59 protein-coding genes (2 of these 59 running past the window's edge) are annotated in these 54,524 nt (G+C 58.5%); 29 read left to right on the forward strand and 30 right to left on the reverse strand.

Annotated features, from left to right (window positions below; translation table 11 throughout):
* Positions 1–550: the 5' end (the start) of an aminotransferase class V-fold PLP-dependent enzyme gene (locus tag ACEN9A_RS05785; RefSeq protein ID WP_258672619.1), read on the reverse strand. Its footprint begins 632 nt before the window's first position; 550 of the gene's 1,182 nt are visible here — the first part of the coding sequence; its start codon is at positions 548–550; its stop codon lies beyond the left edge, outside the window.
* A gap of 25 nt (positions 551–575) precedes the next feature.
* On the reverse strand, positions 576–812 hold the full coding sequence (locus ACEN9A_RS05790) for a DUF3820 family protein (protein ID WP_026346079.1): 237 nt from the start codon (positions 810–812) through the stop codon (positions 576–578).
* A 204-nt stretch (positions 813–1,016) separates the two neighbouring features.
* Between ACEN9A_RS05790 and ACEN9A_RS05795 the strand changes: the two genes are divergently transcribed.
* Positions 1,017–1,484, forward strand: coding sequence for a ferritin-like domain-containing protein (locus tag ACEN9A_RS05795; RefSeq protein WP_258672620.1), 468 nt, complete (start codon positions 1,017–1,019; stop codon positions 1,482–1,484).
* Positions 1,485–1,748: 264 nt separating this feature from the next.
* Here the strand turns inward: ACEN9A_RS05795 and ACEN9A_RS05800 are convergent, their stop codons facing one another.
* Together ACEN9A_RS05800 and ACEN9A_RS05805 are read right to left on the reverse strand one after the other, a co-directional pair.
* On the reverse strand, positions 1,749–2,219 hold the full coding sequence (locus ACEN9A_RS05800; protein ID WP_019581456.1) for a MaoC family dehydratase: 471 nt from the start codon (positions 2,217–2,219) through the stop codon (positions 1,749–1,751).
* A 42-nt stretch (positions 2,220–2,261) separates the two neighbouring features.
* A complete protein-coding gene (locus ACEN9A_RS05805; protein ID WP_019651709.1) occupies positions 2,262–3,206 on the reverse strand; it encodes an alpha/beta hydrolase in 945 nt (314 codons plus the stop codon).
* Between the two features lie 233 nt (positions 3,207–3,439).
* Between ACEN9A_RS05805 and fadD2 the strand changes: the two genes are divergently transcribed.
* Positions 3,440–5,128 (forward strand): long-chain-fatty-acid--CoA ligase FadD2, encoded by a 1,689-nt coding sequence (gene fadD2 / locus ACEN9A_RS05810; RefSeq protein WP_019651710.1) that lies wholly within the window; start codon positions 3,440–3,442, stop codon positions 5,126–5,128.
* A 356-nt stretch (positions 5,129–5,484) separates the two neighbouring features.
* Complete coding sequence (gene fadD1, locus ACEN9A_RS05815; RefSeq protein ID WP_018926455.1) at positions 5,485–7,185, forward strand: long-chain-fatty-acid--CoA ligase FadD1; 1,701 nt, start codon at positions 5,485–5,487, stop codon at positions 7,183–7,185.
* A 216-nt stretch (positions 7,186–7,401) separates the two neighbouring features.
* Here the strand turns inward: fadD1 and ACEN9A_RS05820 are convergent, their stop codons facing one another.
* The gene (locus tag ACEN9A_RS05820; RefSeq protein ID WP_018926454.1) at positions 7,402–7,779 is read right to left on the reverse strand and encodes a hypothetical protein; all 378 of its coding nucleotides are present in this window, start codon (positions 7,777–7,779) and stop codon (positions 7,402–7,404) included.
* 201 nt (positions 7,780–7,980) lie between these two features.
* On the opposite strand from ACEN9A_RS05820, the gene ACEN9A_RS05825 reads away from it, so the two are divergent.
* The 3 genes from ACEN9A_RS05825 (at position 7,981) to def (ending at position 9,818) form a co-directional block, all read left to right on the forward strand.
* Positions 7,981–8,172: a CsbD family protein gene (locus ACEN9A_RS05825; protein ID WP_018926453.1), complete on the forward strand. Its 192-nt coding sequence runs from the start codon at positions 7,981–7,983 to the stop codon at positions 8,170–8,172.
* Between the two features lie 165 nt (positions 8,173–8,337).
* Positions 8,338–9,282, forward strand: a complete 945-nt coding sequence (locus ACEN9A_RS05830; protein WP_018926452.1) for a YihY/virulence factor BrkB family protein — start codon at positions 8,338–8,340, stop codon at positions 9,280–9,282.
* Positions 9,279–9,818: a peptide deformylase gene (gene def / locus ACEN9A_RS05835; protein WP_018926451.1), complete on the forward strand. Its 540-nt coding sequence runs from the start codon at positions 9,279–9,281 to the stop codon at positions 9,816–9,818. Before ACEN9A_RS05830 ends, def begins: the two co-directional genes overlap by 4 nt.
* A gap of 19 nt (positions 9,819–9,837) precedes the next feature.
* Here the strand turns inward: def and ACEN9A_RS05840 are convergent, their stop codons facing one another.
* Entirely contained in the window at positions 9,838–10,257 is a 420-nt protein-coding gene (locus ACEN9A_RS05840; RefSeq protein ID WP_018926450.1) for a GNAT family N-acetyltransferase, read from the reverse strand.
* Between the two features lie 340 nt (positions 10,258–10,597).
* On the opposite strand from ACEN9A_RS05840, the gene ACEN9A_RS05845 reads away from it, so the two are divergent.
* From ACEN9A_RS05845 to ACEN9A_RS05860, 4 genes are all read left to right on the forward strand, one after another.
* Complete coding sequence (locus tag ACEN9A_RS05845) at positions 10,598–11,539, forward strand: fatty acid desaturase (RefSeq protein WP_258672622.1); 942 nt, start codon at positions 10,598–10,600, stop codon at positions 11,537–11,539.
* A 193-nt stretch (positions 11,540–11,732) separates the two neighbouring features.
* A complete protein-coding gene (locus ACEN9A_RS05850) occupies positions 11,733–12,524 on the forward strand; it encodes a phosphate/phosphite/phosphonate ABC transporter substrate-binding protein (protein ID WP_258672623.1) in 792 nt (263 codons plus the stop codon).
* Positions 12,525–12,735: 211 nt separating this feature from the next.
* Positions 12,736–13,299: a sigma-70 family RNA polymerase sigma factor gene (locus tag ACEN9A_RS05855; RefSeq protein WP_258672626.1), complete on the forward strand. Its 564-nt coding sequence runs from the start codon at positions 12,736–12,738 to the stop codon at positions 13,297–13,299.
* Positions 13,296–14,309, forward strand: a complete 1,014-nt coding sequence (locus ACEN9A_RS05860; protein WP_019651714.1) for an ABC transporter substrate-binding protein — start codon at positions 13,296–13,298, stop codon at positions 14,307–14,309. Before ACEN9A_RS05855 ends, ACEN9A_RS05860 begins: the two co-directional genes overlap by 4 nt.
* 57 nt (positions 14,310–14,366) lie before the next feature.
* Here the strand turns inward: ACEN9A_RS05860 and gstA are convergent, their stop codons facing one another.
* Positions 14,367–14,969 (reverse strand): glutathione transferase GstA, encoded by a 603-nt coding sequence (gene gstA / locus ACEN9A_RS05865; protein WP_258672627.1) that lies wholly within the window; start codon positions 14,967–14,969, stop codon positions 14,367–14,369.
* A gap of 99 nt (positions 14,970–15,068) precedes the next feature.
* Between gstA and ACEN9A_RS05870 the strand changes: the two genes are divergently transcribed.
* Positions 15,069–15,968 carry a LysR family transcriptional regulator gene (locus tag ACEN9A_RS05870; RefSeq protein WP_258672628.1) on the forward strand — a complete coding sequence of 300 codons (900 nt, stop codon included), beginning with the start codon at positions 15,069–15,071 and terminating at the stop codon, positions 15,966–15,968.
* Between the two features lie 98 nt (positions 15,969–16,066).
* Here ACEN9A_RS05870 and ACEN9A_RS05875 read toward each other — a convergent pair whose 3' ends face one another.
* The 3 genes from ACEN9A_RS05875 to gntR form a co-directional block, all read right to left on the reverse strand.
* Entirely contained in the window at positions 16,067–16,810 is a 744-nt protein-coding gene (locus tag ACEN9A_RS05875; protein ID WP_018926442.1) for an NAD-dependent epimerase/dehydratase family protein, read from the reverse strand.
* A 43-nt stretch (positions 16,811–16,853) separates the two neighbouring features.
* Positions 16,854–17,486, reverse strand: coding sequence for a glutathione S-transferase family protein (locus ACEN9A_RS05880; RefSeq protein WP_028939399.1), 633 nt, complete (start codon positions 17,484–17,486; stop codon positions 16,854–16,856).
* Between the two features lie 66 nt (positions 17,487–17,552).
* The gene (gene gntR, locus ACEN9A_RS05885; RefSeq protein WP_258672629.1) at positions 17,553–18,584 is read right to left on the reverse strand and encodes an HTH-type transcriptional regulator GntR; all 1,032 of its coding nucleotides are present in this window, start codon (positions 18,582–18,584) and stop codon (positions 17,553–17,555) included.
* Positions 18,585–18,799: 215 nt separating this feature from the next.
* Here gntR and ACEN9A_RS05890 point away from each other — a divergent pair, with 215 nt between their 5' ends.
* Complete coding sequence (locus ACEN9A_RS05890; protein WP_019651720.1) at positions 18,800–19,333, forward strand: gluconokinase; 534 nt, start codon at positions 18,800–18,802, stop codon at positions 19,331–19,333.
* A gap of 81 nt (positions 19,334–19,414) precedes the next feature.
* A complete protein-coding gene (locus ACEN9A_RS05895; RefSeq protein WP_019651721.1) occupies positions 19,415–20,767 on the forward strand; it encodes a GntP family permease in 1,353 nt (450 codons plus the stop codon).
* Positions 20,768–21,010: 243 nt separating this feature from the next.
* Here the strand turns inward: ACEN9A_RS05895 and alaC are convergent, their stop codons facing one another.
* Positions 21,011–22,228: an alanine transaminase gene (gene alaC / locus ACEN9A_RS05900; protein WP_019651722.1), complete on the reverse strand. Its 1,218-nt coding sequence runs from the start codon at positions 22,226–22,228 to the stop codon at positions 21,011–21,013.
* A 139-nt stretch (positions 22,229–22,367) separates the two neighbouring features.
* On the opposite strand from alaC, the gene ACEN9A_RS05905 reads away from it, so the two are divergent.
* The 3 genes from ACEN9A_RS05905 (at position 22,368) to ACEN9A_RS05915 (ending at position 24,398) form a co-directional block, all read left to right on the forward strand.
* Positions 22,368–23,030 (forward strand): LysE family translocator, encoded by a 663-nt coding sequence (locus tag ACEN9A_RS05905; RefSeq protein ID WP_258672632.1) that lies wholly within the window; start codon positions 22,368–22,370, stop codon positions 23,028–23,030.
* A 69-nt stretch (positions 23,031–23,099) separates the two neighbouring features.
* A complete protein-coding gene (locus ACEN9A_RS05910; protein WP_258672633.1) occupies positions 23,100–23,585 on the forward strand; it encodes a GyrI-like domain-containing protein in 486 nt (161 codons plus the stop codon).
* Between the two features lie 324 nt (positions 23,586–23,909).
* Positions 23,910–24,398 (forward strand): GNAT family N-acetyltransferase, encoded by a 489-nt coding sequence (locus ACEN9A_RS05915; RefSeq protein ID WP_258672634.1) that lies wholly within the window; start codon positions 23,910–23,912, stop codon positions 24,396–24,398.
* 39 nt (positions 24,399–24,437) lie between these two features.
* Here ACEN9A_RS05915 and ACEN9A_RS05920 read toward each other — a convergent pair whose 3' ends face one another.
* Both ACEN9A_RS05920 and ACEN9A_RS05925 read right to left on the reverse strand, forming a co-directional pair.
* Positions 24,438–25,043, reverse strand: a complete 606-nt coding sequence (locus ACEN9A_RS05920; RefSeq protein ID WP_258672635.1) for a pyridoxamine 5'-phosphate oxidase family protein — start codon at positions 25,041–25,043, stop codon at positions 24,438–24,440.
* Positions 25,044–25,062: 19 nt separating this feature from the next.
* The gene (locus ACEN9A_RS05925) at positions 25,063–25,548 is read right to left on the reverse strand and encodes a GNAT family N-acetyltransferase (protein WP_258672636.1); all 486 of its coding nucleotides are present in this window, start codon (positions 25,546–25,548) and stop codon (positions 25,063–25,065) included.
* A gap of 139 nt (positions 25,549–25,687) precedes the next feature.
* On the opposite strand from ACEN9A_RS05925, the gene ACEN9A_RS05930 reads away from it, so the two are divergent.
* From ACEN9A_RS05930 to ACEN9A_RS05940, 3 genes are all read left to right on the forward strand, one after another.
* A complete protein-coding gene (locus ACEN9A_RS05930) occupies positions 25,688–26,113 on the forward strand; it encodes a YybH family protein (protein ID WP_258672637.1) in 426 nt (141 codons plus the stop codon).
* A gap of 98 nt (positions 26,114–26,211) precedes the next feature.
* Positions 26,212–26,556 (forward strand): YciI family protein, encoded by a 345-nt coding sequence (locus ACEN9A_RS05935; protein WP_019651728.1) that lies wholly within the window; start codon positions 26,212–26,214, stop codon positions 26,554–26,556.
* A 76-nt stretch (positions 26,557–26,632) separates the two neighbouring features.
* Entirely contained in the window at positions 26,633–27,868 is a 1,236-nt protein-coding gene (locus tag ACEN9A_RS05940; protein ID WP_258672638.1) for an RNA polymerase sigma factor, read from the forward strand.
* Between the two features lie 123 nt (positions 27,869–27,991).
* On the opposite strand, the gene ACEN9A_RS05945 is transcribed toward ACEN9A_RS05940, so the two are convergent.
* Positions 27,992–28,846 (reverse strand): LysR family transcriptional regulator, encoded by an 855-nt coding sequence (locus ACEN9A_RS05945; protein WP_019651730.1) that lies wholly within the window; start codon positions 28,844–28,846, stop codon positions 27,992–27,994.
* An 89-nt stretch (positions 28,847–28,935) separates the two neighbouring features.
* On the opposite strand from ACEN9A_RS05945, the gene ACEN9A_RS05950 reads away from it, so the two are divergent.
* Complete coding sequence (locus ACEN9A_RS05950) at positions 28,936–29,373, forward strand: multidrug/biocide efflux PACE transporter (protein WP_258672639.1); 438 nt, start codon at positions 28,936–28,938, stop codon at positions 29,371–29,373.
* A 60-nt stretch (positions 29,374–29,433) separates the two neighbouring features.
* Here the strand turns inward: ACEN9A_RS05950 and ACEN9A_RS05955 are convergent, their stop codons facing one another.
* From ACEN9A_RS05955 to ACEN9A_RS05970, 4 genes are all read right to left on the reverse strand, one after another.
* On the reverse strand, positions 29,434–30,156 hold the full coding sequence (locus ACEN9A_RS05955; protein WP_019651732.1) for a TylF/MycF/NovP-related O-methyltransferase: 723 nt from the start codon (positions 30,154–30,156) through the stop codon (positions 29,434–29,436).
* Positions 30,153–31,019: a 2OG-Fe(II) oxygenase family protein gene (locus tag ACEN9A_RS05960; RefSeq protein ID WP_019651733.1), complete on the reverse strand. Its 867-nt coding sequence runs from the start codon at positions 31,017–31,019 to the stop codon at positions 30,153–30,155. The genes ACEN9A_RS05955 and ACEN9A_RS05960 overlap by 4 nt, the downstream gene beginning before the upstream one ends.
* A gap of 253 nt (positions 31,020–31,272) precedes the next feature.
* Entirely contained in the window at positions 31,273–32,889 is a 1,617-nt protein-coding gene (locus ACEN9A_RS05965) for an inorganic phosphate transporter (protein ID WP_019651734.1), read from the reverse strand.
* Positions 32,890–33,163: 274 nt separating this feature from the next.
* On the reverse strand, positions 33,164–34,186 hold the full coding sequence (locus ACEN9A_RS05970) for a transporter (protein ID WP_019651735.1): 1,023 nt from the start codon (positions 34,184–34,186) through the stop codon (positions 33,164–33,166).
* Positions 34,187–34,461: 275 nt separating this feature from the next.
* Here ACEN9A_RS05970 and ACEN9A_RS05975 point away from each other — a divergent pair, with 275 nt between their 5' ends.
* Positions 34,462–36,087, forward strand: a complete 1,626-nt coding sequence (locus ACEN9A_RS05975) for a methyl-accepting chemotaxis protein (protein WP_258672641.1) — start codon at positions 34,462–34,464, stop codon at positions 36,085–36,087.
* Between the two features lie 184 nt (positions 36,088–36,271).
* On the opposite strand, the gene ACEN9A_RS05980 is transcribed toward ACEN9A_RS05975, so the two are convergent.
* From ACEN9A_RS05980 to ACEN9A_RS05990, 3 genes are all read right to left on the reverse strand, one after another.
* Positions 36,272–37,432 carry a GAF domain-containing sensor histidine kinase gene (locus tag ACEN9A_RS05980; protein ID WP_258672642.1) on the reverse strand — a complete coding sequence of 387 codons (1,161 nt, stop codon included), beginning with the start codon at positions 37,430–37,432 and terminating at the stop codon, positions 36,272–36,274.
* A 158-nt stretch (positions 37,433–37,590) separates the two neighbouring features.
* Positions 37,591–37,896, reverse strand: a complete 306-nt coding sequence (locus ACEN9A_RS05985; RefSeq protein ID WP_007934833.1) for a PepSY domain-containing protein — start codon at positions 37,894–37,896, stop codon at positions 37,591–37,593.
* A gap of 108 nt (positions 37,897–38,004) precedes the next feature.
* Positions 38,005–39,132, reverse strand: coding sequence for a glycerophosphodiester phosphodiesterase (locus tag ACEN9A_RS05990; RefSeq protein WP_258672643.1), 1,128 nt, complete (start codon positions 39,130–39,132; stop codon positions 38,005–38,007).
* 235 nt (positions 39,133–39,367) lie between these two features.
* Here ACEN9A_RS05990 and ACEN9A_RS05995 point away from each other — a divergent pair, with 235 nt between their 5' ends.
* Positions 39,368–39,694: a DUF2025 family protein gene (locus ACEN9A_RS05995; RefSeq protein WP_019651740.1), complete on the forward strand. Its 327-nt coding sequence runs from the start codon at positions 39,368–39,370 to the stop codon at positions 39,692–39,694.
* A 73-nt stretch (positions 39,695–39,767) separates the two neighbouring features.
* On the opposite strand, the gene ACEN9A_RS06000 is transcribed toward ACEN9A_RS05995, so the two are convergent.
* Both ACEN9A_RS06000 and ACEN9A_RS06005 read right to left on the reverse strand, forming a co-directional pair.
* Positions 39,768–40,091 carry an antibiotic biosynthesis monooxygenase family protein gene (locus ACEN9A_RS06000; protein ID WP_019651741.1) on the reverse strand — a complete coding sequence of 108 codons (324 nt, stop codon included), beginning with the start codon at positions 40,089–40,091 and terminating at the stop codon, positions 39,768–39,770.
* Positions 40,088–40,795 carry a CTP synthase C-terminal region-related (seleno)protein gene (locus ACEN9A_RS06005; protein WP_258672644.1) on the reverse strand — a complete coding sequence of 236 codons (708 nt, stop codon included), beginning with the start codon at positions 40,793–40,795 and terminating at the stop codon, positions 40,088–40,090. Before ACEN9A_RS06005 ends, ACEN9A_RS06000 begins: the two co-directional genes overlap by 4 nt.
* A gap of 15 nt (positions 40,796–40,810) precedes the next feature.
* Here ACEN9A_RS06005 and ACEN9A_RS06010 point away from each other — a divergent pair, with 15 nt between their 5' ends.
* The gene (locus tag ACEN9A_RS06010; protein ID WP_258672646.1) at positions 40,811–41,770 is read left to right on the forward strand and encodes a LysR family transcriptional regulator; all 960 of its coding nucleotides are present in this window, start codon (positions 40,811–40,813) and stop codon (positions 41,768–41,770) included.
* Here the strand turns inward: ACEN9A_RS06010 and ACEN9A_RS06015 are convergent.
* Together ACEN9A_RS06015 and ACEN9A_RS06020 are read right to left on the reverse strand one after the other, a co-directional pair.
* Complete coding sequence (locus ACEN9A_RS06015; RefSeq protein ID WP_018926412.1) at positions 41,745–42,290, reverse strand: DUF1003 domain-containing protein; 546 nt, start codon at positions 42,288–42,290, stop codon at positions 41,745–41,747. The genes ACEN9A_RS06010 and ACEN9A_RS06015 overlap by 26 nt on opposite strands.
* A 140-nt stretch (positions 42,291–42,430) precedes the next feature.
* Positions 42,431–43,039 (reverse strand): TetR/AcrR family transcriptional regulator, encoded by a 609-nt coding sequence (locus ACEN9A_RS06020; protein WP_258672652.1) that lies wholly within the window; start codon positions 43,037–43,039, stop codon positions 42,431–42,433.
* 214 nt (positions 43,040–43,253) lie between these two features.
* On the opposite strand from ACEN9A_RS06020, the gene ACEN9A_RS06025 reads away from it, so the two are divergent.
* Both ACEN9A_RS06025 and ACEN9A_RS06030 read left to right on the forward strand, forming a co-directional pair.
* Positions 43,254–44,330 carry an MBL fold metallo-hydrolase gene (locus ACEN9A_RS06025; protein WP_258672655.1) on the forward strand — a complete coding sequence of 359 codons (1,077 nt, stop codon included), beginning with the start codon at positions 43,254–43,256 and terminating at the stop codon, positions 44,328–44,330.
* A 113-nt stretch (positions 44,331–44,443) separates the two neighbouring features.
* Positions 44,444–45,979 carry an amidase family protein gene (locus tag ACEN9A_RS06030; RefSeq protein WP_019651746.1) on the forward strand — a complete coding sequence of 512 codons (1,536 nt, stop codon included), beginning with the start codon at positions 44,444–44,446 and terminating at the stop codon, positions 45,977–45,979.
* A 33-nt stretch (positions 45,980–46,012) separates the two neighbouring features.
* On the opposite strand, the gene ACEN9A_RS06035 is transcribed toward ACEN9A_RS06030, so the two are convergent.
* Positions 46,013–46,279 carry a helix-turn-helix domain-containing protein gene (locus ACEN9A_RS06035; RefSeq protein ID WP_258672659.1) on the reverse strand — a complete coding sequence of 89 codons (267 nt, stop codon included), beginning with the start codon at positions 46,277–46,279 and terminating at the stop codon, positions 46,013–46,015.
* Between the two features lie 52 nt (positions 46,280–46,331).
* Complete coding sequence (locus tag ACEN9A_RS06040) at positions 46,332–46,649, reverse strand: helix-turn-helix domain-containing protein (protein ID WP_019651748.1); 318 nt, start codon at positions 46,647–46,649, stop codon at positions 46,332–46,334.
* Between the two features lie 254 nt (positions 46,650–46,903).
* Between ACEN9A_RS06040 and bglX the strand changes: the two genes are divergently transcribed.
* Positions 46,904–49,267: a beta-glucosidase BglX gene (bglX, locus tag ACEN9A_RS06045; protein ID WP_026346082.1), complete on the forward strand. Its 2,364-nt coding sequence runs from the start codon at positions 46,904–46,906 to the stop codon at positions 49,265–49,267.
* A gap of 59 nt (positions 49,268–49,326) precedes the next feature.
* Here bglX and ACEN9A_RS06050 read toward each other — a convergent pair whose 3' ends face one another.
* Positions 49,327–50,094, reverse strand: coding sequence for an AraC family transcriptional regulator (locus tag ACEN9A_RS06050; protein WP_258672662.1), 768 nt, complete (start codon positions 50,092–50,094; stop codon positions 49,327–49,329).
* Positions 50,095–50,206: 112 nt separating this feature from the next.
* Between ACEN9A_RS06050 and ACEN9A_RS06055 the strand changes: the two genes are divergently transcribed.
* Positions 50,207–51,025 (forward strand): sulfite exporter TauE/SafE family protein, encoded by an 819-nt coding sequence (locus ACEN9A_RS06055; protein WP_258672664.1) that lies wholly within the window; start codon positions 50,207–50,209, stop codon positions 51,023–51,025.
* A 26-nt stretch (positions 51,026–51,051) separates the two neighbouring features.
* A complete protein-coding gene (locus tag ACEN9A_RS06060; RefSeq protein WP_258672666.1) occupies positions 51,052–51,753 on the forward strand; it encodes a DUF6933 domain-containing protein in 702 nt (233 codons plus the stop codon).
* A gap of 14 nt (positions 51,754–51,767) precedes the next feature.
* Here ACEN9A_RS06060 and ACEN9A_RS06065 read toward each other — a convergent pair whose 3' ends face one another.
* Positions 51,768–52,757, reverse strand: a complete 990-nt coding sequence (locus tag ACEN9A_RS06065; protein WP_258672667.1) for a hypothetical protein — start codon at positions 52,755–52,757, stop codon at positions 51,768–51,770.
* Between the two features lie 172 nt (positions 52,758–52,929).
* Between ACEN9A_RS06065 and ACEN9A_RS06070 the strand changes: the two genes are divergently transcribed.
* Positions 52,930–53,772 (forward strand): DUF3298 and DUF4163 domain-containing protein, encoded by an 843-nt coding sequence (locus ACEN9A_RS06070; RefSeq protein ID WP_258672668.1) that lies wholly within the window; start codon positions 52,930–52,932, stop codon positions 53,770–53,772.
* Positions 53,773–53,996: 224 nt separating this feature from the next.
* Here the strand turns inward: ACEN9A_RS06070 and ACEN9A_RS06075 are convergent, their stop codons facing one another.
* Positions 53,997–54,524: the 3' portion of an HNH endonuclease gene (locus tag ACEN9A_RS06075; protein WP_258672670.1), read on the reverse strand. Its footprint extends 186 nt past the window's final position; the window shows 528 of its 714 coding nt (coding positions 187–714); the start codon falls outside the window, past its right edge; it ends in the stop codon at positions 53,997–53,999.

Consider the following 54,524-nt stretch of genomic DNA (forward strand, 5'->3'; position numbering starts at 1 on the left):
GCATCACCAGACCGGTGCGATGGGTGACGTGGGTCAGGGCCATCAACTTCAGTCGCGGATAACGTGTGAAAGCTTCGCGGTACGTGGCCAGCAAGCTGTCGAAACTGGCGGGGTGACGGTGCTCGATCTCGATCACTTCCACGCCTCGATAGCTGGCCAGCCAACGCATTGCGCTCTTGACTGTGTCGTACTCCAGATCGCACAGCAGAACCTGATCGCCCGGTTCCAGGCGATTGTAGTTGCGGATCAGCGACTGCAAGCCGTCCGAGGCGTTGCGGGTGAAGGCGACGGCTTCGGCCGGGGCACCGATCAGCTCGGCCAGCTGCGCGCGAATCTTGACGCTTTCGCCCTGTTCGAAGCGCTGGCGCACATGCACCGAGTTGCCGCGGTTGATGAGCTCGATGTTGCGCTGATACTCCTCGACCACGGTGCGTGACATGCGCCCGAAGTAACCGTTCTCCAGGTTCAGGGGGCCGGGTTCGACAGCATAGCGGTCGGTAAAGGTCTGCCAAAAGGCTTCATCACGGGCACGGCGGGTGTTATCGGGCATGGGCGACTCGGTGCGATAGGTCAGATCAGTGACGAGGGGCAGGTTTGCCGTGTTTGACACGCAAGGGTTCGAGCAGCTCCGACAGACCGTTGTGGTCGATTTCCTGCATCAAGGCCAGCAACCCGCCCAGTTCCCCGTGAGGGAAACCTTCGCGAGCGAACCAGTTCAGGTACTGGCCGGGCAGGTCGGCGATGATACGGCCCTTGTATTTGCCGAAGGGCATCTCGCGGGTAATCAGCAGTTCGAGCTTTTCGGGATTCATCGTCAGTCGTCTTGATTCAAAACAGTCTGGAAAATACAGGCATTCTGCATGCAGGCCAATTGACAGATCATGCAAAAAAAGCGGATACAGATCTCACGTTTAAATATAACTTGTTGAAATTTAAGTAGAAAAAAATCAATTCGAAGCTGGCATGCAGGGTGCAATGACTTACTGCATCTTTCATCAACCGCAAGGAATTGAAAAATGACCGACATTAATAAAGAAGCGATCTCTGTACTCAACGGCCTGATTGAAACCTGTAAAGATGGTCAGGAAGGGTTCAAGACTTGCGCTGAAGACATCAAGAATCCCGAACTCAAAAATCTGTTCATTCAGCGCTCCGCCGACTGCGCCACTGCCGCTGGCGAATTGCAGGCCACGGTGCGTTCCCTGGGCGGCGATCCGGAAACCTCCACCAGTGTCAGCGGCGATCTGCACCGTCGTTGGGTGGATGTGAAGTCGATGTTCACCGGCAAGGATGAAGAGGCAGTGCTGAACGAAGCTGAGCGTGGTGAAGACCACGCGAAGAAGGCTTACAAGAAAGCGCTGGAAAAAATCAACGAAGACAACCTGGTAAGTATTCGTGACACCGTTGAACGCCAGTACCACGGCGTGCAACGCAACCACGATCAGGTCAAAGCCCTGCGTAACCAGGCTCGCGCACGCTCGTAAGCGTTCGTTCCCCATCAAAAACGCCAGCGTGTCTGGCGTTTTTTTGTGTTCGAGATTGTAGGAGAACGAAACGCTGCATTCACCGTGGCGAGGGGGGCTTTTTGTGGCGAGGGAGCTTGCTCCCGCTGGGGTGCGCAGCGCCCCCAATCGGGCACCTCGATTCACCTGTTCCGGCGCGGAGCAGCTTTTACGACTGCTGCGCAGCCGAACGGGAGCAAGCTCCCTCGCCACAGAAGCCCATCCAGGCCACGGATGAGTGATGAATCAGCCGATGCTGATCGCCGGCAAGGTCGGCAATGTCACGGTCTGCTGTTTACGCGGTGCCAGAATCTCCGCCTCGCCATCCACTACCAGTTCATCACGCTGGTTGAACACGCGAGTGGCGATCCGCACACGAAACTTCGGCATTTTCTCGAGAATTTCCAGGCGCACAGTCAGCGTGTCGCCAATCTTCACCGGCTTCTGAAAGCTCATCGTCTGACCGATATAAATAGTCCCCGGCCCAGGCAACTCGCAAGCCACCGCCGCGCTAATCAACGCGCCGCTGAACATGCCGTGGGCGATGCGCTCCTTGAACATGGAGGCAGCGGCGAATTCGGCGTCCAGGTGCACCGGGTTGTGGTCGCCGGACATCGCGGCGAACAACTGAATGTCGCGTTCTTCGACGGTTTTGCTGTAGCTGGCGGTCTGGCCGATTTCGAGGGCTTCGTAAGGGGTGTTGGTAACCTGGGTCATCTGTCTCGATTCCTGTGACGAATTAAATGAATCCACAAAAAACTATTCGGCTCTGGGTGGCCGGCGGTTGCTCAAGGCCTGGGCGATCCAGTTCAGCACGTCGGCAGTCACTTCATCGCGATTGCTCTCATTGAACAGTTCGTGCCGGGCCTGCGGGTAAATATTCAAGTGCAGGCTCTGGCAGCCAGCGTCGCGCAGGGCGTGGGCCAGATCTTTCAGACGTTTGCCTTCGCTCACCGGATCACATTCGCCGCCAATTACCAGCAGCGGCAGGCCCGGATCGATCTGGGCGAGATTGGACGCTTTGCTGATTTGCTGCAAGCCGCCGAGCAAATCGATCCATAGCTGATTGGTGCAGCGAAAGCCGCAGAGCGGGTCGTTGGCGTACTTGTCGACCTCGGCCGGGTCGCGGCTCAGCCAGTCGAACGAGGTGCGCGCCGGTTTGAATTTCTTGTTGAACGAGCCGAACGACAGCCATTCGATCAATGCACTGCGACCCTTGGGGCCCTGGCGCAGGCGTTCGAGACGAGCAATCTGCCGCGCTGCGCGATAGAGCGCCACAGGCTGGAAGTTCGAGCCGCTGAGAATCGCCCCGTGCAGGCTGGCGCTGTGGTGCAGCAAGTAAGCCTGGGCGATGTAGCTGCCCATGCTGTGGCCCAACAGCACGATTGGCGTGCCGGGATGCTGTTGGCCGATATGTTGGTTGAGGCTGGCGAGGTCACCGACCACTTTGCCCCAGCCATCGCTGTCGGCGAAGTGGCCCAGCGTGCCGTTTTCAGCGGTTTTGCCATGTCCACGCAGGTCCGGTGCGTAAACACCGTAGCCCTGTTCACAGAACTTTTCTGCCAGGCGAGCGTAGCGACCGCTGTGTTCCGCCATGCCGTGGGCCAGCAGGATCACGGCTTTGAGCGGCGCAGCCGGCAGCCACTGGTTGACGAAGAGGCGGCTGCGGTCGCTCGCGGTCAGCCAGAAAGTGTCATGGATCATGGCGATTCCTTTGCATGGGACTGTATGCGGCATGGGCGTCGTTGCATTGTATAGCGCATCCCGCGCGCGCCGTCTGATCAGGCCGCGCCGGGGCAGCAAGATTCACGGGATCAATGAGGACCGTGCGCATATTTGCCTGATTCACCATAGCTGCTAGTGTCCGGGAAGCACCGCTTTTCAGAAGTAATGGAAAAAGCGGCCCCGGATAGATTCAGGTAATGAGGACAAGAACAATGCAACCTGATTTCTGGAATGACAAACGCCCGGCCGGCGTGCCCCTGGATATCGACCTTGGGGCCTATAAGTCGGTGATCGAGGTGTTCGAGCGTTCCTGCAAGAAATTTGCTGACCGCCCGGCATTCAGCAACATGGGCGTGACCCTGACCTACGCTGAACTGGAACGTTACAGCGCTGCGTTCGCCGGTTACCTGCAAGCCCATACCGACCTGGTGCCGGGGGATCGCATCGCGGTGCAGATGCCCAACGTCCTGCATTACCCGATCGCCGTGTTCGGCGCCTTGCGCGCCGGGCTGATCGTGGTCAACACCAACCCGCTGTACACCGCGCGGGAGATGCGTCATCAGTTCAAGGACTCCGGTGCCCGGGCGCTGGTGTACCTGAACGTGTTTGGACAGAAGGTCCAGGAAGTGTTGCCCGACACTGACATCCAGTACCTGATCGAAGCGAAGATGGGCGACCTGATGCCCAGCGCCAAGGGCTGGCTGATCAATACCGTGGTCGCCAAGGTCAAGAAAATGGTCCCGGATTATTCACTGCCCCAGGCCATCTCCTTCAAGAGCGCGCTACGTCTGGGCCGGGGCCTGGGCATCAAACCGCTGAACGTCGGTCTCGACGACATCGCCGTGTTGCAATACACCGGCGGTACCACCGGGCTGGCCAAGGGCGCGATGCTGACCCACGGCAACCTGGTGGCGAACATGCAGCAGGCGCGGGCATGCCTCAGTCAGTTGGGTGCCGACGGTCAGCCGCTGCTGCGCGAAGGCCAGGAAGTGATGATCGCGCCGCTGCCGCTTTACCATATCTATGCCTTCACGGCGAACTGCATGTGCATGATGGTGACCGGCAACCACAACGTGCTGATCACCAATCCGCGGGACATCAAGGGCTTCATCAAGGAACTGAAGAACTGGCGGTTCTCGGCGCTGCTGGGGCTCAACACGCTGTTCGTCGCGCTGATGGACCATCCCGATTTCAAGACTCTGGATTGCTCCAGCCTCAAACTCACCAACTCCGGCGGCACGGCGCTGGTCAAGGCCACCGCCGAGCGCTGGGAACAGCTCACCGGTTGCCGGATCACCGAAGGTTACGGCCTGACCGAAACCTCGCCGGTGGCCTGCACCAACCCTTACGGCGACAAATCGCGCATCGGCACGGTCGGCTTGCCGGTGCCGGGCACAACCCTGAAAGTGATCAACGACGAAGGCGTCGAGCAGCCGTTGGGCGAGCGCGGCGAACTGTGCATCAAAGGCCCGCAGATCATGAAGGGCTACTGGCAGAAACCCGAAGCCACCGCCGAAGTGCTGGATGCCGACGGCTGGTTCAAGTCAGGCGACATCGGGGTGATCGACCCGGACGGTTTCGTGCGCATTGTCGATCGCAAGAAAGACATGATCATCGTCTCGGGCTTCAACGTGTACCCGAACGAGATCGAAGACGTGGTGATGGCCCACCCGAAAGTCGCCAACTGTGCGGTGATCGGCGTGCCGGACGAGCGTTCGGGGGAGGCGGTGAAACTGTTTGTGGTGGCCCGTGAGTCGGGGGTCAGCCTTGAAGAGCTGAAGGCTTACTGCAAGGAAAATTTCACGGCGTACAAAGTACCCAAGCACATCGTGTTGCGTGAGTCGTTGCCGATGACGCCGGTGGGCAAGATTTTGCGGCGGGAGTTGCGGGATATCGCATAAACGGTCGTAGACCGAGGTGATGCCAAAAGATCGCAGCCTTCGGCAGCTCCTACGGGGATCGCATTCCTCTGCAGGCGCTGCCGAAGGCTGCGATCTTTTGCTTTGAAAGCCGCGAATTCAGCGGCTTTCAGGGCGGTATAGGATTTTTGCTCTAAAATGACCGCTTGCCATTCTTGAGTCACCAAAGTGACTGTAGGGGCCTATTTAGGCTCTAGTCGGCCCTTGGCAAAGCTGCTACTCTCGGCGCGCTTTGTGACTTCTCGGCCTATGTAAAGCCAGATTCACCAATAGACAAACACCAATAATAATCGCATCAAATGCGGTGTTGAATTCGCGTTGCTGAGGAGTGGGCTTCCATGATCGAAGACTTTTGGAAGGATAAGTACCCAGCTGGAATTGCTGCCGAGATCAATCCAGACGAGTACCCGAATATTCAGGCAGTGTTGAAGCAATCCTGCCAACGCTTCGCTGACAAACCGGCATTCAGCAACCTGGGCAAGACAATCACCTACGGTGAGCTGTACGAATTGTCCGGTGCCTTTGCCGCTTACCTGCAACAGCATACCGATTTGCAGCCGGGCGATCGAATCGCCGTGCAATTGCCAAACGTGTTGCAGTACCCGGTCGCCGTCTTCGGTGCCATCCGCGCCGGGCTGATCGTGGTCAACACCAACCCGCTGTACACCGCGCGGGAAATGGAACACCAATTCAACGACTCCGGTGCCAAAGCCCTGGTTTGCCTGGCCAACATGGCGCATCTGGCACAGACCGTCGTGCCGAAAACCGGCGTCAAGCACGTGATCGTCACTGAAGTGGCCGACCTGCTGCCGCCGCTCAAGCGTCTGCTGATCAACAGCGTCATCAAGTACGTGAAGAAGATGGTCCCGGCGTATCACTTGCCCAAGGCCATCAAATTCAACGACGTGTTGAGCAAAGGCCATGGCCAGCCAGTGGTTGAAGCCAACCCGGCCAGCAGCGACGTGGCGGTGCTGCAATACACCGGCGGCACCACCGGCGTGGCCAAGGGCGCGATGCTGACCCACCGCAACCTGGTGGCGAACATGCTGCAGTGCAAGGCGCTGATGGGCTCCAACCTTAACGAAGGTTGCGAGATCCTGATTACCCCGCTGCCGCTGTACCACATCTATGCCTTCACCTTTCATTGCATGGCGATGATGCTGATCGGTAACCACAACATCCTGATCAGCAACCCGCGCGATCTGCCGGCGATGGTCAAGGAACTGTCGAAGTGGAAGTTCAGCGGTTTCGTCGGCCTGAACACGCTGTTCGTTGCGTTGTGCAACAACGAAGCGTTCCGCAAGCTGGATTTCTCGAACCTGAAAATCACCTTGTCCGGCGGCATGGCCTTGCAACTGGCCGCGGCTGAACGCTGGAAAGCGGTCACCGGCTGCCCGATCTGTGAAGGTTACGGCATGACCGAAACCAGCCCGGTGGCCACGGTGAACCCGAGCCAGAACATCCAGATCGGCACCATCGGTATTCCGGTGCCGTCGACCCGGTGCAAAGTCATCGACGATGCCGGCGTTGAGCAGCCGTTGGGCGGCATCGGTGAACTGTGTGTGAAAGGTCCGCAAGTCATGAAGGGCTACTGGCAGCGTCAGGAAGCCACCGATGAAATACTCGACAGCGAAGGCTGGTTGAAGACCGGTGATATCGCACTGATTCAGCCCGATGGCTACATGCGCATTGTCGATCGCAAGAAAGACATGATCCTGGTCTCCGGTTTCAACGTGTACCCCAACGAACTGGAAGACGTGCTGGCGACCCTGCCGGGCGTGCTGCAATGCGCGGCCATCGGCGTGCCGGACGAGAAGTCGGGGGAGGCGATCAAGATCTTCATCGTTGCCAAACCGGGCGTGACCCTGACCAAGGAACAGGTGATGGAGCACATGCGCGCCAACGTCACCGGCTACAAGGTGCCCAAAGCCGTGGAGTTCCGCGACGCGCTGCCAACCACCAACGTCGGCAAGATCTTGCGCCGCGAGTTGCGCGACGAAGAGCTGAAGAAACTGGGCGTGAAGAAAGTCAGCGCCTGATCAACCAAAAGCCCCGCAGATGCGGGGCTTCTTGTTTAAAGCAGTATGAATTGCGCTTTTGTGGCGAGGGAGCTTGCTCCCGCTCGGCTGCGCAGCAGTCGTAAAAGCAGCCAGCGGCCTGATCAGGTGAATCGAGGTGCCTGATTTAGGGGCGCTACGCACCCCAGCGGGAGCAAGCTCCCTCGCCACAGGGGACTCTTTGATGGCTTGAGAGGATTACTGGCGGAACTGCGCGAAATTGACGTTGGTGCCCGCCGGACGCATGTCCTGCAGGTACGAGTCCTTGTCGGCGCTCAGTTCCAGGCTCAATGCAGCCTTGCGTTTACCCTGGTTGCGCACCACCAGGCCTTCGAGCTTCTCGCGCAGGAACACCGTCGGCACTTTCAGGTGCAGCAGTTCGTCGGTATCCGGGGTGTGCATCAGCAAGTGAATCCATTCGTACTGACCAATGGCCAGCCGCGCGACCGGGATATCGAACCAGAAAATGTTGCGGTTACGGTTCAATTCGGTGAAATGGCAGTTGTTGACGCCAAGCACTGCACCGCCAAGTTCCTGGTTTCTGCGGGCAATGGCCTGCTTTTTATCGAGTTTCATAACGTTCCTACGGGATTGGATCTTCAGCGCCATGGCCTGAATACGTTGCGCATTCTCGGGGCAAAGCCTGCAAACATAAAGCCTAACCTGCCTGGGGCGATGAAATGTTCTGTTGGGAAATAAATGAAACTCCGCGCAAAGGCTTTCGGTCCACCCTTATGTAACGACTTTCCCCGTTGAAATGTTCTCAGGAGACATACCATGAGCAGCACTGGCGATAAAGTTAAAGGCATGGCAAACGAAGCGGTCGGCAACGTCAAGCAAGGCGTCGGCAAGGCCACCGGTAATGACAAAATGCGCGCCGAAGGCGTCAGGCAGGAACAGAAAGGCGAAGCCCAGCAAGCCATCGGTAAGGTCAAGGATGCTCTTAAAAAAGGTATCGACAAGGCGTGATCCGGCCTTTGACGAGTAACACAAACGGCCATCCGCGGATGGCCGTTTTTGTGTCAGCTTGAACTTGAGCAAGGAAATTGTTTCAAAGTCGCCAAGTAGGCTACTTTGTTGTAGAAAACGGCCCCTGAGTCGCCATGACTTCAACTTTTTTGCGGCGAGACGCTAATGTTTTTCCCGACCATGAAAGGTCTGCCCCTGCATCGCGTGATGATGCGCACGGTCACCGAGTTCGTCGCCGACGAGATGTCGACCTATGCCTCGGCGCTCGCCTATCAGATGCTGTTCTCGCTGTTTCCTTTCATCCTGTTCCTGATTGCCCTGATCGGCTTCCTGCACTTGCCGGACTTCTTCTCCTGGCTGCGCCTGCAATCGGAACTGGTGCTGCCGCCCCAGGCGCTGGAGCAGGTGAACCCGGTGATCGACCAGCTCCAGCAATCCAAGGGTGGTTTGCTCTCGGTGGGTATCGTGATCGCCCTGTGGACCGCGTCCGCTGGTGTGCGGCTGATGATGAGTGCGATGAACGCCGCGTACGACGTGGTTGAAGGCCGTCCGGTGTGGAAGCGTTTTCCGCTGTCGATTTTCTACACCATCGGCATTGCCGGCATGCTGCTGGCCGCCGCTGCGCTGATGGTGCTCGGGCCGCAGGTGATGGCCTGGATCGCTTCGCAGGTGGGCCTTGAAGATTTCATTGTGACCGTCTGGACCATCGCGCGCTGGCCGGTGATCGTGATTCTATTGATGATGGCAGTGGCGCTGATTTACTACGTCATGCCCGACGTCAAACAAGAGTTTCGCTTCATCACCCCGGGTGCGGTGTTGTCCGTGGTGGTCTGGATCGTCGCTTCGCTGGGCTTCGGTCTGTACGTCAAAACCTTCGCCAACTACAACGCCATGTATGGCAGTATCGGCGCGATCATCGTGTTGTTGCTGTACTTCTATATTTCCGCCGCGGTGCTGCTGCTCGGTGCGGAAATGAACGCGGTGATCGAGCACATGTCATCCGAAGGCAAGAAACCCGGTGAAAAGGTGCACGAAGAACCCAAACAGCATGTCTCAGGACTGGGGCGAGATCACTCAATCCAGCCGACCACTGACGAAGTCATAAAATGATCCGTGAAATTCTGAAAATGGGCGATGAACGCCTGCTGCGCATCGCTCCGCCGGTGCCGGCGGAAATGTTCGACAGCCCCGAATTGTGGCAACTGATCGATGACATGTTCCAGACCATGGAAAGCGTCGGCGGGGTCGGCCTGGCCGCGCCGCAGATCGGTGTCGACCTGCAACTGGTGATCTTCGGTTTCGAGCACAGCGAGCGCTATCCGGACGCCGAAGCGGTTCCGCAGACGATTCTGATCAATCCGCTGATCACGCCCTTGAGCCCGACCCTCGAAGAGGGTTTCGAAGGCTGCCTGTCGGTGCCGGGCCTGCGCGGGGCGGTGGATCGATATCAGCAGATTCGCTATGAAGGCTTTGATCCCAAGGGCGAGCCGATCGTGCGCATTGCCTCGGGATTTCATGCACGGGTGGTGCAGCATGAATGCGATCACCTGATCGGCCGGTTATACCCCTCGCGCATCACAGACTTCAGCAAGTTCGGGTTTACCGAAGTGATGTTCCCGGACCTTGATCCTGCGGCGGACGATTGAATCGCTAAAGGATCGCTGTTCATGCCGAACCTGGTTGCAAACCCATGGCAATCATCGGTTTGCTGCGCGCATAACGGCTCAACCGTTCGGCCAGGGCGTAGGGCAGGGGCGGGTCGAAGGTAAAGCCGCGACGCTCATAAAAGCCACGCAAATCCGGATGACAGAACAGCCAGACCGGCTCTTCAAGGTGCTTGACGGCGTGAGCGATCAACGTCGCGGCGATTCCTTGTTCGCGACAGCTCGGGTCGACAAACAGCCCGGTCAGCCAATGCCCGCCGGCCACCGGCCGCAAACACAGCGCCGCGATGATCTCTTCACGTCTTGCGACCCACAATTGAGCGTCTCGCACCGCTTTCATCGACGATTGGTGGGCGCGGTAAAACTTGTTCATCAACGGCCATAATGGCTCGTCGAGCAAGGTGTACTGGGTGTTGGGCATGGGCTCGGACAGTCGGTGGGCAGGGCACAGATTATAAAAGAACACGCGCGCCGGGATAGGTGTATACCTGATCTCACATCCCCTGTTAGTGGAGTATGCATCATGTCCAAAGGTATGGAATCAAAGAAAGCCGCAAAGAAAAAACCGGCGAAAACCGCGATTGAAAAACGCGCGGACAAGAAGGCCAAGAAGGTGAATGTGTTCGGCCACTGATCCCGCGTCAACGGAGCCCGAGTCCTCGGGCTCCGATTTTTTACGTCTATCGAAATAACCAAACAATCTGCAAGAAATCCCGGTGCCGTTGCACAGAGGGGGATTGGTTCCCGTTCTGAGCAAAGCCATGTCCCATTACTTCGACGCTGCCCACCGTGAAGAAATCGAAACCCTGCGCCAACGTTTCACCGCTCGCACCGAGTGGCCGACCTGGTTGCTGCTGATCGGCGTTTACGTCGGCTGGTTCAGTATTGTGCTGGGCAGTGCCCGGTTGGGGCTCTGGTGGAGCACGTTGTTGCTGATTCCACTGCTGGTGTTGTGGTTGTCGGTGCAGCACGAATTGCTGCACGGTCATCCCACCCGTTGGCCAATGCTGAATAAAGTCCTCGGTTATGCGCCGTTTGCGGTCTGGTATCCCTACACCTTGTACCGCGACAGCCATTTGCTGCATCACCGCGACCAAGACCTGACCATCCCAGGTAGCGACCCGGAAAGCCGTTACCTGAGCGCTGAACAGTGGCAGCGCAGTTCGCTGTTCGAACAGGGCCTGCACTGGCTGAACAAAACCGTGCTGGGGCGCTTGGCCCTCGGTGCGCCACTGGCCTTGCTGGCGCTGGCGCGGGAGGAGCTGCAACGGCTGAAAACGGGTGAGCGCCAAGCCTGGTTGATGTGGCTGAGCCATGGTGCGCTGACGCTGCTGATGCTGGCGTTCATCGCGCGCTACAGCGTGCTGCCGGTTTGGTATTACCTGTTGCTGATCAGCGTGCCGGCGCTGTCGATTGCAATGATTCGCTCCTACTATGAACACCGTCCGCATGCGCAACCGGAGCAACGCACCGTCATCAATGAAGCGGGGTGGCCGTGGCGCTGGCTGTTCCTGAATCTCAATCTGCACCTGGTGCACCACGACTTGCCGGGGTTGCCCTGGTACGACTTGCCACGGGTGTACCGCGCGCGTCGCGAGCAATGGCTGACGCGCAGTGGCGGGTTTCTGGTGCACGGTTATGGCCAGTTGGTGCGTCAGCACGGGGTGAGGGCGATCGATAGTCCACGGCATCCGTTTCATTGATTGCGAATGAGCTCCCCTGTGGCGAGGGGGCTTGCCCCCGTTGGGCTGCGAAGCGGCCCCAAAACCTGCAATCGCGGTGTATCAGGTACACCGCATGCAATGGTTTTACGACTGCTGCGCAGCCGAACGGGGGCAAGCCCCCTCGCCACACAGGCTCTCCCACAGGGGATTTTGGTTGTATGGGAAGATTTCGATGACACAACACCTCGCTGAGTTACTGATGTATGTCGCTCCCGAGCCAATCCGCCAGGCCAACGAGCGTTGGCTGCAGCATATCGTCGAACAGCTCGGCAGCACCCGCCTTGATGCCGAAGAACTGTCGCTGATGGACCTTTGGCTATCCCCGCACCTGCTGCTGACCCAAACCTGCGGCTACCCGTTGATGACAGCCTTGCGCGGTCGCGTCCGGGTCATTGGTCGTCCTCGTTATGAACTGCCGGACAGCAGCGGCGGCAACCATTGCAGCCTGTTGCTGACTCGCGCCGATGATCCTCGAAGAACCTTGTCGGCCTTGCGCGGCAGTCGCGGTGTGATCAACGGCGAAGACTCCAACAGTGGCATGAACCTGTTGCGTCACCGACTGGCGCCGTTGCACCGCGACGGGCAGTTTTTTGCCAATGTCGCCATCAGCGGCAGCCACCGCGAAAGCCTGCGTTGGCTGCGTGACGACCTGGCGGACCTGGCCGCCATCGACAGCGTGACCTTCGCCTATCTGGCGCAGCACGCCCAGGCAGAAGTCGCTGGCTTGAGAGTATTGGCGCGCACCGCGTTTAGTCCGACGTTGCCGTATATCGCGGCGGCCGGCACCACTGATGAACAGGCTGAACAGCTTCGACAGGTGATGAACCAGGCACTGAAGGAACTGCCCGAGGTCGCCGAGGCGTTGGGCCTGCAAGAAGTGTTGCCCGCCAGCGAGAGCGACTATCAGATCGTGCTCGACTACCAGCAAGAGGCCGAGGCGTTGGGCTATGGGAGGTTGCGATAGCTTCGGAAAAAGATCGCAGCCTTCGGCAGCTCCTACAGGGTGTACGCCATCCAAATGTAGGAGCTGCCGAAGGCTGCGATCTTGGCGATCTACATAATTCATTTATGGAATATAAAAATTCATTTTTAGTATTTTTAATGAATAAGGCTCCTTGCTAGGATCGCGCCACCGGATCACCGGACATTCAGCGACCCTAACCCAAGGAGCCCCTATGTCCGGCGCCGACCTTTTCCATCGCAACGACGTGGGCGGATTGTTTCGCGCCCACTACACCTGGCTATGCGCACGTCTGCGCCGACATCTGGGAGCCAGTCCCAGTGTCGAAGACATTGCCGCCGAAACCTTCGTGCAACTGCTCGAGTCGCCAGGCCTGACGCCGATTCGCGAACCCCGCGCCTTGCTCACCACCATCGCCCAGCGATTGATTTATCAGCTGTGGCGCCGCCGGGACCTGGAACGCCAACACCTCGACCAGTTACAGCCAGTTGACCCGCTCGGCGGGCCATCGCCTGAAGACCTGGCGCAGTTCTCCCAGACCCTGAAGCGCCTGGATCGAACCCTCGACCGTCTGCCGGGCAAGGTCAGGGCAACGTTTCTGTTGTCGAGAATCGATGGCCTGACCTACCCACAAATCGCCGCCGAACTGGGCATTTCCCAGCGCTCGGTCAGCGTCTACATGACCCGTTCCCAGGCACTGTGCGCGCTGCACAGCGCCAACGAACCCTTGAACCGAATGTCCTTGAACCGAACACCCCAGACCCGGAGGTCCGCATGAGATCGATCAAAACCTTGCTCGGCAGTTCGCTGCTGGCCCTGAGCCTTGTGGCTGGCCACGTTCCCGCCGCAGAAAAAACCACACCCATCCATTTCGGCGACATCACCTGGGAAAGCGGCAGCCTGATCACCGAGATCCTGCGGCTGATCGTCGAGAAAGGTTATGGCTATCCAACCGACACCTTGCCCGGCAGCACCGTCAGCCTCGAAGCCGCGTTGGCCAAGAACGACATTCAGGTGATCGGCGAAGAGTGGGCCGGGCGCAGTCCGGCCTGGGTCAAGGCGGCATCGGAGGGCAAAGTGTTTGGTTTGGGCGATACCGTCAAAGGCGCCACCGAAGGCTGGTGGGTGCCGGAATACGTGATCAAGGGCGACCCGGAACGCGGCATTAAGCCCTTGGCGCCGGAGCTGAAATCCGTCGCCGACCTGGCCCGCTACAAGGACGTATTCCGCGACCCCGAAGACCCAAGCCGCGGACGTTTCCTCAACAGCCCGACCGGCTGGACGTCGGAGATCGTCAACAGCCAGAAACTCAAGGCCTATGACCTGACCGCCAGCTACGTCAACTTCCGCACCGGTTCCGGCGCGGCGCTGGATGCCGAGGTCGCTTCATCGATCCGCCGGGGTAAACCGGTGCTGTTCTACTACTGGTCGCCGACGCCACTGTTGGGTCGCTTCAAACTGGTGAAACTCGAAGAGCCACCGTTCGACGCGCAAGCCTGGAAAACCCTGGCCGATGCCAACAATCCGAACCCCAAGGGCACGCGTTCGATGCCGGCCAGCCTGGCCATCGGCGTGTCGGCACCGTTCAAGGCGCAGTACCCGGACCTGGTGGCGTTCTTCGAAAAGGTCGATTTGCCGATCGATCTGCTGAACCAGACCCTGGGGCAGATGAGCGAAAAACGCCAGCAACCGCGTCAGGTCGCCGAAGCGTTTTTGCGCGATCAGCCGCAAGTGTGGAAGGGCTGGGTGCCGGGTGAGGTGGCGAGCAAAGTGAGTGCGAGTTTGTAGTTCAGCGGTGTTTGATAGATAGCTATCGCGGGCTTGCCCGCGAAGCGATCTAAAGCCTTACACCAACTCTGCCGCCAACGCCGCTTTCACGCTTGGCCGGTGATCAACCCGCGCCTGAAACCGGGCCAACGCCGGCCAATCATCCAGATCAATTGCAAACAGCCGAGCCCAACGCAACACCGTAAACAGATACGCATCGGCAATGCTGAACCCACCGGGCATCAAGTAATCCTGCCGCTCCAGCGTCCGGCTCAACACGGCAAAGCGCTTGAACAGCTTCTCTTTGATGAGCGCCTTCACCTCGTCCGCAAACTGCGGATTGAACAGCCAACCCAGCCCGCCATGAATCTCGGTCGAAACGAAGTTCAGCCATTCCTGTAACCGCACCCGCTCGAACGTTCCGCTCGTCGGTGCCAGGTTTGCCTCCGGGTGCAGATCCGCCAGGTACTGCAGGATCGCCGGGCCTTCGGTCAGCACATCGCCGTTATCCAGTTGCAATGCCGCGACGTAGCCTTTGGGGTTAATGGCGAGGAAGTCATCGCCGGTGACGGTTTTCTTGCTGCTGTTGTCGACGCGGACCAACTCGAACGGCAGCTCCAGTTCGCGCAGCACGATGTGCGGCGCCAATGAGCAGGCTTGGGGGGCGTAATACAACTTCATGGGCAGTGCTCTGGTTGCGGATTTGCGCCAGTGTCATAGTGCGCGGCACCCTCGGTAAAATTAATCTTTCAGAAAACTGCCATTAGGAAAGCTACTGTCATGATGAACCTGATGCATTGGCGAATGGTGGTGGCGGTGGCCGATACCGGCAACATTACCCGCGCCGCTGAGCGGGTCGGCATGACTCAGTCCGGTGCCAGCCAGGCACTGGCCTTGATCGAAGAAACCCTGGGCGTTCAGCTGTTCAGCCGGGAAAATCGCCAGACCTTGCCGACCGCCATTGGCTTGCCGGTGATCGAACAGGCGCGAACCATGCTTGGTGCCCTGGAAAATATTCGCAGCACCGTCGATGCCGCTAAAGGCATTCAGCGCGGGACGATTCGTCTGGCCAGTTTTCCTTTGGTGCTGACGACGTTCCTGCCGTCACTGTTACGCCAGTTCAATCGGCTGTATCCCGGCATTCAAGTGGTGGCGCTGGAGGTCAGCGATGATGAAGTGGAAACGTTGCTCAGTGCCGGGCTGGTGGATGTCGGTGTGGCGTTGAATCCGGCACCCGCGCGTAATGTCGGGCGTTTGGGGCGTGATGCCTGGGTGGCGGTTCTGCCCGGTGGCCATCCTCTGGCGCGTCGCTCGAATGAAGAGGGCGTCTCACTGGCGGAACTGGTGGAGCAACCCTTCGTGCTGGCCACGGGCGGGTGTTCGACCAATGCGCGCAGCCTGGCGGCTGATGCCGGATTGCAACTGCTGGATGTGCGGGCCGAGGTGCGTGAGTGGAGCAGTGCGTTCACCCTGGTGCGGGAAAACATCGGCGTGACCCTGGTACCGGAAATGACCCTGCCGACTAATCGCCAAGGCTTGCGGATAGTGCCGGTGACGCCGCGCATCGACCGGGAGTTTGCCTTGGTGGTCGCGCCCGACAAAGAACCTTCGGCGGCGGTGCGGGCGCTGCTGAGGATGCTCGCAGAACATCAGTTATCGGCTGATTCGTCCGGGAACTGAAAAGGAGGGCGATCAACCCTTGCCGCCGAGCGGCAGAGGTCGACCGACCTCAGGCTACAGCGCAAGAACCACGTTGCCCGGATTCTGGAGACGCACCGTCAAGGAAACCCAATGGGAATGTCGAACTCCTGAAATGCATCGTCCACCGGCCTATAACCCAACACCCGGGTAGTTTCACTGAGGTCCAGGCGTTTGAAACGGTTATTGGAAATACCGTGGGCGATCAGGTGTTGCACACCTTCGACCTCCACAGAGAGTTGCAGCAACTGCACTGCATCACGAGGGCTGAGCCATGCACTCAGGTCGCGAGCGTTGGTCAATTCGTGACGGTCCGCAAACTCGAAAGCGCCGATGCGTATGGCAATGCTCGAGAGGTTGTGTTTGGCAGCGTAGAACGCACACAAGGCTTCGCCATAACACTTGCTGACGCCATACAGATTGGCCGGCATCACCTGCATGCCCGGTGTGATCTGCCGGTCCACCGGATAGCCCTCGATGGTCTGCGCGCTGCTGGCGAACACCAATCGTTTACAACCCGCAGCCACGGCGGCTTCGAACAGGTAAGTGGTGGCCAGAATATTGTTGGGCAGTAACTCATCGAAAGAGGCGGTGGCGTGAGGGATGCCGGCCAGATGCACAATGACGTCGATGCCTTTCAGCACTTCGCTTATGGCGGTGAGGTCGGACAGGTCCAGGCGTACAAAGCGATGCGGTGCTTCGACATTGAAGTCGGGCTCGATGCGATCCGTCAGCACGAAGGTGTAGCGGTCCTGCGAAGCTTCAAAAAAGGTTTTGCCGATTCTGCCGCAGGCGCCGGTCAGCAGTACGTTGAGTCCGTTCATGGGGTTCTCTTTTTATGGAAGGGCAGAGGGAGCGGGTTTGGCGTTATGGCACGCCGTTGCAGGCGTGTTCCATGAACCCCGGTCGCAGCGCCAGTCGTTGGCAATACGCGTCGACGGCGGGATAGTCCGGGCGCTCCATCGGGGTCATCCGCCAGCGGTTGACCGACAAGCCGATGAGGATATCGGCCAGGGTGAACCGAGGTCCGGCGACATACGCACCGGTCGACGCGAGTTGCTGTTCGAGGATGCCCATTTTCGCGTTCCAGCCGCGAACGCCATCGGCGATCCGCTGCGAGTCCTGGAAGTTCGGCAATTGCCGCACCAGCGCAAAAAAGGCGTAGCCCCAGGACGGATTGAGTTCGGTGGCTTGCCAATCCATCCACTGTTCCACCCGAGCGCGCGCCGCCGGCTCGATGGGCAACAGGTCGGTGTTTTGGTATTTGCCCGCCAGATAGCGGCAGATGGTGTTGGACTCCCACAGCACGCCGGCTTCGTCGATGAGCACCGGCACCTGTGCGTTAGGGTTGAGCTGGAGAAATTCCGGACTCTGGGTCGAGGCAAAACCGCTGCCCCAGTCTTCCCGTTCGTAGGAAACGCCCAGTTCGTCGCAGGCCCACAGGACCTTTCTGACGTTGATTGACGAGGCCCGACCCAAAATCTTCAGCGCATGTCCCATTGAGCTTCTCCGTTTGCTGTTACAGGTGTGCCGGGAATCTAGCACGAGCAAAGGGACGATTGCGTATCAGGTGCTCTCGCGCACCTTCAATTCAAACCCCATGTCCTGCACTGGTTTGGCCACCGAATTGCCGGCCATCAAGGTCAGCATCAACTCGGCCGAACGACGGCCAATGGCCTCTCGAGGCGTATTGATGCTACTTAGGCGCGGCACCATGTGTTCGGACATGGGCAGGTCGTTGAAGCCGAGGATCGCCACCTGTTCGGGGATCTTGATCCCACAGCGCAAGGCTTCGAGCAATGCGCCCTGGGCCAGGTCGTCGTTGCCGAAGAAGATCGCATCGAGGTCCGGATGACTGGCCAGCAGTTGCAGAAACAGCTCACCGCCCAAACCGACGGAGGAGGGGCGCGGGGTCAGCACTTCCAGATCAGGATCATACAAACCGGCCTTTTGCAGCGCGCGGCGGAAACCTTCGCCCCGCAGCAACGTGCGCTGGTCCAGTTGCGCACCGATGTAAGCCAGGCGTTTGCGACCGCGTGACAGCAAATGCTCGGCCGCCGTTTCGCCGGCGGCCAGTTGCGAAAAACCGACGCAATTGAGTCCCGCCGCACTGTCCAGCTCCATCATGTAGACGCAGGGAATGTTGCTGGCCTCGATCATCCGCCGCGAACTTTCGGTACGGTCGAAACCGGTCAGCAGCAAGCCGCGCGGCTGATAAGCCATGTAGTTGCGCAGCAGGTTTTCTTCTTCATCGCGCGAGTAGTGGTAGTTACCGATCAGCACTTCGAAGCCCTTTGGTCGCAAAACCTGATGAATGGCTTCCAGCGTGTCGATGAACAGCAGGTTGGATAATGACGGTACCAACACCACGACGGAATGGCTCTGGGCCGAGGCCAACGCGCGTGCGGCGGGGTTGACCACGTAGTTCAACTCGAGGGCAGCCTTCTGGACTTTTTCCACCAGTTCGGTGGCCACCGTGCTGACGCCACGCAGGGCGCGGGAGGCGGTAATCGGGCTGACACCGGCCAGGCGTGCGACTTCGTTGAGGGTGGGACGGCCAGTGGTTCGTGTATTTTTATCGTTTTTAGGGGTATTCATCGGACGGCTTGCCAAACAAAATTCAAGGCACTAAGGTAGCGCTGTCTCGATGCAGCTGCAAATGCGTGAGCGGGGTTTGCCTGATCCTCGCTTTTCGGCATCGGGAACGAACATGCTGCAACCCACAAAAATGACAAGAAGGCGTCGGCAACATCTGCTTTTGCACTAGAGTTTTACGTAGCAAAGGTAGCGCTGTCTGCGCGCTGAGGTGTTACATGAATCATTCCATCACCGCCCTGGTCATCATGGGCGTTGCCGGTTGCGGCAAGACGTGCGTCAGCCAGGCCCTGTGCCAGCTCAGCGGCGCGACCGCCATTGAAGGCGACACTTTCCACCCTGCCGCCAATATCGAAAAGATGAGCGCGGGTATCCCCCTGAACGACGAAGACCGTGCCGGCTGGCTCGACAGCCTGTGCGATGAACTGCGCCGCGTCGACGCCCGTGGCGAGCGCCCGGTGCTGACCTGTTCGGCACTCAAACACAGTTACCGCGAACGCTTGCGCAGTGCCTTGCCGGGCCTGGGCTTTGTGTTCCTTGAGCTGACCCCTGAAGTCGCCGCCGATCGTGTCTCCCATCGGCCGGGCCACTTCATGCCGTCGACCCTGATCGACAGCCAGTTCGCCACCCTTGAATCGCCCGTTGGTGAGCCCCTGACCCTGGCTCTGGACGCTTCGAGCCACAGCGTCGACGAATTGGCCGCTCAGGCCCACCGCTGGTGGCTCGATCACGGCTTGAAACTCGCCAGTTGAGTTTTGCTCCAAGAGATAGCGCTGTCCTGACGGCTTCTGATTAATCGCTTTAATAACAACAACAAACAGGAGACACCCCCCATGTTTGGCATGTCCCACGAGACGTTTCTGCTGCTCGATGCAGTGGTCACGGTGATCGGCTTGATTTTCCTGATCACCAAATTCAAGTTTCACCCGTTCATTGCATTGATCATCGCCGCCGCGTTCCTCGGGCTGACCTCCGGCATGCCGATCGGCACCATCATCAAGGCATTCCAGGATGGATTCGGCGGCGTTCTCGGTTTCGTCGGGATCATTCTGGCGCTGGGCACCATGCTCGGCAAAATGATGGCCGAGTCCGGCGGGGCGGATCAGATTGCCCAGACCCTGATTCGAGCCTTCGGCAAGGACAAGGTGCAGTGGGCCATGATGTTCGCGGCCTTCCTGGTCGGCATCCCGCTGTTCTTCGAAATCGGCTTCGTGCTGCTGATCCCGCTGGTGTTCATCGTCGCCCGTCGTACCGGCGTATCGATCATCAAGATCGGTATCCCGCTGCTGGCCGGTCTGTCCGCCGTGCACGGTCTGGTGCCTCCGCACCCGGGGCCGTTGCTGGCCATTGGCGTGTTCGGTGCCGATATCGGTAAAACCATTCTCTACGGCCTGATCGTTGCGCTGCCGACCGCCATCATCGCCGGTCCGATCTTCGGTACGTTCATTGCCAAGCACATTCCCGGTCATCCGAACCAGGAGCTGGTGGATCAACTGGTGCGCGATGAGGATGCAGGCGATCTGCCTAGCTTCGGCATTACCTTGGTTACCGTGCTGTCGCCTGTGTTCCTGATGCTGCTCAAGACCTTTGCCGATGTGGCGCTGCCGGACGGCAACTTCTTCCGCACCTTCATGGACCTGATCGGTCACCCGATCTCGGCGCTGCTGCTGGCATTGCTGCTGTCGCTGTACACCTTCGGCTACAAGCAGGGCATCGGTTCGCAACAGATGCTCAAATGGCTGGACGCAAGCCTTGCGCCGACCGCCGCGATCATCCTGATCATCGGTGCCGGTGGCGGCTTCAAGCAGATGCTGGTGACCAGCGGTGTAGGTGATGTGATCGGTCACATGGCGGTGGCGGCTCAGATCTCGCCGATCCTGCTGGCCTGGCTGGTGGCAGCGGTGATTCGTATCGCGACCGGTTCGGCAACCGTGGCGACCATCACTGGCGCCGGCATCGTGGTGCCGGTAGTGGGGATGATTCCGGGTGTGAACCGTGAGCTGCTGGTGCTGGCCACCGGTGCCGGTTCGTTGATCCTGTCCCACGTCAACGACGCCGGTTTCTGGCTGGTGAAGCAGTACTTCAACATGACCGTGGCGGAAACCTTCAAGACCTGGACCGCGATGGAAACCATCCTGTCCGTGGTGGGTTTGGGCTTCATCCTGCTGTTGTCGTTGTTCGTCTAAACACATTTGGCAGGCACAAAAAAAACCGCAGCGATGCGGTTTTTTTGTGGGTGAGATCTAACCCAATGTCGAGCAAGCTTTTTGTGGCGAGGGAGCTTGCTCCCGCTCGGCTGCGCAGCAGTCGTAAATCCGTCCACCGTGTTCTATCTGAAAAAACATGGTGATTGGTTTTGGGGCCGCTTCGCGACCCAGCGGGAGCAAGCTCCCTCGCCACAGATGTTTGTTCTCACAGGTTTTTGTGTGTCAGGCGTTGGTTTTGGTGACTAACCCATCCGCCCGGAACATCCCGCGAATCCCGCGTACAGCCTGACGAATCCGGTCCTGGTTTTCGATCAGCGCGAAGCGCACATGATCGTCCCCGTACTCACCAAACCCGACACCCGGCGAGACGCAGACCTTGGCCTCGGCCAGCAGTTTCTTGGCGAATTCCAGCGAGCCCAGGTGTGCATACGCCTCGGGAATCTTGGCCCAGACGTACATCGACGCCTTCGGGTTCTCGACCATCCAGCCCAGTTCATGCAGACCTTTGACCAGCACGTTGCGACGCTGGCGATACTGTTCGGCAATGTCGCGCACGCATTGCTGATCGCCTTCCAGCGCCGCAATGGCCGCGACCTGCAGTGGAGTGAAGGTGCCGTAGTCGTGGTAACTCTTGATCCGCGCCAGAGCGTTGACCAGTTCCGGGTTGCCGACCATGAAGCCGATGCGCCAGCCCGCCATGTTGTAGCTCTTGGACAGGGTGAAAAACTCCACCGCGATGTCCTTGGCGCCGGGCACCTGCATGATAGACGGGGCTTTCCAGCCGTCGTAGACGATGTCGGCGTAGGCCAGGTCGTGCACCACCAGAACGTCGTACTGTTTGGCGAGGGCGATCACCCGTTCGAAGAAGTCCAGCTCCACGCACTGGGCAGTGGGGTTGGACGGGAAGCCGAGGATCATCATTTTCGGTTTCGGGATCGAACCGCGAATCGCCCGTTCCAGCTCGGCGAAGAAATCCACGCCAGGGATCAGCGGCACCGATCGCACCTGGGCACCGGCAATCACCGCACCGTAGATGTGAATCGGGTAGCTCGGGTTTGGCACCAGCACGGTGTCGCCCTGGTCGAGGGTGGCCAGCATCAAATGTGCCAGGCCTTCCTTGGAACCGATGGTGACGATGGCTTCGCTTTCCGGGTCGATATCAACCTGATAGCGATCCTTGTACCAATTGGAAATCGCCCGGCGCAGGCGCGGAATCCCTTTGGACGTGGAGTAGCCGTGGGTGTCTTCGCGCTGGGCGACGGTGACCAGTTTTTCGACAATGTGCGGCGGCGTGGCGCCGTCGGGGTTGCCCATGCTCAAGTCGATGATGTCTTCGCCACGACGACGGGCGGCCATCTTCAGCTCGGCAGTGATGTTGAAAACGTAAGGAGGGAGTCGATCTATGCGCGCAAAGCGGCGCGGCGAACCTTGTTCGGCCATTGTTGCCTCGAATAACGTAAGCGCCCGGAACCGTCCGAGCGACGCTGGCCACTGCGGTGGCCTGTGGCGGAATGTAAGGGCAGGTGTGGCAAACTGTCCAGCCTCTACGTGAACAATTTTTTCCGAAGGAAACGGGTTGATGGAATTTACCAGCGGCTTCCTGCTCAGCCTTTCACTGTGCCTGGACATCGGCGTGGCCAATATCGCGATGATCACGCTGGCGATGCAGCGCGGCTATTTCCAGGGTTTTGCCTTGGGGCTGGGGACTTGCGTCGGCGATCTGATTTACGCAGTGCTGGCACTGGCCGGCATGACCGTATTGCTGCAATACGAAACCGTGCGTTGGGTGTTGTGGATCGGCGGGTCGGCGTTGCTGCTGTACTTCGCGGCGAAGATGATTCATTCGGCGATCTACCACGATGCCGTGTTGGCCGCGACCGCCAACGTTGGCCACAACTCCCATCGCAAAGAGTTCTTGCGGGGGATTTTCCTCGCCATGTCGTCGCCCAGTGCGATTCTCTGGTTCGCCGCGGTGGGCGGCACCCTGATTGCCCGTTCCGGTGGCGGCGGTACCCTCAGCTCGGCGTTGTTTCTCGGTGGATTTCTCTGTGCGGGAATTCTCTGGTGCGTCACGCTGTGCTTCGCGGCGAGCCATGGTGGCAAGTTGCTCGGTGACAAACTGCTGCGCTATTCCTACATGGCATCGGCGGCGATCTTCTGCTATTTCGCGGTGTACGTGATTCTATCGGGTTACAACGAGTTTGTCGGAGCGTCCACCGCCGGGCAGCTTCCCGCGCTCTGACTGGGCGAATCGGGTTTGGCCTCTATACTCCCAGCCGAACCCACTTTTTTCGTTCCCAGGAGTCGAGTCATGGATGAGCAAATACGCGTCGAACCGGTAGAACCACGCTTCGAAAATGGGCACTTCATGCTCATAGCGGGGCTTGGCGGGCGATTTACCCAAGAGACGGCCGGCAAGATTCCCGAGCTCTGGGATAAATTCGTTCCCCACATCGGCAATGTTCCCGGGCAAAAGGGCGAAGTGACCTACGGCGTTTGCTGCAACCCGGACGGCAAGGGCGGTTTTGAATACATCGCCGGCGTCGAGATCAGCAAGCTCGACGACCTGCCCGAGAAATACCGCTGGGTCGAGATTCAGCCCCAGTATTACGCGGTGTTCGAGCACAAGGGCTCGCTGGATACCTTGCCCCAGACCTTTCAGTACATCTGGAACACCTGGTTGCCGCAGTCCGGTCACGAGGCAGCGGATGCCCCGGAGTTCGAACGCTACAGCGAAGACTTCAACCCGAAGCTCAATACCGGCGTGCTGGAAATCTGGCTGCCGATCAAGTCCTGATCACATCTGCGGAGGCGGCTCAACCGGCCGCCTCTGAATGTCCTGCGGGCACTATTTGCCCTTGTTCACCCGTCGCGCCCGCAACAGGTCGATCGCCAAAGAAACGAAGCCGAACGTGCTGATGCCCAACAGCATAAGAAGACCGATTTGGACGCTGCTCATGGTGTGTTCCCCTCATGGTGACTAGAGACAGGCAACACAAATAGCCCCGGGCGACGCGCAATGAAAGTGCCTATACGAAGGCTTTACGGCACTTGTCGTGATCGATATGAACACCTTATTAATTTATGATCCCAGCCTTTCCCCCGCCGATTCCGAGCTGCCATGAACACCGTCATCCGCCACGTCATTCCCGCTGACCTGGACCGTTGCTACGCCATCGAAACCGTTGCCTACGAAGGCGACGAAGCCGCCACCCGCGAGAAAATCGCCACCCGCATCGCCACTTGGCCCGAGGGCTTCATCGTCGCCGAAGTGGATGGCGTTGTAGCCGGTTTCGTCAATTCCGGTGCGGCGTTCGAGGTGGAAATGTCGGACGAGGCGTTCAAGGAACTGATCGGCCACGACCCGGCCGGCCCGCATGTGGTGATCATGTCGGTGGTGGTGCATCCGGATTATCAGGGGCAAGGCCTGGCAAAACGCTTGATGGATGAATTCATCCAGCGCATGCGCGCATTGAACAAGGCCAGCATCCATTTGATGTGCAAAGAGCGGCACATTGCGCTGTATGCCGGGTTTGGGTTTGTCTACATCAAGCCTTCGGCGTCCGACCATGGCGGGATGGCGTGGCATGAGATGGTGCTCACCCTCTGATTGATCGTTCCAACGCAGAGCGTGGTAACGACCAATCCTCTAATAGAGACTATCGCGCACCCTGGCCGGTGCTTCCCGGTCATACGTCTCGGCATCGAACTGCCCATCGTTCAGCCGTTTGTGAAACGCGCCAGCGGTTGGCAGGGCAGAGCGGTCGAGGTAGCGCTCGGGGTTCCACAAATCCGAACGAACAATCGCTTTCGAACAATGGAAATACGCCGCTTCCACCGTCACCAGCATTACTGTGCGCGCCGGTTTGCCATTGACGGCAAAACTTTCCAGCAATGCGGGCTCGGCGCTGATCTGCGCCGTGCCGTTGACCCGCAATGTCTCGCCAATTCCCGGAATGATGAACAGCAGCGATACTCGCGAGTCGAGCACGACATTGCGCAACGTGTCGATGCGGTTGTTACCGGGGCGATCCGGGATCGCCAGCGTGCGCTCATCGATGATCCGCACGAAACCCGGCAAATCGCCGCGCGGCGAACCGTCCATGCCGTCGGGGCCGACCGAGCTGATAATCACCAGCGGCGAGGCGCGGACCATCGCCTGATAGTCCTCGTTCAGAAAGGGGATCTGCTTGCGTACCGCGCGCTCATGGGGCAGGCCGTAGATCGCTTCCAGCGCTTCGATTGAATTCAACATTCGTTCATCCCTCCATGAATCAGAAAACCAGCCCCATCCGTCGTTCGTAACCGATCCGGCCTTTGTACGCTTCGCCGCTGTCGACAAAACCGTATTTGGCATACAGCGCGATGGCCGATTCATTGTCCGCATCCACCGACAATTCCAGCCCTTTGATTTCCGGCCAGGCTTGGCGCGCAACATCGGGCAGGGCTTGCAGGCAGGCCTTGCCGTAACCTTTGCCCTGGGCGCGACGATCGACTTGCAGGGCGTGCAGGGTGGCGCTGTGTTCGTCGGCCCAGGCCGGCAGCACCGGCGGGCGCTTGAGCAGCAGGAAGGCCACCGGAACCTCTTCGGCCAGCAGGGCAAAGCCTTTGACGCCAGGGCCCGGTTTGGACAGCAAGGTGTGCAATGCACCGTGGATGTCACCGGAGAATCTGATTTGTTCGGCGTGGATTTCGATGGCCTCGACCTGTTGGCGCTGCAAGGCGTTCAGGCTTTCGTAAGGCACGAGTCGGGCTGTCACTGGAGTGTCCTTTTTCCAACACAAATGAGCCTCGGATTCTAGCGAGTTTGCCTCCATGGATTATTTTTATTTCGGTTGTCGATTTGGCTTTTCGCCAGACGACTAAAGGTGTCTTCAACAAAAAACGTGGAGAACCCTCATGAACGCTCAGACACAAATCCATAACTTGATCGAGAACTACCGTCAGGCGGTCATCGCCAAGGATGTGGAAAAAGTCATGGCCCTGTACGCCGACGACATCGTCTCCTTCGATGCCGTCAAAGCCCTGCAATTCAAGGGCAAGGCGGCCTACCGTGCGCATTGGCAGGAATGCCTGGAGATGTGCCCCGGCCCGCATATTTTCGAATTTCACGAGATCAACATTGTGCCGTCGCAGGAGGTCGCTTTCGCTCACTGGCTGGCGCATTGTGGCGGCACCAATGAAAAGGGTGAAACCCAGGCTTGCTGGATGCGCGTCACCGCGTGCTATCGGCAGGAAGCGGGGCTCTGGCAGATTGTCCACGAACACTGGTCTGCTCCGTTCGACATGACCAGCGGCGCGGCTCTGTTCAACCTGGAACCCTGATGGTCGGGCGGTTTATCGGAAAGCAGCGTCAAAGCGCCAATCGACAGCCATAGTTGATCAGTTCGGTCACGGCAAAGCCGCCTGAAATGGAGAGTCCCATGAAGTATTTATGCCTGGTCTACAGCAACGAGCACGAATTGCACTCACTGCCCGAAAGCCCCAACGACGCCGAGTGCATGGCCTATGCCGAGTCGATCCAGGGCAGCGGCCGGATGATCGCCGCCGAAGCGCTGGAGTCGGTGCAGACCGCGACCACCGTGCGCATGCGCAACGGCAAAATGTCGATCACCGACGGCCCGTTCGCTGAAACCAAGGAGCAGTTGGCCGGCTTCTACCTGATCGATGCCAAGGACCTCAATGAAGCCCTCCAGGTCGCCGGTAACATTCCGGCGGCCCGGGTCGGCTGCGTCGAGGTGCGGCCCGTTCGCCAGTTGAATGTCTGAATAACTATCACAACAGGAGTTCTTTTATGAGTGTGCGAACCGTCCAGCGAAAAATGGCCCCAGGCATGCCGGACTGATGCCGGGCGAATCGGTACGGGCGCAAGTCGAGCAGGTTTACCGCGACGAGTCGCGGCGGATCCTGGCGACTCTGATCCGCTTGCTCGGCGATTTCGACCTCGCCGAAGAGGCGCTGCACGAGGCGTTCTTCGTCGCGGTCGAGCGCTGGCAGCGCGACGGTGTGCCGGACAATCCGCGCACCTGGCTGGTGTCCACCGGTCGTTTCAAGGCCATTGATGTGTTGCGTCGGCGCGCGCGTTTTAACGCGTCCCGGCCGTTGTTGATCGCTCAACTGGAGGCGCTGGAGCAGGCCGACTGGAGTGACGAAGACGTGGAAGACGATCGCCTGCGCCTGATCTTCACCTGTTGCCACCCGGCACTGGCGGCGGACGCTCAAGTGCCGCTGACTCTGCGTGAAGTCTGCGACCTGACCACGGAAGAAATCGCCCGGGCATTTCTCTCGGCGCCGGCGACCATCGCCCAGCGCATCGTGCGGGCGAAGGCCAAGATCCGTGACGCGAAAATCCCTTACCAAGTGCCCACCCTGGCGGAACTTCCCGAGCGACTCGACAGCGTGTTGCGGGTGATTTACCTGGTGTTCAACGAAGGGTACTCGGCGTCTGTCGGCAGCGAGCTGACCCGTGAAGAGCTGACGCGCGAAGCGATTCGTCTCGGTCGGTTGTTGATGGAGTTGTTGCCTGAACCGGAGGTGATGGGGCTGCTGGCGCTGATGCTGTTGCATGAGTCTCGGCGCCTCGCCAGGACCTCCGCGAGCGGTGAGCTGATTGTGCTGGATGAACAGGATCGCTCGTTGTGGAACGCCGAGCTGATTGCCGAAGGTTGCGCCTTGATCGAGCGGGCGCTGACGACACGGCGCTTCGGACCTTATTGCCTGCAAGCGGCGATTGCCGCGGTGCATGCCGAAGCGCTCTCGGCGGCAGAGACGGACTGGGCGCAGATTGTCGGTCTGTACGACGTGCTGCTGCGGGCGGTGCCGTCGCCGGTGATCGAACTGAACCGCGCGGCGGCGCTGTCCAGGCGCGATGGCCCGCAGGTCGGGCTGACGTTGATCGAAGGGATTCTGGCCCGGGGCGAGTTGCTGGATTACCACCTGGCGCATTCGGCACGGGCAGAGTTTTGCCGGCAGTTGGGAAGGGTGGAAGAGGCGCGAGCGGCGTATCAGCGGGCGCTGGAATTGACGCAGCAGGTGCCGGAACGGCGGTTTATCGAGGGGCGGCTCCGGGCGTTGGAGTGATGTGATTTCACTGGCCCCATCGCGGGCAAGCCTCGCTCCCACAGGGTTGTGTCGAATCGCAAAGGTGTGATCGCCTCAATCCTGTGGGAGCGTGGCTTGCCCGCGATAAGGTCCGCAGGACCTTCATTCCAGCATCTTGCTCAATAACCAACTCCCCGCTGGCCCCGGCGGGTGCAAACGCGACCACAGCGCATCGACATACACCGGTTTCGGCCAGCCGCGCACTTTCAATTCCACCAACGAGCCAGCCCCAAATCGCCCCACCAGCCATCGCGGCAACGGTGCCCAGCCGAACCCTCCCTGGGCCATTTCCAGCAGCATCAGGTAACTCGGTGCCGACCAGACCCGCCCCTTCGCGCGGCTTTCATACGGATTGACGATCGTCGCCAGACGCAGTTCGCGGTGCTGTTGCAGCACGTCCTGATCGATGTCGTTCAGCGTCGCCAACGGGTGCGCGTGGGACACGAACAGGGCGATTTCCGTGCGCTCGTCCACCGTCGAGCTGACCAGGTCCGGCGGGTAGCTGTCTTGCATCTCGGCGAAGGCGACGTGCGCGCGGCCGCGTTGCACCAGTGCCACCAGGTCATCGCATTCGGCGATCAGGCATTCAAGTTCGAGGTCCGGGTAACGCTGCTCGAAAGCACTGAGCGCCGCTTCGAAACGGTCGGACTGGTAAGTGTCGGAAATCGCCACGGTCAACTTTGGCTCGATGCCTTGGGACAGTTGGCTGGCGGTCATTTCCAGACGGCTGGTGGCGGCCAGAATCTCCTCGGCCCGTTGCAGCATGACGTGCCCGGCCGGAGTCAGGCTCGGCTTGCGACTGCTGCGGTCGAAGAGGACAAGGTTCAGGTCGATTTCCAGGCTCGCCACGGCGGCGCTGATGGTCGACTGACTGCGCCCGAGCTTGCGCGCCGCGGCGGAAAACGAGCCTTGGGTCGCGGCCTCTACAAACGCCAGCAACACTTCGTGGGAAGCCATGAACTATCGCCTTGATCGATGGTTATTGGTTATGAAGTATCGATGTGATGGCAGATCATGGCAACCACAGTCACTCAGGGAGTCTGGCCATGAACGCCAATAAATCCATCACTGAACGAATTCTCCAGGCCATCGGTTTCGAACTGCTGGCGATATTGATCTGTACTCCACTGCTGGCCTGGGTCATGGATAAACCCATGCTGGAAATGGGCGTGGCAACCATGGCGATTGCAGCCCTTGCCCTGGCCTGGAACGTGGTCTTCAACGGCCTGTTCGACCGTTTGCTCAAGCGCTTCGCCATTGTGCGTAACGCTTGGGTGCGCGTGGTGCATGCGCTGTTGTTCGAAGGCGGGCTGGTGGCGTTTGGGGTGCCGTTGATTGCCTGGTGGCTGAAGATCAGCCTGTGGCAGGCGTTCCTGCTGGATATCGGCGTGCTGCTGTTTTTCCTGCCGTACACCTACGTGTACCACTGGGGTTACGACGTGGTGCGGGAGCGGTTGATGGTGCGCAGGGCTTTGGAAGGGTAAAAGCAAAGATCGCAGCCTTCGGCTGCGATCTTTTGATCTTTGTTTACAGGAACTTGTGCATCAAACGTGGAAGTAGCCCACGCACGAATCGAACGGCAGGCGCTTGAGTTCGATCTTGTTCAGGTCGAGCACTTCGCGCAGGGCTTTGGTTTCGCCGGGGAAGTTGCGGTAAGCGACTTCGTCGAGCACTACGATCGCGCCTTTTGGCATGTACGGCAGGAAGGTTTCCAGAGCGACTTTGGTCGACTCGTACAGGTCGGTGTCGAGGATCAGCATCGCCACCACCAGGTCCGGACGCGTCTGGACCCACTCTGGCACAGTCTTGACGATGTCGCCTTTGACCAGCTCGCAGCGCGGGATACGGTTGACCGGGCGCAACAGGTCGTTGGCGTCGATCATGTCCTGGATCAGCGACTGGTCGGTGTCGGAGAACATGGTCTCGTTGACGTCCGCCGGGTCTTCTTTCTTGTCGATACTCTGGAAGCCTTCGAAGGTGTCGAAGCCGACGATCGACCGGTTGATCGCGTAGGGTTCCAGAATCATCGACAGGTGCATGTAGAGCATCAGCGAGTTGCCCTTGTACACGCCGCATTCAATGATCGCGCCAGGGATCTCGGCGACTTTCTTGAACAACTCCATGCGCGACAGTGCAGCGGTCACGCCGATGCGGTGGGCGAAGACAAATGGCGCGTCGGCCACATACTCGGCGTCGACCCGTTTCAGGACATTGGCACGGGTTTCGTTGTATTGAGCCTCGGCGGGCGTAATGCGACGCTTGGTCATTGCTGGATTCCTTGGAATTTCGAAAAGTCGTGAGCGTGGAAATAATCGTTGAACCCAGCACCGACGTCCGGGCAGGCGCTGTCGACGTTGATCGCGCCGCGCTTGTGCTTGAGGTCGTCAAGGTGCATCAGGCGGAAGTCCACGCTGAAGCGGGTCTGTTGCGTGTAGTTGGGAACCGTACCATGCAGGTGAGAACCGGAAAAAATCAGCATGTCGCCCGTGTTGCCGGCCACGCGGATTTCCGAAGAAGTATTGATCTCTTCCAGCGGAACCGGGTGTACCCGTACTTCTTCCTTGAGGTTCTCCTTGGCCCTATGACGCTGGTTGTTGATCCAGTCGGACAGGCTCCAATCCTTTGAAGTGTTCTTCACCGGTACATCGAAATAACCGCCATTGATCATCATGGTCTGGTCAGGGCTGATGGTATGCACCGGCATCCAGGTGTTGATCTGACAGTCGACGCCGCCGTACCAGGTGTCGCGATGGGGTTTGTAGGCATAGCTGACGCCGGCATGCAGGTAGTCGAAGTTAGGCACTACGCGGATCCGTGGCACGTCGAATATGTACTCGCGAGGGTCGACACCGATTTCATCGATGAAGCCCAGAATCAAGTCCTTGGCGCGTTGGCTGTTAGTGAACTGGCTCTTGAGGCGAGTGACCAGGACCACGAATTCTTCCACCGGCATCAACGTGTGCAGGGCCTGGTGATTGGTCTCGCCGTCGAAGGCGGCAGTGATGCTTTCTTGGGCAAACGCACACAATTCTTTGGCCGTGCGTAGCTGAGTGTTCAGGAAGATGTCGCCTGCGTAGATGGCTTCTTTGAAGTCAGCTTTCTTCTGAAGCTGATTGATATACAGATTCACGGTTCCCCTCCTGAATACATCGAGTCTTTTAATAGTCGGCAACACGGTAGCAAACTGAAGTGCTATCCGGCGGGAGAGGGATCAATAAACGATTAATCCCATGAATTTGCGACGAAATGCTTTCGCCGGGCAAAAAAATCCCTGTAGGAGCGAGGCTTGCCCGCGAAGAACGATAACGCGGTCATTCGGGTAGACCGCGGTGCATTCTTCGCGGGCAAGCCTCGCTCCTACAGGGGGTGGGTGTTCAGGTTGATCAGAACAGCTTGGTGAACAACCAGTACAAGCTGCCCGACAGCACAATCGCCGCCGGCAAGGTCAGCACCCAGGCCATCAGCAGGTTGCGGATGGTCTTCATCTGCAAGCCACCACCGTTGGCGACCATGGTCCCGGCCACGCCTGAAGACAACACATGAGTGGTCGATACCGGCAGGCCGAACATGTCGGCGGCGCCGATGGTCAGCATCGCCACGGTTTCTGCCGAAGCACCCTGCGCATAGGTCAGGTGCGTCTTGCCGATTTTCTCGCCGACCGTCACCACGATGCGTTTCCAGCCGACCATGGTGCCAAGCCCCAGGGCGATGGCCACCGCGATCTTCACCCACAGCGGAATGAACCGCGTGGCGTTGTCGATCTGTTGTTTGAACAGTTGCAGCTTGCCGGTGGTGTCGGTGTCGAAGTTTCCGACCTTGTTCTTGTCCATCAGGCGAATGGTTTCGCTGGTCAGGTACATGTCGTTGCGCACGTTGCCCATCGCTTCTGCCGGGACTTTCGACAGCGAGCCGTAACCCTTCACTTCGTTACCGATCTGGCCCGCCAGCGCGGCGAGGGCGGGGATCAGTTGCGGGGTGGCTTCCTTGTTGCGCATGTAGTCGGTCAGCACCGGGCGTGGATCGGTGGGCATCGGCAGTGGTGTGTTTCTCATCAGGGCTTGCTGGGTGACTTCGGCCACCGCGGCGAATTGCAAGGCCTGATCCGCCGGCATGGTGCGGTTCAACGCATACGCCATCGGCAGCGTGCCCACCAGAATCAGCATGATCAGGCCCATGCCTTTCTGGCCGTCGTTGGAGCCGTGGGCGAAGGACACGCCGGTGCAGGTCAGAATCAACATGCCGCGAATCCACCACGGTGGCGGGGTGTCGCCTTTCGGCGCCTTGTACAGTGCGCGATTTTTGACGAAGACACGCAACGCCAGTAGCAACAACGCGGCGAATGCGAAGCCGATCAGCGGCGACAGCAGCAACGCGTAACCGACCTTGGTCGCCTGGGCCCAGTCCACGCCACTGGTGCCGTCGCGGCCGTGCATCAAGGCGTTGGCCACGCCGACACCGATGATCGAACCGATCAGGGTGTGCGACGAAGAGGCCGGCAAGCCCAGCCACCAGGTGCCGAGGTTCCACAGGATGGCGGCGATCAACAGGGCGAAGATCATCGCGAAACCGGCGGAGGAGCCGACCTGCAGAATCAGCTCCACCGGCAGCAGGGCGATGATGCCGAACGCCACCGCGCCGCTCGACAGCAACACCCCCAGGAAGTTGAAGAACCCGGACCAGGCCACGGCGAAATTCGGCGGCAAGGAATGGGTGTAAATCACCGTCGCCACGGCGTTGGCGGTGTCGTGAAAACCGTTGACGAACTCAAAGCCCAAGGCAATCAGCAGCGCGACGCCCAACAGCAGAAACGGCGTCCAGGTGGTGACCACCGTGCCGAGTTCGCTCATGTCGTGCATCAGGCTGTAGGCGGTGAACAGCAGTCCGCTGCCCAGCACGGCAAAGAACATCACGAAGGTGAGCAGGCCGGGTTTTTTATCGAACTGCGGCCTGGCGCCGCTGGCGGGCGCCTGGGAGGCGGCGGTGAAGGAAGGCGTAGCCATGCCGGACAATCCTGAGCAGAGAAGGAGTGTCGCCCATGATCGTTGCTAAATATTACAGTGAGACTGCGCTGGGTCAGTGTTTGGTTTTTTTGTGGGGCTAGAAGTTAATGCAGGCAAATATCTGTGGCGAGGGGGCTTGCCCCCGTTCGGCTGCGAAGCAGTCGTAAAACCAGAGAATGCGGTTTGAATGAATAAACCCGATAAGGGCCGCTACGCAGCCCAACGGGGGCAAGCCCCCTCGCCACAGGATTGGGATAAGGCCTTGGTACTTTGCTTAATAATCACGTCGCTTACGAAACGCCCAGCGCCCGGCAATCAGGGTAAACGTCGCCACCAGTGCCACCAGAATCCAGAACCCCTCCGGATCACCGGCAAGCGGCACTCCGCCGACGTTCATGCCGAAGAAACCGGCAATGATGTTGATCGGCAGCGCCAGCACCGTGACCACGGTCAGGGTGAACAGCGTGCGGTTGCTCTGTTCGTTGAGATTGGCGGCGATTTCTTCCTGCAAGAGCTTGATCCGCTCACCGAGCGCGGTGAGGTCGTTGATGATCAGCGCAAACTCCTCGGTGGATTTGCGCAGCTCCTTGACGTCCTCCTTCTGCAACCATTGCGGAGGGCGATTGAGCAGGCGTAGCAACGAGCCCGGCTCCAACGCCAGCAGCCGTTGCAGGCGCACCAATACCCGGCGGTTGGCGCCCAGTTCGGCGCGGTTGGTGGACAGGCGCGACGACAGCAATTCATCTTCGATCTGATCGACACTGAGGCTGGTCTTGCGCACGATCTGCGTCAGCACTTCGCCCTGATCACGCAGCAAATGCACCAGCAATTCCAGCGGAGAGCGAAAGCATTCACCGGCCTTCACCGAAGAGCGCAGCTTGTCCACCGAGTGCAGCGGTTGCAGGCGCGCGCTGATGATCAGCCGACTGCGGGCGCAGACCCACAACGTCGAGACATCCGAGGAAACCATGCTGCTGAGGTTGAACACCACGTCGTTGACCACCGCCAGCAACGCCGAATCGACATGCTCGATGCGCGTTGAACGGGACCCTTCATGCAAGGCTTCGAAAAACTCGTCGGGCAATTCCAGATGGCTTTTCATCCAGCGCTCGCACGCGGCATGGGCCAGGTTCAGGTGCAGCCAAAGGAACTCGTCGCTGTCCTGGGGCTGTTGCAGACAGTGCAACGCCTTGGCCGAATCGATCTCTCGGCCACGCTCGCCGGGGCGAAAACTGAAACCGTAAAGCAGGCCGAACAAGTCGGAGTCGCGATGGCGTTGGTCAATGCTGTGGTTCATGAAGTCTCGCTGCGAGGAGGCGCCTGTCGCGGGTTTCACAGGTTCACTTGAGCCCCATCATTGCAAGCGCTCATGACGGTTTTGTGACGGCGAGGTGTACGCAAACGATTGCGATACCGATGGTCGGATTCTCCTCAAGAACCGCTCTGGAACGCCGATCAAGCTTGGGTTAAGTTTGCGCGCCTTCGGCCAAGGGCCAATGTGACAGACAGGGATGTCCGGATACTTTTCACGCCTTCATCAGCGTGCCTCATTCCTGTTTCGAGTACTTCCCGATGTCTTTGCAAAAGTCCCTTCGAGCACAAATTCTCGCCCTGTTGAGTGGCAGCCTGTTGGCGATGTTGTTGATCGCTTTGGCCTGCTTTCACTTTCTGTCCAACGGCGTTCAGAGCTACGCGAATCTGATTGAAGGCCCGTTGCACACTTCGCAATTGATTGATGAAGCCAACCTGCAATTCAAGGTGCAGGTCCAGGAGTGGAAAAACGTCCTGCTGCGCGGCAAGCAACCCGCGGATCTGGACAAATACTGGAAGCAGTTCGAGGAGGGGCAGCGCAATGTGCAGGGTATCCTCGGTGAACTGGCCGGGCAGAAGGGGATGGAGCCGCAACTCAAGACCCGCATCGAACGCCTGCGTGAGGAGCATCGTGTATTAGGTGCGGCGTATCAGAAGGGCCGTGATGCCTACGTGGCCGCTGGTGCCGACCCATCGGCCGGCGACAATGCGGTCAAGGGCGTGGACCGCGCTGCCAGCGAGCAGATGAATGAACTGGTCAGTGAACTGCGCAAGCAGAGTTTCGAACAATCGAAATTGATCAGTGCCAGTGCCGATCGCACCGTGTTGCTGGGGATCGCGGTGATGCTGGTGTCGGGTCTGCTGATTGGTTTGTTGAGTCTGTGGCTGGTCAATCGCAATCTGGTGGAGCCGATCCGCAAACTGATCGACTACGTGGCGCAACTCAGCCAGGGCCGGTTCGCCGAACGCGTGGCCAGCACCCGTCAGGACGAGTTGGGCAACCTGGCCAGGGCCGCCAACACCTTGCGCGATTTCCTCGCCGAAACCTTCAGTCGTTTGCAGCGCAGCGCGTCGGACCTGGACAGTGCCAGCGGTGAGCTGAACTCGATTGCCGGCCTCATGGCCAGCGGCACCAACGAGCAGTTCAATCGCACCGATCAGGTGGCCACGGCGATGAACGAAATGTCCGCCACCGCGCAAGAAGTCGCGCGCCACGCCGCCGAAGCGGCACGTGCGGCCGACGATGCCGATCAGTCCGCCCAGCAAGGCGAGAAGGTCATGCAGGGCACCATTCACACCATCACCCAAATGCGTGGCGAAATCGCCAACACCGCCACGGTCATCCGTCGCCTGGAAGAAGACAGCGGGCGCATCGGCAAGGTGCTGGAAGTGATTCGCGGCATCGCCGAACAAACCAACCTGCTGGCGCTCAACGCGGCAATCGAAGCGGCCCGTGCCGGTGAAGCCGGGCGTGGTTTTGCGGTGGTCGCCGATGAAGTGCGCAGCCTGGCCCAGCGCACGGCGGCGTCGATCATCGAGATCAACCAGATCATTCAAACCGTGCAAACCGGTGCGGTGGATGCGGCCCAGGCCATCGAAAGTGGCCAGTCGCGCAGCGAGCAAAGCGTCGAGCAAGTGACCCAGGCCGGCGCCATGCTCGAGCGTATCACCCATGCCGTGGAAGCCATTCGCGACATGAACCGCCAGATCGCCACCGCCGCAGAAGAGCAGACTTCAGTGGCCGAAGACATCTCGCGCAACCTCACCGAAATCACCAGCATCGCCAGTACCAACCTGGACAACGTGCAGCGCACCGAAGCGGCCAGCCATAACCTGCATGGGCTGTCAGGGCAATTGAATGAGGTGACGGCGCGGTTGAGCGCCTAGTGAAATGGGCTGTGTACCGAATCGGTTACCGAGTGGTACACGCATTCCTTGTATCAGCAGCCGAAGGCTGCGTTCGGCTGCGTAGCGGTCGTCAAACCAGTGATTGCGGTGTGTCAGGCAGACCGCGTCAGCCGGACTCACGACTGCTGCGCAGCCGAACGCAGCCTCGCAAGCTCGACAGCTGCTACAGATCGCATTGCAAGCTGAAGGTAAACGTCGTGCCCTGCGGCTCGGTCGATTCCACCTCCAGTTTGCCGCCATGGGCCTGCGCAATCTGATCGGCAATGTACAAACCCAATCCGAGGCCAGCCTGCGGTGTTCCGCCGGTCGGTCGCGAGTAGGGCTGGAACAGCTGCGGCAGTGCATCCTCGGCAATCAGCCCGTGGTTTTTCACGCTCAACACGAACTGCCCTTCGTTGACCTGCGCACTGACCTCGATCGGGCCGTCGGGATCGCCGTGGACGACGGCGTTCGCCAGCAGGTTGGACAGCAACTGCGCGACCCGTTCGCGATCGCAGTGAATGTCGCTCAGGTCGCCAATCGACGACTGAATGATGCGCTTGGGGTGAATGCTCCGGATCTCGGCAATCACATGCCGCAGCACATCTCCCAAATCAGGGCACGGCTCGATATTCACCGGGATGCCGTGACCCAATGACCCCCGCGCGAAGTCCAGTACATCGTCGACCAGTTTGGTCGCACGCCGGGCGCTGGTGAGGATATGCCGCGCCCGTTGCTCATTCGCCGGGTCTTTGAGTTTGCGCAGGAGCATTTCGGCACCGGCGCTGATGGCGAACAAGGGGTTACGCAGATCATGACCGAGCACGGCGATGAACTGTTCGCGCAGTTCGGTGGTTTTACGTTCCTTGATCGGCGCCGCTTCGGTCCGTTGCAGGTTTTCGTCGGCTTCGATTTGCAGCGCGAGCATCCGGGCGAACGATTCCATGGTGCTCTGGATCGTGCTGGACTTGAGCGGCGCGGGATCAGGATCGAGGGCGCAGAGGGTGCCGAAGAAGCGCCCGTCGGTGCGAAATACCGGCACGGCAATGTAGCTTTCGAAGGGATGGTCGCGGCAGAGCGGGTCTTCACTGACCTTGTCGATGACCACTGACTGCTGGCCCCGGCGAATTTCTTCGCTCAGCGTGGAGACCAGCTGCAGTTCATCGCCCACTTGCACGCCGAAATCCAGTCGATCGAGCACCGCGCAGGCGATCCAGGTGTTGTCGATGACGCGGGCCACCGCCGCGAACCGCAAACCGGTCAACTCACCTATCACCTGAAGAACCACCGGCACCGCGCTGATCCGGCTGATCGTGGCGATATCTGCTGTCGCTGTTTGCCCCATATCCCTGGTTCTCTGCTTCAACATGCTGAGTGGTGTTGAGGGATTCTAGCGGGCTTGCGCAAAAGGGCGCGACTTCGTTCATCACTTCAGCGATTTGCCTTACGCCGAACGCAAAAAAGCCGCAAGACCCGAAGATCGTGCGGCTTTTTGCAGTTGAATCACTTGTCTTGTTTGTTGCTCAGGACCTTGCCAGTGGCGGCATCGAAGTCCACGTCCCATTCGGTGTTGTCAGCCAGACGCAGTTCAACTTCATATTCGTAACCGTTGAAGTGGTTATCCAGGTCGGTATCAGTAATCGTGGCGCCCGGATGCAACTTCAGCGCGGCCTGGTTCATTTCTTCCAGGGGTTTGATCTTGCCGCTTTTGACCAACTCGGGGATCTGGTCGACGCGAACGTCAGCTTGGGCCAGGCCGGCGGTGAGGGTCAGGGCGGCAGCGGTGAACAGGGCAGTTAAGGTTTTCATCAAGTTCTTTCCTTGGAGGAGCTGTTTAAGTGGGATCAGGTTAAACAGCGCAACTTAATTCACCCTTAATTACCGTGGCGCCCGCGAAACAGGCGCCACGGTCTTGAATCAATACCCGTTGTTCTGCAACAACTGCGCAACACTCGCCGCCGCCGGGCGTTTATAGAACTTCAGCAGTTCGCTGGCGCGATTGGTGAAGATGCCGTCGACACCGGCATCCGTCACTTTCTGATAATCCACGGCATCGTCGATGGTGTAGACGTGCACCAGCATGCCCTGATCGTGGGTGAACTGGTTCATCCACGGTTTCACCAGGTCTGAATAGCTCTGATCGCCGCCCTTGGTCAGCGCGGCAGAAGGCCCGGTGCCGATAGCGCCCTGGGACTTGGCGTACTCGACCCATTGCTGGAATTCGGCTTTGTCTTTCGGTTCCTGTTTGGCGTAGTAAGTCGCTTTGTCCTTGTCTCCGGACTCAGCGAACGCCACTTTGGATTTCGGCTCGATGCTGCCTTCGCCGACCCACAACAGCAGGATTTTCGGCACTTGCGGCATCTCCTTCTCGAGCAGTTCGAGGCTGCTCTTCTCGAAGGTTTGCAGCACGACTTTGCCTTTCCCCTGGCCGACCGCCAGATTACTTTTTGCCAGTTTGGAACCCGTCGGGCTCAGCCAACCACGGTCCTGCAATTTATCCTTGAGATCGCGTTCGATGCCGGGAAACTGCTTTGGCTCCTTGGTTTCGATGTACAGGCCAGGCTTGTGCAGTGGATTGCCTTGGGCGATGTCGATGATTTCGTCCAGGGTCAGGATCTTCAGACCCACGTAGCCAGGACGCGCGCGATCCGGGTACGCCGTGTTGAACCAGCTGCCGGCATCCAGGGTTTTCAGTTCGGCGATGGTGAATTCGTTGGCCGGGCTGTCCTTGCGCTCAGGGAATTTGGTGGCGACGTCGGTGGTGCGTTGCAGGTTGTTGTCGTGCAGGGCGAACAGCACGCCATCCTTGCTGCGTTGCAGGTCCATTTCCAGGTAGTCGGCGCCCAGGTCGCGAGCCAGTTTGTAGGCCGCGGCGGTGGATTCCGGTGCATCGAAAGAGGCGCCACGGTGGGCGATCACCGCCGGGTGCGGAATGCCCAGGCGGGTTGCCAGTGCGCTGGGGCTTGGCTCGCTGGTGGCCTGTGCCTGGCCGAGGCCGAGCATCAGGCTCAGCAGCAGCGCGCTTTTGGTGAAGGAGACAGGCATGGTCGAAGTCCTTTTGCGATGAGTTTTCAAAGACGTATCTTTTAACAACTGAGCGCCGCTTGTGCTATCACCAGACCGACATAAACGTGTTTAAAGAAGATTTCTTCGACGCTTTTGTGCGGCTCTTTGCAGTAATCTTCACACCTGCAGTTTCCCCGGCAGAGGGAAACCCGTTCACTTGCCTGCGTGTAAACCATCGATCACCGGTCCTTAGCGACCTTTTGTGAGGTTTACCATGCGCATCACTTCCCAGCTCATTTGCCAGGCCGCCGACCAACTCAAAGGCTTCGTCGGCCTCAATCGCAAAACCGGCCAGTACATCGTGCGCTTCAGCGAAGACGCCTTCGGCATGGACGTGGCTGACGACGGCATCATCCCCGCCAGCGAATTCGTCTGGGCACCCGGCCCCGAGCAGACCATGACGCTCAAGCGCGAACTGATTCAGTTGCTGCTGGACCAGAACATCGACGACCGGATCAACATCACCGAGCCGCTGCGGGTGTACATGAATCGACAGGACCTGCCGCAGATTACGGCGGTGAGGAGTTTGGTGCGGGGGTGAGGGTTTTGCGGTGGCTGTTCTGGCGTCTTCGCGGGCAAGCCCGCGAAGACGGCCTCCAGAATCACCGGGTCATTCACTGTTTGAACGCATAGGCCCGCTCAACCTTGCACACCCGCGTATGACACGCCGAATACCAGGTCGATCGCCCACGCTCACGAATCGCGCTGTGCTCGGGGTGATGCTTCCAGGCCAGGATCGCCGCTTCGCTGGCCCAGTAGGACACCGTAATCCCGAGCCCATCCGCGCCCCGGGCCGATTCCACGCCCAGGAAGCCGGGTTGCTCACGGGCCAGCTCCACCATGCGTTCGGCGGCCTGTTCGTAACCGTGATCGCCTTCGGTGCGCAGCGAAGTGAAAATCACTGCGTAGTAAGGTGCTGCAGGTGTCTGGGCGATCATGATTTTTGCCTCGCGCAGGCCTCGATCAATGCCTTGACCAACGGCGGCAGCAGGCCTTTGAGCGCGGCGCGTTCCGGTTGGAACAGCGTTGCGACAAAGAATGGATGATCCTTCAGCTCCACTGCCCGCAGATCCCCCGCCGAATCGTGGCCAACCGCGTGCAACTGTCGCGTCAGTAGCTGCCGTTCAAACTCGGGATTCACACCGTAACGGCAACGGTAGCCTTCACGAATTTCAGCATTTTCGTACGCCTTGGCGATCAACGAGCCTTCAACCAAATGAATGCTGTCGACGGCTTCCACCAGCGCACAGGTCAGCGGCGTGAGTAACGCCCGCGTCGCGTTGGGCGAAGTCTCGCCGTGTTCGGCATCTTCCCAGCCCAATACGTTGCGGGCGAACTCCAGTACCGCGTGCTGAAAACCGCCGCACGTGCCGAGGAACGGCCGTTGTTGTTCCCGGGCAAAGCGGATCGCCCGTAGCGCGCCATCCATGTCGCGATAAGGGCTGGCGGGTACGCACCAGAAACCATCGAAGTCATCCAGTGGCGTATCGGTGGTGATGCGGTCGGTGGGTAGCCATTCAAATTGCAGGTTCATGCCGGTGTGTTCGGCGGCCATGCCGAGGGCGACGGGGATGGCTTGATGGGCGGTGACCTGTGGATCGTAGTCACCGATCAGGGCAATGCGGATGGCGTTGGTTTCCATGAGTGATCTCGACGCTTGTTGATTTCTGGCACCGACTATAGATTGGCGTTCACGCAATCAATATTGGCGTTATCCCAAGTGATCAATGCATCGACGCACTATCAGCTGGACTATCCCGACCTGTCCCTGATCCTCGCACTGGTGCGCGGCGGCTCTCTGGCCCGGGCTTCGGTGTTGTTGAAGGTCGACGTTTCGACAGTGTTTCGCGCGGTCCGCCGCCTGGAGGCCGCGCTAGGCCAGCAACTGTTCGAAAAAAGCCGCGTTGGTTACCTGCCGACGACGCTGGCGCAGACCCTGGCCGAGCAGGCTGAACGCGCCGAACAAGCGCTGGAGGCGGCGCGCATTGGCGTGGAGCAGGGCGGTGAAATCATCAGCGGCACGGTGCGCCTGACCTGCACCGATTCGGTCCTGCAAAGTCTGCTGTTACCGGCACTGGCGCGGTTCATGCCGTCTTATCCGGCGCTGACTATCGAACTCTGCACCTCCAACGACTTCGCCAACCTCAGCCGCCGCGACGCCGACATCGCCTTGCGGCTGACCCGCACCCCGCCCGAGCATCTGGTTGGCCGGCGATTGGCAGACATTTCCTACCGGGTCTGTGCCAGCGCGGCCTATCTGCAATCGGTCGAATCCCACGACCTGGCCTCATTGACCTGGATCGCCCCGGACGACTTTCTTCCCGATCACCCCACCGTCGCCTGGCGGCGTCAGCAGTTGCCCGGCGTAACACCCGGTTATCGCTGCAACAGCATGTTGTCGGTGACCGAGTTGGTGCGGGCCGGACTGGGCATCGCGGCGTTGCCGGACTTTTTGATCGGTGAAGAACTGCAACCGTTGACCGAGCCCCTGCACGGTTACGACACCGCGCTGTGGCTGCTGACCCGCCCGGACTGCCGCGCATTGCGCTCGGTGGTGACGTTGTTCGACGAGTTGGGGCGGGCGCTCCGGATCAAACCTTCGGTGGCTCCTTGCTGATGAAGTGTTGATGCATTTCCGAGGTCAGGCTTTCGATGCGCTCAGTCAGGGTCTTGGTGATTTCGGTGAGCCGGGTATTTTGCTCCAGCAACTCCTTCAGTTGCGCAGTGTTCCGCGCGGCCTGGGCCTGACGTTCACTGTTGGCGATGGCCAAGGCTTCACGATGTCGCGCATCGGCTTCGGACTGGGCTTTGTCCCGCGCCGCCTGACGCGTCTGGGCCAGCAGAATCAGCGGCGCGGCGTAGGCCGCTTGCAAGCTGAACGCCAGGTTGAGCAGGATGAAGGGGTACACATCGAATTGGGTTACGCCGGACAGGTTCAGGCAAATCCAGATCACCACCACCAAGGTCTGGGCGCCAAGGAAGGTCGGCGTGCCGAAGAACCGCGCAAAAGCCTCGGCGCGCAGGGCAAAACGGTCGGTACCGAAAGTAGGTGCCAGGTGCGCGTGAGGGCGATGGAAGCGCAGGTGATCGACAGGGCCGGTGATTTCGGTTTCGGTTTCGTGGGTCGGAGTGCTCATGATGCTCTCTGAAGGGGGCTGGGACTGAGGCTCACTATAGCTCCAGCGTCAGTCTCATTCAGAAACACATTACCGAGTTCTTATTCAGAGCGACCAATCAGCGATAAAACGGCGGACGTTGTCATTTTTTGCAGCTCAGCTCAGCACTCATAGCACGCCAGGAACATGTCCAGCGCAGATTCCACCACTGTGTGCTGCATCTCGGGCGACAGGCCCGTTTGGCCCATGGAAATCTGCGGCCAGAAGGCAAAGGACTTGAGCAACCCGTGGATCTGTTGCGCAGCGAACTCAGGCGCGACCTGTTTCAAGCGGCCATCGGCCTGGGCGGCACGAATCCACACGGTCAAACTTTCTTCGCGCTCACCCATTCGGGCAACCATGTTCTGCGCACGCTCGGGAGAGTGGATGGCGGCGGCGATCGCCACCCGCGCCAGGTCGAGAAAATTGTCATCGGCCAGCATCTGCAATTTCGCCTGCAACATCAGGCGCAGCTGATCGCGCAGGGGCAGGTCGTGGCGGTAGGCCGTTTCCTGTTCGGCCGTTACTCGGGTCCATAACTGATTGAGGATTTCGGCAAACAACTCTTCCTTGCTCGGGAAGTGGTTGTACACCGTGCGCTTCGACACGCCGGCGGTGGCGGCGATCTTGTCCATGCTGGTGATGTCGAAACCGTTGGTACGGAATTCGGTAATCGCCGCCTGGATGATGGCTTCGCGTTTTCGGTCGGTGAGGCGCTGTGGAGCTGTCATAAGTACGCTTCGGCAGGAAGAAGTGGAGAATTACACTTGGTAGTTTACTTGTGATCGGCTTTGATGCAACCTAGAAACTACACTGTGCAGTGTAATGTTGTGTTAATCCTGCACATTGAGAAATAGAATCTCGGCTGATGCGTGCATGCCTTGGCCATAAATCGTCCCAAGCGGAAAATCGTCAATTGTGCGGTTTTTCTGGAGTCATTCAGTCATGGCCACTTCAACTTCCCCAGCGAACAACGCTTCAACGCCTGAAGCGTCCCGACAGGCTCAAGGGCAGTACCGAAACCATGTGCCGGTGCAGCGCGAAGGCTTTCGCAAAACCTTGCGCATCCTTTGGAACTTCATCTTCAACAAACCGCACGACACCCGGCCGTCGGCCCCCGTTCCGGTGCAAACCCTGACCCAGGCGGCATTGATCGCCGCGCCTAACCACAGCGTCTATCGCCTGGGCCATTCCACGCTTCTGCTCAAATTGCAGGACAAGTTCTGGATCACCGACCCGGTCTTCGCCGAACGCGCCTCGCCCGTGCAATGGGCCGGCCCCAAGCGTTTCCACCAGCCTCCGATCAGCCTCGAAGATCTGCCGCCGATTGAAGCGGTGATCCTGTCCCACGATCACTACGACCACCTCGATCATCAGGCCGTGCTCAAACTGGCGGACAAGACCCGCTACTTCCTCACACCCCTGGGCGTGGGTGACACCCTGATCAAGTGGGGCATCGACGCCAGCAAAGTGCGGCAACTGGATTGGTGGCAGGGCACCGAGGTCGATGGCCTTCAATTCGTCGCCACACCCTCGCAGCACTTTTCCGGTCGCGGCCTGTTCGACGGCAACAGCACCCTGTGGGCGTCGTGGGTGATGATCGACGGCGACACGCGGATCTTCTTCAGTGGCGACAGTGGCTACTTCGACGGCTTCAAACGCATCGGCGAGCAGTACGGCCCATTCGACCTGACCCTTATGGAAACCGGCGCCTACAACGTCGAGTGGCCTCACGTGCACATGCAGCCCGAGCAAACCCTGCAAGCGCACATTGACCTTAAAGGGCGCTGGTTGCTGCCGATCCACAACGGCACCTTCGACCTGTCGATGCACGCCTGGTACGAACCTTTCGACCGTATTCTGGCGCTGGCCTGGGAACGGAACGTGTCGATCACCACGCCGCAAATGGGCGAGGCGTTCAACGTGATGTATCCGCAGCGTGGTGGCGCGTGGTGGCTGGATCTGGAAAATACGATGAAGGAAAAAGGACACATTGCTTGTAGCGGCTACAAGTCTGGATGAACTTTCGTACGGCCTTCGTTCCTTGTCGCTGACAGTCGTTTCCTACGGCTTCGGTAGGCTTTGAGGCGAGTGAAATGACTCACTCGTGATTAGCCATAATAAGGACGTTTTACATGAAGGACATTTTCAAAAGCCGCATGACGGTGCTGGCGCAGGCCATTGTGCTTTCCGTCGCGGGTTCCGCTTACGCCGATGACACCGCTGCAGCATCTGCAGCGGTCAACGCGCTCGAATACGAGAGTGTCAGCGAACTCACTGCAAAGATGGAGCGCAACGAACTCACCTCCGTAGCACTGGTGAAGCATTTGCAGGCGCGTATCGAGGCACTGGACAAGCAGGGGCCGGCAATCAACGCGGTCATGGAGCTCAATCCCCAGGCCATCGAGATTGCAATGGCGCTGGACAAGGAACGCAAGGACGGAAAGGTTCGTGGTCCGCTCCACGGGATTCCGGTTCTACTTAAAGACAACGTCGATACCGCAGACACCCTGCAAACGAGCGCGGGCTCACTGGCCATGGTCGGCCAACCAGCCGCAAACGATGCATTTGTCGTCAAGCAGCTTCGTGACGCAGGCGCAGTCATTCTCGGCAAAACCAACATGAGCGAATGGGCTTACGTTCGACAAATGGGCTTGCCCCACGGTTGGAGCGGCCGAGGTGGCCAAGGGAAAAATCCCCACGTACTGGGCGGCGAAATGTGTGGTTCCAGTTCCGGTTCGGCCGCAGGCGTAGCCGCCGGGTTCGCACCGCTGGCCATTGCCACCGAAACCAACGGTTCGATCACTTGCCCCGCCTCGGCCAACGGCGTGGTGGGCATCAAGCCGACGCTGGGGCTGTTCAGCCGTTCCGGCATCATTCCGATCACACGTCTGCAAGACACCCCCGGGACCATGACGCGCACCGTTCTTGACGCCGCGCTCATGTTCAACGTCCTGCAAGGTGTCGATGCTTCGGACGCCGCAACCAGCGACGCACCGGTAGGTGTCGATTACACCGCATTGCTCGCCAAGGATGCCTTGGACGGCAAGCGAATCGGTTACCCAATCGAGTACCTGGGGCCGGACGGTTCGGTGTTGCGCCCCGGTTCTGAGTTTCTGAGTGCATTGGCCACCCTGGAAAAACAAGGCGCTACCCTGGTGCCATTAAAAGTCCGGCTGCCAAATATTGAGGGCTACTTCAATGTACTCATGGCGGGCATGAAACATGAGCTGCCGGAGTACCTGGCCAGCCGCTCCGGATTGCCGATCCAAACGCTTCAAGGGTTGATCGACTTCAACGAACTCAAGCCTGGCCCTGAAGGTTACGGTCAACAGATGCTCAAAGACATCAGCAAACTGGACATGAGCCACGCACAGGCATCCGAACTGTTCGCGGCACTCAATGCCAGCTTCAAGGAAGCCATCGATGAGCAACTGACCGGGCACAATCTGGACGCCCTGATCGCCGATGCCGACGGCTATTCGCAATTCAGTGCCGCGGTGGCCGGCTACCCAGCCATCACACTGCCGTCGGGCATGAAGGGCGATGGCCTGCCCACCTCCGTGTTCTTTTACGGCCCGCGCTGGAGTGAACCTAAACTGTTGGCCCTGGCTTACAGCTATGAACAGGCTTCGTTAGAACGTCAGGCTCCGGCGTTTAAACAGCAGTAAAGGGATGTAACCGGGCCAGTGAGTTTTGTGGTGTCACTGGTCTGGTATGTCACGCCTGAGCATGGAAAGACATTCCACCATCCTGGTTTCACCGATGTCACGAAAGCTTCCACGTAACATCTCAGAAAGCGTGGCTTGCGACAGACCCATAATTTCAGACGCCTGAACGTGAGTCAGCTGACGAGCTTTGATGACCTCACCCATTTCGGTGGCAAGTTTTGATTTGGTGCTCATCGCTATTGCGTTATCCATTCCGAGATCTTCATAAGCGTTCCCGCTGCTTTCTTCTATTTCAATCATTGCCTGATTCCTTTTGTGTGATCCTGCAAAGCGCCTCAATCGATAACTTCACTCACTCAACCATTCCATAATCTGCCCGCCCCACCGGATTCGGTGTGGACCCTTTCACATTCATCCCTCGACCCGGTGCAAACCCCGGGAAGAACACCAGGCCTTGCGATTCAAACCGATACGCCAACGCCAGCCGGGTGACATCCAGCACCTCACGCTCTGCTTCGAATCGCTGGATGGCGTCAACGGAAACCCCGGATTCCTCGGACAACTCTTCCACACTCCAACCCAGCATCGCTCGGGCCTGGGCGCAGTGGGCGGGGGTGAACTGGAAGAGGGCGATACGTTCCAGGGTGATTTTCATTGCAAGAGAGGCCATGGTTTTCTCCGGGGATCGAGCGTGGCGATTCGAAAATGTACTGTGTTTTTGTACAGTTGTTCTGCGCCCGGATCAAACTCATTTTTTGATCGATTGTCTTTTTTCGCTCAGGCAGGGGCGTTGGACCGACTACGCTGTCTCTAGGCGGTTTCCTGAAAGCTCCAAATGATTGAACGTCAGCCTTCTGATCTTCAATGCAGGAAAGGTGGCGTTTCAAAAGCAGTGCGCCACAGCGTTATGCGGGGAAGGGAATCATGAAAAGACTACGTCTGCTATGTGCCCTGATCAGCTTTACAACTCTGCCGGTCCTGGCCGATACGGCATCGCCAAACAAAGATGCCTTTGTCACCAACCTCATCAATCAGATGACCCTCGACGAAAAAGTCGGCCAACTGCGGCTGATCGCTATCGATGAAAAGATGACGCCCGAAAAAATCTGCCAGGAGATCACTGCCGGGCGAATCGGGGGGACATATGGCTCTGTGAGCCGTTATGTAAACCGCCCCATGCAGGACGCGGCTCAACAGAGCCGCCTGAAGATACCGATGTTTTTCGGTTGGGACGTGATACACGGTCATCGAACCATTTTCCCCATCGGCCTGGCCCTGGCCTCCAGTTGGGATATGGACGCCATCGAGTTGAGCGGTCGAACGGCGGCGAAAGAAGCCAGTGAGGACGGTATCGATATGACCTTCGCACCGATGATCGATGTCGCCCGTGATCCTCGTTGGGGGCGCACATCCGAAGGCTTCGGTGAAGACACCTATCTGGTTTCACGCATTGCCAGAGTGATGGTCCAGGCCTACCAGGGCCAGAGCTTGAACGCGCCCGACAGCATCATGTCCAGCGCCAAGCACTTTGCGTTGTATGGGGCTGTCGAAGGAGGGCGCGACTACAACAGCGTCGACATGGGCCTGGCCCGAATGTACCAGGACTACCTGCCACCTTATCGTTCGGCGATCGAGGGTGGCGCGGGAGCCGTCATGGCGGCGCTTAACTCGATAAATGGTGTGCCGGCGGCGGCCAATAGATGGTTGATGCAGGATCTGCTTCGCAAAGCGTGGGGCTTCAAGGGACTGGTCATCAGCGACCATAACGGGGTAACCGATCTGGTTCAGCACGGTGTTGCGAGGAATCCTCGCGACGCGGCCAGGCTCGCCATCAGGGCCGGCATTGATATGAGCATGAACGACTCCTCCTATGGCCCGGAGTTGCCGGGGCTGCTTGAGTCTGGCGCTATTTCCCAGAGCGATATTGATAACGCGGTGCGGGAAGTCCTGGGTGCCAAGTACGACATGGGGCTGTTCGAAGACCCTTACCGGCGCCTCGGCGCTGCCAGTGAAAACGCAGCTGATAACAACCCCGAAAACCATCTGCACAGAGCGCAGGCCCGTGAAGTGGCACGCAAGACACTGGTGCTGCTGAAGAATGAAAACGGGCTCTTGCCGCTGAAAAAACAAGGCACGATCGCGCTCATCGGCCCGTTGGCAAAAAGTGCCGTCGACATCATGGGCAGTTGGTCCGCGAGCGGTGTGCCCGCGCAGTCGGTGACGATCTACGACGGGCTGAAAAACGCGATGAGCCAGGGCTCGCTGATCTATGCCCGAGGTGCCAATCTCGAGGAGGATCAGGAGGTTGTTAAATACCTGGAATACCAGGGCGTGTCCGAAATCGCCAACGACCCCCGTCCGGCAGCAGAAATGATTGACGAAGCCGTCAAGGCTGCACAGCAAGCCGATGTTGTGATTGCCGTGGTGGGCGAGCCCCGCAGCATGTCCCATGAAGCGGCCAGTCGAACCAGCCTCGATCTGCCTGGGCGCCAGAGTGAATTGATCACCGCCCTGAAAACCACCGGCAAGCCGCTGGTGCTGGTGTTGATGAACGGTCGGCCGCTGTCCATCGGCAAGGAGCAGAAACAGGCCGATGCGATCCTGGAAACCTGGTACAGCGGCTCCGAGGGAGGCAATGCCGTTGCCGATGTATTGTTCGGTGACTACAACCCGTCCGGCAAATTACCCATCACCTTTCCACGTTCCGTGGGGCAGATCCCCAATTACTACAGCCACCTGAACACCGGCCGTCCGTACCTGCCGGGTGCGCTTCGCAACTACACGTCGCAATATTTCGATCAATCCTATGGGCCGCTTTACCCCTTCGGCTATGGGCTGAGCTATACCGATTTCAGCCTGACCGACATGGCCCTGTCTTCGACCACGCTGAACAAGACCGACAACCTCGTCGCCAGCATCATGGTGAAAAATACCGGCCAGCGTGACGGCGAAACGGTGGTTCAGCTGTATATCCGCGATGTCGTTGCCTCTGTCGCCCGTCCGGTCAAAGAACTGAAGAACTTTCAAAAAATCATGCTCAAGGCCGGCGAGGAGAAAGCAGTCCACTTCAGCATTGATGAGAACGACTTGAAATTCTTCAACTCCCAACTTGAGTACGTCGCCGAACCGGGCGAGTTCCGGGTGCAAATCGGCCTGGATTCCCAGGATGTGAAGGAGCAGAGTTTTGAATTGCTGTCAGAACAAGCCAGTCAAGACAATCATCCGCCTGGTGCAGAACCTGTAGACGCGAGCGGTGCGGCGATCCGACTTGCCCACGAAGAACGATGATGCGTAATCCCTGAAATACCGCGTTGCATTCTTCGCGGGCAAGCCTCGCTCCTACGGGGTCATTTCGCCCCCTCCAGCCAAACGGACGGTGCCTGCCCCAGCACACGACGAAACATGGTCGAAAACGCCGCCGGGCTTTCATAGCCAAAATCCAGGGCAATCCGCGTCACCGGCGTGTCCACCGCCAACCGTGCCAAGGCCAGCACCACGCAGGCCCGCTGCCGCCATTGGCTGAAACTCAGCCCGGTCTGTTGGCGGAACAGACGATTGAACGTACGCAGGCTGATATGCAACTGATCGGCCCATTGTTGCGGCGATTGGTGAGCGTTCGGTTGCCGGAGAAACGTCTGACACAACCCGAGCAACCGCGAATCCATCGGCAGCGGGATGTGCAACGGCAGGTGAGCACTGCGCGCCAGTTCATGCAGCAACAAGTCGATCAGCGCTCCGTCGCGCCCGGCCTCGTCATACTCCAGCGCAACCTCCACCGCCTCCATCAACAAATGCCGCATCAACGGCGAAACACTGATCACCTGGCAGCGCTTGCCCAGATCAACCGCCCCCGGTTCGATATACACACTGCGAGTGCTCACCCCCAGCATCAACACCTCATGCGCCACCCCCGGCGGAATCCACACCGCCCGCTGCGGCGGCACCACCCAATTGCCGTCGAGCGTGCTCACCTGCATCACCCCGGTGGCGCCATACAACAACTGCGCCCGTCGATGGGTATGGCGCAGCAACCGATGACCGTCGGGATAATCCGTACCGATGGCCAACACCGGCCGTGGCGTGTCGTCCAGCAGATCAATCGAAACATTGCGCATCGAGCGGCACCCAGCGGTTGGCGTAAACGCAAACATTATTGGCTGACTTGCTGAAGCAGGCCAAGCCCCGTCGCTCTATCGTCGGCCACTCTCAACCCATGGACGATGCGCGATGTTCTTCTACCTCTTGCTGGCACTCTTCGGCTGCATGACCGGCGTCACCGCCGTGCTGTTCGGCTTCGGCGGCGGATTTGTCGTCGTGCCCTTGCTGTACCGCATGCTCACGGCCAGCCACGGCATCGACGATCCCATCGGCCAAGCGGCGATGCACATTGCCGTAGCCACCTCGACCTGCGTGATGATCGTCAATGCACTGATCGCCACCAGAAAACATCACCGCGCCGGCAATCTCATTCGCCATTACCTGTGGCCGTTGGGCGGGTTCATCGGCTTGGGCGCGATCGTCGGAGCTGCGGCCGCGATGTGGGCGAGTGGTGAGCTGATCCGTTCTGTCTTCATCGTTTACCTGGGCGTGACCATTCTGGACTGCTTGTTCAGACGCGGTTTTCTTACGCAGTCCTACATCGAAGTCCCACGGCGATTGGGCGGGGCAGAAGTGTCTGGCGGCGGTGTGGGAATTGGCGCTATTGCCACTTTTCTTGGGGTGGGCGGCAGCGTCATGACCGTGCCGTTATTGCGCCGTTGTGGGCTGAGCATGTCCCAGGCGACGTCCATGGCTAATCCGTTGAGTCTTCCGGTTGCGGTGGCTGGGACGCTGACCTATATGGCGATGGCGGGGTTTACCGAGTTTGATCTGGGGCCGTGGTTTGTCGGTTATGTGGATGTGCTGGCGTTTGCGGTGCTGACGGTCGGGTCGCTGGTGGGGATTCGGCTGGCCACGCCGTGGATCGGGCGGATACCGGATCGGGTGCATGCGCGGGTTTATATTGGTTTGCTGCTTTTAGTGATGCTCGGCATATGCGTTAAATAGCGGCACAGACCTCTCGAGAGCCCAGGATGTTGATCTTCAACTGCACCGAAGCCGCCAGCACCTTCTTCAGCCGCGTCCACAAGGGCAAGAAAATAACCCCGGTGGAGAAACCTCCATCGTCCGTTATCGAGGACGACGAGCAGGGGGACTCAGCCGAACAGTGGCTGGTCCACGCCATTACCGTGCAACGCAAGCACGTGTTGTTCGTCATCCATGTGAAAACCCGTTATTGCATGATTTTCGCGGACGCGAAAAAGGCTGACGTGGAAGGTTTTGTTCAACGGTTTTCCGAGCGATGGATCAACGGACTGATGCGTGATGCGCTACGCCATGACGTCCTGCAATGGGTTGGTCATGACGCCATGCTGGAGCGATTTAACGAAAGCCGCCAGTACAGGCTATACAAGCGAGGTCATCGCAGTGCGCAAGGCCACATCAACGAAATTGCCTGGATCTTTGAAGATTACGCCGCAGAGTGGGGTTGTTTACCGCCAGACGAAATCATGGCTGGCCGCTTTGACGCGCAGATGAACGACACCGTGAGAAGCAACAATGGTGTCAAAGGTTATTACTTGCCGGACGAGGAGATGATGGCCCACTGGTTACGCCAGTACTGCGGCCTTGACGAGGCCGGCATCCAGGCTGCACGTGATCGGCGTGAGGAAGTAAGAAGGCAAATATGGGCGCTGGAAGCCACCCTCTCGACGCAAGATCAGCTGCTGCAGTAACGCAGTGGCTCGAATTACTTACCTGCCAACCCCGACGCTTCCCGAATGATGAAGTGATCCAGGTTCTCGATGTTGGCACTGAACACCCCGAACGTCTGTTCGGGGTGTTTCTTGCTCGGCACCTGCTTCAACTCCGGCGTCACGCCATAAAAGAAGCAATACAACTCGGCATCACTGTCGACGGCGTGCTTGATCTCCTCCAGAAACGCCTTGCGCTTGCGGTAGTTGTCGATCAGCTTCTTGCTCAGATAAACGTTCACCGAATAAGGCTTCTTCTTCGCCTCGTCCGCTTGCTTGAACCAGACCTTCTGTTCGAAATCGATGCGAAAGCTCTGTGTGTAATCCTTGATCTCCTTGATCTTGCCCCAGTAAATCAGCCCCTTGTTGTCCTGCAGGTACTCGATCTTCTTGAAGAACGACCCATAAGGCGCCGTGTGCTCGCCAATCTTCAGCGGCATGCGCTTGAGCAGATCCTTGTCTTCGAAATTCGACACAAAACACTCCACCGGATGGGCGAAGACACTGGTCTTGTCCGGTGCCGACTCCCGGCTCGGCTGCTCGACGTTACTGGCCGCTGAAGAGGGTTTCGGATCGTCCCGCATCACATCCGCCGCCACCGCTGGGGTCGACGGCTTACGCACATACTCACGCCGAGTCAGCAACAACTCCGACGGAAAATGCTCCTCCCGACCGTCATCCGACTCCGCCCCGTCCGCGTCCACACCTGACGCCGATACCTTGAGACTGACATAAGGACAATCCGCCACATGCCGGGTGCTAGGCATGTTCTTGAAATGCGGCGTGCGCACGTAATTCACATTCTTGGCGTTGAACGTTCCCAACACGTTGGCGGCATCGAACGCTAAGCGGCAGGCATCGTTGGGGCACTGGAAGTGCTCCTTGGCGGAATCGAACGCCATGGTTTCGTCGAAATTCAAATCGCGCACGTCATAGATCGACAGCTTGTCGTCGAGGCTGAGGCAGTAGGCGAGGTTGAATTTCATGGTGGGCTCGGGTCCTAGATGTTGGGGTAGAGGCTAGAGTGCACGTTTTCCTTTTTATAGGATAGGTAGGGTGGAAGTACTTTTTCACGATTTATTGTTGTGGTTTAATCTTCTGGTTGCTGGGTTATTAAGTTTGGTGATGTTGGATGCTTTATTAAGAAAGGAGATGTAAGTGCGTTTTTTTCCAAGCAGAAAGCAATGGATTGGGTGGAGTCTGCCTAGTAAGTTAACAGCGGTGGGTTTTTATTTGACACTGTTGCCTATGGTTATAGGTGGGGTGTCTTATGTTGCTGTAAAGGTGGAGAGGTATTTGTCAAGTCAGATCGGTATTGTTGATGTCGTGATGGTGGGAGATGATTTTAAGGACGTTTTTTCTAGCTTTCATTCGGATCGCAATATAGATGTCTCTTACCCATACGTGAGTGCGATACTTTCGAGTGATTTTATTGATAAGATTAATCGGGAGATTGAAAGTAATGTTTTGGATGCGATTCAAAGTAATTTGTTGGAATATCGGGTGCGCTATGAGACGGGTGTTTTGACGAAGAATCTAATTAGCTTGAAAGTTTATCAATACTATTATTACGATGGCGCGATGAACGGGAACGAGTCTGAGTTTTCTCTTAATTTTGATCCTGTTGCAGAGAGATTTTTTGATTTTTTCGACGTTTTTGATGCAAGGCGAGATGCTTTAAATGAGCTTAAGAAGAAGATATCTAGGGAGGTGAGTACGATATGTGAGTATGGTGTATTTGACGATCGTTTTGAAAAAGCAAGTTATGTGCCTAGGTTTTTTATTAAAGAAAATGATGTTGAGTTTGTATTTAGTGAGTATGAGGTTACGCCTGGGGTGTGCGGGAGCTTTGTAGTTAAATTGCCCTATAAAGATATAGTTAATTACTTGAAGGTTGATGGCCCTTTAGGTCACTTAGCTCCTGCTTCAGGAGATTGGGAGGCAGGTGGGCACTTTGTTAATAGTGTTATGGAGGAGCTAGAAAAGCTTAAATCCAAGTAATAGATCGCTTTAATCTAAAAGCTCGGGGGTCTCAAAAATAATCAGTAACTGACGTCCTTTACATACGCATACATCTGTGGCGAGGGAATTTGCTTTCGCTGGGCTGCTCAGCAGCCCAAAACTCGACAAGCGTGGTACATCAGACAGATCAAGTTGTTTGCTTGGCGAACTCTTCGCAGTCGAACGGGAGCAAGCTCCCTCGCCACAAATTTTATTCAGCCCAATTACTCAGGCTTCAACCGCTCAACCTTCATATAAAGCGAAGCTGTGAATTCATCCCGATCACTTGCATGGTGACAGCGTCGATGACAATTCGGACATAGAGCCACGGCATTGCTCGGACGATCCGAACCTTCCTGCGCCAAATGCTTAACGTGATGAACCTCAAGAAACGGTCTGCCGTCTTTTTCAAACGGAGCTGGTTGGCCGCAGCCCTCACAGATACCTTTGGCCTCTTGACGGACCCATGCTCTCACCTCCGGATCGCGAACATAGGATTTTCCGCTTGTCTGAGTTTGCTCTGGTTTCACAATCCCTTTCGGCTCACCCTTGAACAGCTGTTTCTCAAGTTTGACGGCGCGGCGCTCCAGTGTTGCCTCATCAGCCGTTGGAGCAAAATCTTCGGGCGTCAAAGTGCTTTGAGCGTTAAGTGCTTCACGAATACTGAGTTCAACATTTACACCGACATTCTTGGCGGGTTTGTACCCCTCAATGCGATCTCTTCCGAGTTCGACTAACACGGTAGAGATGTT

This window comes from Pseudomonas sp. Pseusp18 (genome assembly GCF_059506005.1).

Bases quoted from the DNA above. Each gene is read 5' to 3' on its own strand.
- ACEN9A_RS05790 (WP_026346079.1), bottom strand. From the start codon at position 812: ATGAATCCCGAAAAGCTCGAACTGCTGATTACCCGCGAGATGCCCTTC.
- ACEN9A_RS05795 (WP_258672620.1), top strand. From the start codon at position 1,017: ATGACCGACATTAATAAAGAAGCGATCTCTGTACTCAACGGCCTGATT.
- ACEN9A_RS05800 (WP_019581456.1), bottom strand. From the start codon at position 2,219: ATGACCCAGGTTACCAACACCCCTTACGAAGCCCTCGAAATCGGCCAG.
- ACEN9A_RS05805 (WP_019651709.1), bottom strand. From the start codon at position 3,206: ATGATCCATGACACTTTCTGGCTGACCGCGAGCGACCGCAGCCGCCTC.
- fadD2 (WP_019651710.1), top strand. From the start codon at position 3,440: ATGCAACCTGATTTCTGGAATGACAAACGCCCGGCCGGCGTGCCCCTG.
- fadD1 (WP_018926455.1), top strand. From the start codon at position 5,485: ATGATCGAAGACTTTTGGAAGGATAAGTACCCAGCTGGAATTGCTGCC.
- ACEN9A_RS05820 (WP_018926454.1), bottom strand. From the start codon at position 7,779: ATGAAACTCGATAAAAAGCAGGCCATTGCCCGCAGAAACCAGGAACTT.
- ACEN9A_RS05825 (WP_018926453.1), top strand. From the start codon at position 7,981: ATGAGCAGCACTGGCGATAAAGTTAAAGGCATGGCAAACGAAGCGGTC.
- ACEN9A_RS05830 (WP_018926452.1), top strand. From the start codon at position 8,338: ATGTTTTTCCCGACCATGAAAGGTCTGCCCCTGCATCGCGTGATGATG.
- def (WP_018926451.1), top strand. From the start codon at position 9,279: ATGATCCGTGAAATTCTGAAAATGGGCGATGAACGCCTGCTGCGCATC.
- ACEN9A_RS05840 (WP_018926450.1), bottom strand. From the start codon at position 10,257: ATGCCCAACACCCAGTACACCTTGCTCGACGAGCCATTATGGCCGTTG.
- ACEN9A_RS05845 (WP_258672622.1), top strand. From the start codon at position 10,598: ATGTCCCATTACTTCGACGCTGCCCACCGTGAAGAAATCGAAACCCTG.
- ACEN9A_RS05850 (WP_258672623.1), top strand. From the start codon at position 11,733: ATGACACAACACCTCGCTGAGTTACTGATGTATGTCGCTCCCGAGCCA.
- ACEN9A_RS05855 (WP_258672626.1), top strand. From the start codon at position 12,736: ATGTCCGGCGCCGACCTTTTCCATCGCAACGACGTGGGCGGATTGTTT.
- ACEN9A_RS05860 (WP_019651714.1), top strand. From the start codon at position 13,296: ATGAGATCGATCAAAACCTTGCTCGGCAGTTCGCTGCTGGCCCTGAGC.
- gstA (WP_258672627.1), bottom strand. From the start codon at position 14,969: ATGAAGTTGTATTACGCCCCCCAAGCCTGCTCATTGGCGCCGCACATC.
- ACEN9A_RS05870 (WP_258672628.1), top strand. From the start codon at position 15,069: ATGATGAACCTGATGCATTGGCGAATGGTGGTGGCGGTGGCCGATACC.
- ACEN9A_RS05875 (WP_018926442.1), bottom strand. From the start codon at position 16,810: ATGAACGGACTCAACGTACTGCTGACCGGCGCCTGCGGCAGAATCGGC.
- ACEN9A_RS05880 (WP_028939399.1), bottom strand. From the start codon at position 17,486: ATGGGACATGCGCTGAAGATTTTGGGTCGGGCCTCGTCAATCAACGTC.
- gntR (WP_258672629.1), bottom strand. From the start codon at position 18,584: ATGAATACCCCTAAAAACGATAAAAATACACGAACCACTGGCCGTCCC.
- ACEN9A_RS05890 (WP_019651720.1), top strand. From the start codon at position 18,800: ATGAATCATTCCATCACCGCCCTGGTCATCATGGGCGTTGCCGGTTGC.
- ACEN9A_RS05895 (WP_019651721.1), top strand. From the start codon at position 19,415: ATGTTTGGCATGTCCCACGAGACGTTTCTGCTGCTCGATGCAGTGGTC.
- alaC (WP_019651722.1), bottom strand. From the start codon at position 22,228: ATGGCCGAACAAGGTTCGCCGCGCCGCTTTGCGCGCATAGATCGACTC.
- ACEN9A_RS05905 (WP_258672632.1), top strand. From the start codon at position 22,368: ATGGAATTTACCAGCGGCTTCCTGCTCAGCCTTTCACTGTGCCTGGAC.
- ACEN9A_RS05910 (WP_258672633.1), top strand. From the start codon at position 23,100: ATGGATGAGCAAATACGCGTCGAACCGGTAGAACCACGCTTCGAAAAT.
- ACEN9A_RS05915 (WP_258672634.1), top strand. From the start codon at position 23,910: ATGAACACCGTCATCCGCCACGTCATTCCCGCTGACCTGGACCGTTGC.
- ACEN9A_RS05920 (WP_258672635.1), bottom strand. From the start codon at position 25,043: ATGTTGAATTCAATCGAAGCGCTGGAAGCGATCTACGGCCTGCCCCAT.
- ACEN9A_RS05930 (WP_258672637.1), top strand. From the start codon at position 25,688: ATGAACGCTCAGACACAAATCCATAACTTGATCGAGAACTACCGTCAG.
- ACEN9A_RS05935 (WP_019651728.1), top strand. From the start codon at position 26,212: ATGAAGTATTTATGCCTGGTCTACAGCAACGAGCACGAATTGCACTCA.
- ACEN9A_RS05940 (WP_258672638.1), top strand. From the start codon at position 26,633: ATGCCGGGCGAATCGGTACGGGCGCAAGTCGAGCAGGTTTACCGCGAC.
- ACEN9A_RS05945 (WP_019651730.1), bottom strand. From the start codon at position 28,846: ATGGCTTCCCACGAAGTGTTGCTGGCGTTTGTAGAGGCCGCGACCCAA.
- ACEN9A_RS05950 (WP_258672639.1), top strand. From the start codon at position 28,936: ATGAACGCCAATAAATCCATCACTGAACGAATTCTCCAGGCCATCGGT.
- ACEN9A_RS05955 (WP_019651732.1), bottom strand. From the start codon at position 30,156: ATGACCAAGCGTCGCATTACGCCCGCCGAGGCTCAATACAACGAAACC.
- ACEN9A_RS05965 (WP_019651734.1), bottom strand. From the start codon at position 32,889: ATGGCTACGCCTTCCTTCACCGCCGCCTCCCAGGCGCCCGCCAGCGGC.
- ACEN9A_RS05970 (WP_019651735.1), bottom strand. From the start codon at position 34,186: ATGAACCACAGCATTGACCAACGCCATCGCGACTCCGACTTGTTCGGC.
- ACEN9A_RS05975 (WP_258672641.1), top strand. From the start codon at position 34,462: ATGTCTTTGCAAAAGTCCCTTCGAGCACAAATTCTCGCCCTGTTGAGT.
- ACEN9A_RS05980 (WP_258672642.1), bottom strand. From the start codon at position 37,432: ATGGGGCAAACAGCGACAGCAGATATCGCCACGATCAGCCGGATCAGC.
- ACEN9A_RS05985 (WP_007934833.1), bottom strand. From the start codon at position 37,896: ATGAAAACCTTAACTGCCCTGTTCACCGCTGCCGCCCTGACCCTCACC.
- ACEN9A_RS05990 (WP_258672643.1), bottom strand. From the start codon at position 39,132: ATGCCTGTCTCCTTCACCAAAAGCGCGCTGCTGCTGAGCCTGATGCTC.
- ACEN9A_RS05995 (WP_019651740.1), top strand. From the start codon at position 39,368: ATGCGCATCACTTCCCAGCTCATTTGCCAGGCCGCCGACCAACTCAAA.
- ACEN9A_RS06000 (WP_019651741.1), bottom strand. From the start codon at position 40,091: ATGATCGCCCAGACACCTGCAGCACCTTACTACGCAGTGATTTTCACT.
- ACEN9A_RS06005 (WP_258672644.1), bottom strand. From the start codon at position 40,795: ATGGAAACCAACGCCATCCGCATTGCCCTGATCGGTGACTACGATCCA.
- ACEN9A_RS06015 (WP_018926412.1), bottom strand. From the start codon at position 42,290: ATGAGCACTCCGACCCACGAAACCGAAACCGAAATCACCGGCCCTGTC.
- ACEN9A_RS06020 (WP_258672652.1), bottom strand. From the start codon at position 43,039: ATGACAGCTCCACAGCGCCTCACCGACCGAAAACGCGAAGCCATCATC.
- ACEN9A_RS06025 (WP_258672655.1), top strand. From the start codon at position 43,254: ATGGCCACTTCAACTTCCCCAGCGAACAACGCTTCAACGCCTGAAGCG.
- ACEN9A_RS06030 (WP_019651746.1), top strand. From the start codon at position 44,444: ATGAAGGACATTTTCAAAAGCCGCATGACGGTGCTGGCGCAGGCCATT.
- ACEN9A_RS06035 (WP_258672659.1), bottom strand. From the start codon at position 46,279: ATGATTGAAATAGAAGAAAGCAGCGGGAACGCTTATGAAGATCTCGGA.
- ACEN9A_RS06040 (WP_019651748.1), bottom strand. From the start codon at position 46,649: ATGGCCTCTCTTGCAATGAAAATCACCCTGGAACGTATCGCCCTCTTC.
- bglX (WP_026346082.1), top strand. From the start codon at position 46,904: ATGAAAAGACTACGTCTGCTATGTGCCCTGATCAGCTTTACAACTCTG.
- ACEN9A_RS06050 (WP_258672662.1), bottom strand. From the start codon at position 50,094: ATGCGCAATGTTTCGATTGATCTGCTGGACGACACGCCACGGCCGGTG.
- ACEN9A_RS06055 (WP_258672664.1), top strand. From the start codon at position 50,207: ATGTTCTTCTACCTCTTGCTGGCACTCTTCGGCTGCATGACCGGCGTC.
- ACEN9A_RS06060 (WP_258672666.1), top strand. From the start codon at position 51,052: ATGTTGATCTTCAACTGCACCGAAGCCGCCAGCACCTTCTTCAGCCGC.
- ACEN9A_RS06065 (WP_258672667.1), bottom strand. From the start codon at position 52,757: ATGAAATTCAACCTCGCCTACTGCCTCAGCCTCGACGACAAGCTGTCG.